The organism is Pseudomonas fragi (genome assembly GCF_002269505.1).
Classification (GTDB): Bacteria; Pseudomonadota; Gammaproteobacteria; order Pseudomonadales; family Pseudomonadaceae; genus Aquipseudomonas; species Aquipseudomonas fragi_D.
In genome coordinates, this window is the sequence record NZ_NQKQ01000008.1 from 113,354 (window position 1) to 171,024 (window position 57,671).

Annotated in this window: 50 protein-coding genes (2 of these 50 running past the window's edge); 10 read left to right on the forward strand and 40 right to left on the reverse strand. The window is 58.9% G+C overall.

What is annotated here, in order from left to right; translation table 11 throughout:
- On the forward strand, positions 1 to 27 hold the 3' portion of the coding sequence (gene htpG / locus CJU81_RS09595) for a molecular chaperone HtpG (RefSeq protein ID WP_016780177.1). 1,878 nt of this gene lie to the left of the window's left edge; only the last 27 of its 1,905 coding nucleotides appear in the window; its start codon lies beyond the left edge, outside the window; it ends in the stop codon at positions 25 to 27.
- Positions 28 to 85: 58 nt separating this feature from the next.
- Positions 86 to 814, forward strand: a complete 729-nt coding sequence (locus tag CJU81_RS09600; RefSeq protein ID WP_095036391.1) for a dienelactone hydrolase family protein — start codon at positions 86 to 88, stop codon at positions 812 to 814.
- Positions 815 to 923: 109 nt separating this feature from the next.
- Here CJU81_RS09600 and trhP read toward each other — a convergent pair whose 3' ends face one another.
- The 8 genes from trhP to CJU81_RS09640 all read right to left on the reverse strand — a co-directional run bounded on the left by trhP (position 924) and on the right by CJU81_RS09640 (position 9,605).
- On the reverse strand, positions 924 to 2,264 hold the full coding sequence (gene trhP, locus CJU81_RS09605) for a prephenate-dependent tRNA uridine(34) hydroxylase TrhP (RefSeq protein ID WP_095036392.1): 1,341 nt from the start codon (positions 2,262 to 2,264) through the stop codon (positions 924 to 926).
- 51 nt (positions 2,265 to 2,315) lie between these two features.
- On the reverse strand, positions 2,316 to 3,269 hold the full coding sequence (locus CJU81_RS09610) for an EamA family transporter (protein WP_095036393.1): 954 nt from the start codon (positions 3,267 to 3,269) through the stop codon (positions 2,316 to 2,318).
- 129 nt (positions 3,270 to 3,398) lie between these two features.
- Positions 3,399 to 4,679 (reverse strand): TRAP transporter large permease, encoded by a 1,281-nt coding sequence (locus CJU81_RS09615; RefSeq protein ID WP_016780181.1) that lies wholly within the window; start codon positions 4,677 to 4,679, stop codon positions 3,399 to 3,401.
- Complete coding sequence (locus CJU81_RS09620) at positions 4,680 to 5,207, reverse strand: TRAP transporter small permease (protein WP_095036394.1); 528 nt, start codon at positions 5,205 to 5,207, stop codon at positions 4,680 to 4,682.
- 61 nt (positions 5,208 to 5,268) lie between these two features.
- Positions 5,269 to 6,252 (reverse strand): TRAP transporter substrate-binding protein, encoded by a 984-nt coding sequence (locus tag CJU81_RS09625; protein ID WP_095036395.1) that lies wholly within the window; start codon positions 6,250 to 6,252, stop codon positions 5,269 to 5,271.
- A gap of 49 nt (positions 6,253 to 6,301) precedes the next feature.
- Positions 6,302 to 7,189, reverse strand: coding sequence for a glucurono-1,5-lactonase (locus CJU81_RS09630; RefSeq protein WP_095036396.1), 888 nt, complete (start codon positions 7,187 to 7,189; stop codon positions 6,302 to 6,304).
- A gap of 45 nt (positions 7,190 to 7,234) precedes the next feature.
- Positions 7,235 to 8,062 (reverse strand): NAD-dependent epimerase/dehydratase family protein, encoded by an 828-nt coding sequence (locus tag CJU81_RS09635; RefSeq protein ID WP_095036397.1) that lies wholly within the window; start codon positions 8,060 to 8,062, stop codon positions 7,235 to 7,237.
- A gap of 247 nt (positions 8,063 to 8,309) precedes the next feature.
- Positions 8,310 to 9,605: an OprD family porin gene (locus CJU81_RS09640; RefSeq protein ID WP_095036398.1), complete on the reverse strand. Its 1,296-nt coding sequence runs from the start codon at positions 9,603 to 9,605 to the stop codon at positions 8,310 to 8,312.
- 146 nt (positions 9,606 to 9,751) lie between these two features.
- On the opposite strand from CJU81_RS09640, the gene CJU81_RS09645 reads away from it, so the two are divergent.
- Entirely contained in the window at positions 9,752 to 10,834 is a 1,083-nt protein-coding gene (locus CJU81_RS09645) for an AI-2E family transporter (RefSeq protein WP_095036399.1), read from the forward strand.
- Here the strand turns inward: CJU81_RS09645 and CJU81_RS09650 are convergent.
- From CJU81_RS09650 to CJU81_RS09780, 26 genes are all read right to left on the reverse strand, one after another.
- Positions 10,831 to 12,948, reverse strand: coding sequence for a TonB-dependent receptor family protein (locus CJU81_RS09650; protein WP_095036400.1), 2,118 nt, complete (start codon positions 12,946 to 12,948; stop codon positions 10,831 to 10,833). The two genes, CJU81_RS09645 and CJU81_RS09650, sit on opposite strands and share 4 nt — an antisense overlap.
- 840 nt (positions 12,949 to 13,788) lie before the next feature.
- Positions 13,789 to 14,217, reverse strand: a complete 429-nt coding sequence (locus CJU81_RS09660) for a DUF4304 domain-containing protein (protein ID WP_095036401.1) — start codon at positions 14,215 to 14,217, stop codon at positions 13,789 to 13,791.
- A gap of 94 nt (positions 14,218 to 14,311) precedes the next feature.
- Positions 14,312 to 14,917, reverse strand: a complete 606-nt coding sequence (locus CJU81_RS09665; RefSeq protein WP_095036402.1) for a hypothetical protein — start codon at positions 14,915 to 14,917, stop codon at positions 14,312 to 14,314.
- Between the two features lie 90 nt (positions 14,918 to 15,007).
- On the reverse strand, positions 15,008 to 16,477 hold the full coding sequence (nuoN, locus tag CJU81_RS09670) for an NADH-quinone oxidoreductase subunit NuoN (RefSeq protein ID WP_095036403.1): 1,470 nt from the start codon (positions 16,475 to 16,477) through the stop codon (positions 15,008 to 15,010).
- 7 nt (positions 16,478 to 16,484) lie between these two features.
- Positions 16,485 to 18,017 (reverse strand): NADH-quinone oxidoreductase subunit M, encoded by a 1,533-nt coding sequence (nuoM, locus tag CJU81_RS09675; RefSeq protein ID WP_095036404.1) that lies wholly within the window; start codon positions 18,015 to 18,017, stop codon positions 16,485 to 16,487.
- Positions 18,018 to 18,055: 38 nt separating this feature from the next.
- Entirely contained in the window at positions 18,056 to 19,909 is a 1,854-nt protein-coding gene (nuoL, locus tag CJU81_RS09680) for an NADH-quinone oxidoreductase subunit L (RefSeq protein ID WP_016780191.1), read from the reverse strand.
- The gene (gene nuoK / locus CJU81_RS09685; RefSeq protein WP_019412103.1) at positions 19,906 to 20,214 is read right to left on the reverse strand and encodes an NADH-quinone oxidoreductase subunit NuoK; all 309 of its coding nucleotides are present in this window, start codon (positions 20,212 to 20,214) and stop codon (positions 19,906 to 19,908) included. The genes nuoL and nuoK overlap by 4 nt, the downstream gene beginning before the upstream one ends.
- A gap of 1 nt (position 20,215) precedes the next feature.
- The gene (gene nuoJ / locus CJU81_RS09690) at positions 20,216 to 20,719 is read right to left on the reverse strand and encodes an NADH-quinone oxidoreductase subunit J (protein WP_019412102.1); all 504 of its coding nucleotides are present in this window, start codon (positions 20,717 to 20,719) and stop codon (positions 20,216 to 20,218) included.
- A 9-nt stretch (positions 20,720 to 20,728) separates the two neighbouring features.
- Entirely contained in the window at positions 20,729 to 21,277 is a 549-nt protein-coding gene (gene nuoI, locus CJU81_RS09695) for an NADH-quinone oxidoreductase subunit NuoI (protein ID WP_016780194.1), read from the reverse strand.
- Between the two features lie 12 nt (positions 21,278 to 21,289).
- Positions 21,290 to 22,297, reverse strand: coding sequence for an NADH-quinone oxidoreductase subunit NuoH (gene nuoH / locus CJU81_RS09700; RefSeq protein WP_016780195.1), 1,008 nt, complete (start codon positions 22,295 to 22,297; stop codon positions 21,290 to 21,292).
- Positions 22,294 to 25,008, reverse strand: a complete 2,715-nt coding sequence (gene nuoG, locus CJU81_RS09705) for an NADH-quinone oxidoreductase subunit NuoG (RefSeq protein ID WP_095036405.1) — start codon at positions 25,006 to 25,008, stop codon at positions 22,294 to 22,296. Before nuoG ends, nuoH begins: the two co-directional genes overlap by 4 nt.
- 132 nt (positions 25,009 to 25,140) lie before the next feature.
- Positions 25,141 to 26,496 carry an NADH-quinone oxidoreductase subunit NuoF gene (gene nuoF, locus CJU81_RS09710; protein ID WP_086796175.1) on the reverse strand — a complete coding sequence of 452 codons (1,356 nt, stop codon included), beginning with the start codon at positions 26,494 to 26,496 and terminating at the stop codon, positions 25,141 to 25,143.
- Positions 26,493 to 26,990 carry an NADH-quinone oxidoreductase subunit NuoE gene (gene nuoE / locus CJU81_RS09715; protein ID WP_016780198.1) on the reverse strand — a complete coding sequence of 166 codons (498 nt, stop codon included), beginning with the start codon at positions 26,988 to 26,990 and terminating at the stop codon, positions 26,493 to 26,495. The genes nuoF and nuoE overlap by 4 nt, the downstream gene beginning before the upstream one ends.
- A gap of 2 nt (positions 26,991 to 26,992) precedes the next feature.
- On the reverse strand, positions 26,993 to 28,777 hold the full coding sequence (gene nuoC / locus CJU81_RS09720) for an NADH-quinone oxidoreductase subunit C/D (protein WP_095036406.1): 1,785 nt from the start codon (positions 28,775 to 28,777) through the stop codon (positions 26,993 to 26,995).
- Positions 28,778 to 28,851: 74 nt separating this feature from the next.
- On the reverse strand, positions 28,852 to 29,526 hold the full coding sequence (locus CJU81_RS09725; RefSeq protein ID WP_016780200.1) for a NuoB/complex I 20 kDa subunit family protein: 675 nt from the start codon (positions 29,524 to 29,526) through the stop codon (positions 28,852 to 28,854).
- 10 nt (positions 29,527 to 29,536) lie between these two features.
- The gene (locus tag CJU81_RS09730; protein WP_003446990.1) at positions 29,537 to 29,950 is read right to left on the reverse strand and encodes an NADH-quinone oxidoreductase subunit A; all 414 of its coding nucleotides are present in this window, start codon (positions 29,948 to 29,950) and stop codon (positions 29,537 to 29,539) included.
- Between the two features lie 686 nt (positions 29,951 to 30,636).
- A complete protein-coding gene (gene aceA / locus CJU81_RS09735) occupies positions 30,637 to 31,962 on the reverse strand; it encodes an isocitrate lyase (RefSeq protein WP_003446991.1) in 1,326 nt (441 codons plus the stop codon).
- Between the two features lie 242 nt (positions 31,963 to 32,204).
- On the reverse strand, positions 32,205 to 32,948 hold the full coding sequence (locus CJU81_RS09740) for a secretin N-terminal domain-containing protein (protein WP_095036407.1): 744 nt from the start codon (positions 32,946 to 32,948) through the stop codon (positions 32,205 to 32,207).
- A gap of 172 nt (positions 32,949 to 33,120) precedes the next feature.
- Positions 33,121 to 33,543: a GNAT family N-acetyltransferase gene (locus CJU81_RS09745; RefSeq protein ID WP_095003299.1), complete on the reverse strand. Its 423-nt coding sequence runs from the start codon at positions 33,541 to 33,543 to the stop codon at positions 33,121 to 33,123.
- The gene (locus CJU81_RS09750) at positions 33,536 to 34,702 is read right to left on the reverse strand and encodes a ribosomal protein uL16 3-hydroxylase (protein WP_095028383.1); all 1,167 of its coding nucleotides are present in this window, start codon (positions 34,700 to 34,702) and stop codon (positions 33,536 to 33,538) included. Before CJU81_RS09750 ends, CJU81_RS09745 begins: the two co-directional genes overlap by 8 nt.
- An 83-nt stretch (positions 34,703 to 34,785) precedes the next feature.
- On the reverse strand, positions 34,786 to 36,156 hold the full coding sequence (purB, locus tag CJU81_RS09755; RefSeq protein ID WP_095028382.1) for an adenylosuccinate lyase: 1,371 nt from the start codon (positions 36,154 to 36,156) through the stop codon (positions 34,786 to 34,788).
- A gap of 127 nt (positions 36,157 to 36,283) precedes the next feature.
- Positions 36,284 to 36,907: a high frequency lysogenization protein HflD gene (hflD, locus tag CJU81_RS09760; RefSeq protein ID WP_095028381.1), complete on the reverse strand. Its 624-nt coding sequence runs from the start codon at positions 36,905 to 36,907 to the stop codon at positions 36,284 to 36,286.
- Positions 36,904 to 38,037: a tRNA 2-thiouridine(34) synthase MnmA gene (mnmA, locus tag CJU81_RS09765; protein WP_095036408.1), complete on the reverse strand. Its 1,134-nt coding sequence runs from the start codon at positions 38,035 to 38,037 to the stop codon at positions 36,904 to 36,906. Before mnmA ends, hflD begins: the two co-directional genes overlap by 4 nt.
- 59 nt (positions 38,038 to 38,096) lie before the next feature.
- Entirely contained in the window at positions 38,097 to 38,543 is a 447-nt protein-coding gene (locus CJU81_RS09770; RefSeq protein WP_095036409.1) for an NUDIX hydrolase, read from the reverse strand.
- A 192-nt stretch (positions 38,544 to 38,735) separates the two neighbouring features.
- Entirely contained in the window at positions 38,736 to 40,958 is a 2,223-nt protein-coding gene (locus tag CJU81_RS09775; RefSeq protein WP_095036410.1) for an NADP-dependent isocitrate dehydrogenase, read from the reverse strand.
- 440 nt (positions 40,959 to 41,398) lie between these two features.
- Positions 41,399 to 41,677 (reverse strand): cold shock domain-containing protein, encoded by a 279-nt coding sequence (locus CJU81_RS09780; RefSeq protein WP_095036411.1) that lies wholly within the window; start codon positions 41,675 to 41,677, stop codon positions 41,399 to 41,401.
- A gap of 229 nt (positions 41,678 to 41,906) precedes the next feature.
- Between CJU81_RS09780 and clpS the strand changes: the two genes are divergently transcribed.
- Both clpS and clpA read left to right on the forward strand, forming a co-directional pair.
- Positions 41,907 to 42,269 carry an ATP-dependent Clp protease adapter ClpS gene (gene clpS, locus CJU81_RS09785; RefSeq protein WP_016780211.1) on the forward strand — a complete coding sequence of 121 codons (363 nt, stop codon included), beginning with the start codon at positions 41,907 to 41,909 and terminating at the stop codon, positions 42,267 to 42,269.
- Between the two features lie 29 nt (positions 42,270 to 42,298).
- Positions 42,299 to 44,569 (forward strand): ATP-dependent Clp protease ATP-binding subunit ClpA, encoded by a 2,271-nt coding sequence (gene clpA, locus CJU81_RS09790; RefSeq protein WP_095036412.1) that lies wholly within the window; start codon positions 42,299 to 42,301, stop codon positions 44,567 to 44,569.
- 52 nt (positions 44,570 to 44,621) lie between these two features.
- Here clpA and CJU81_RS09795 read toward each other — a convergent pair whose 3' ends face one another.
- The 6 genes from CJU81_RS09795 to aat all read right to left on the reverse strand — a co-directional run bounded on the left by CJU81_RS09795 (position 44,622) and on the right by aat (position 51,803).
- Positions 44,622 to 46,250, reverse strand: coding sequence for a Na/Pi cotransporter family protein (locus CJU81_RS09795; protein ID WP_095036413.1), 1,629 nt, complete (start codon positions 46,248 to 46,250; stop codon positions 44,622 to 44,624).
- A 95-nt stretch (positions 46,251 to 46,345) separates the two neighbouring features.
- A complete protein-coding gene (mgtA, locus tag CJU81_RS09800) occupies positions 46,346 to 49,060 on the reverse strand; it encodes a magnesium-translocating P-type ATPase (RefSeq protein ID WP_095036414.1) in 2,715 nt (904 codons plus the stop codon).
- 227 nt (positions 49,061 to 49,287) lie between these two features.
- Positions 49,288 to 49,527, reverse strand: coding sequence for a hypothetical protein (locus CJU81_RS09805; protein WP_095028375.1), 240 nt, complete (start codon positions 49,525 to 49,527; stop codon positions 49,288 to 49,290).
- A gap of 516 nt (positions 49,528 to 50,043) precedes the next feature.
- The gene (gene infA, locus CJU81_RS09810; RefSeq protein WP_002553999.1) at positions 50,044 to 50,262 is read right to left on the reverse strand and encodes a translation initiation factor IF-1; all 219 of its coding nucleotides are present in this window, start codon (positions 50,260 to 50,262) and stop codon (positions 50,044 to 50,046) included.
- 98 nt (positions 50,263 to 50,360) lie between these two features.
- Positions 50,361 to 51,068 carry an arginyltransferase gene (locus CJU81_RS09815; protein WP_095028374.1) on the reverse strand — a complete coding sequence of 236 codons (708 nt, stop codon included), beginning with the start codon at positions 51,066 to 51,068 and terminating at the stop codon, positions 50,361 to 50,363.
- 57 nt (positions 51,069 to 51,125) lie between these two features.
- Complete coding sequence (gene aat / locus CJU81_RS09820) at positions 51,126 to 51,803, reverse strand: leucyl/phenylalanyl-tRNA--protein transferase (protein WP_095036415.1); 678 nt, start codon at positions 51,801 to 51,803, stop codon at positions 51,126 to 51,128.
- Positions 51,804 to 52,172: 369 nt separating this feature from the next.
- On the opposite strand from aat, the gene ftsK reads away from it, so the two are divergent.
- The 5 genes in view from ftsK to serS are tightly spaced (at most 38 nt apart) and all read left to right on the forward strand, a layout consistent with a single transcriptional unit that may run on beyond the window.
- On the forward strand, positions 52,173 to 54,575 hold the full coding sequence (gene ftsK, locus CJU81_RS09825; protein ID WP_095036416.1) for a DNA translocase FtsK: 2,403 nt from the start codon (positions 52,173 to 52,175) through the stop codon (positions 54,573 to 54,575).
- Positions 54,576 to 54,613: 38 nt separating this feature from the next.
- On the forward strand, positions 54,614 to 55,234 hold the full coding sequence (lolA, locus tag CJU81_RS09830; protein ID WP_046809214.1) for an outer membrane lipoprotein chaperone LolA: 621 nt from the start codon (positions 54,614 to 54,616) through the stop codon (positions 55,232 to 55,234).
- A 28-nt stretch (positions 55,235 to 55,262) separates the two neighbouring features.
- Positions 55,263 to 56,588 (forward strand): replication-associated recombination protein A, encoded by a 1,326-nt coding sequence (locus CJU81_RS09835; protein ID WP_095036417.1) that lies wholly within the window; start codon positions 55,263 to 55,265, stop codon positions 56,586 to 56,588.
- A complete protein-coding gene (crcB, locus tag CJU81_RS09840) occupies positions 56,585 to 56,959 on the forward strand; it encodes a fluoride efflux transporter CrcB (protein WP_095028370.1) in 375 nt (124 codons plus the stop codon). Before CJU81_RS09835 ends, crcB begins: the two co-directional genes overlap by 4 nt.
- A 16-nt stretch (positions 56,960 to 56,975) precedes the next feature.
- Positions 56,976 to 57,671 carry the 5' portion of a serine--tRNA ligase gene (gene serS, locus CJU81_RS09845; RefSeq protein ID WP_095036418.1) on the forward strand. Its footprint extends 585 nt past the window's final position, so the window shows 696 of its 1,281 coding nt (coding positions 1-696); the start codon lies at positions 56,976 to 56,978; its stop codon lies off the right edge, out of view.

Sequence of the window (57,671 nt, forward strand, 5' to 3'; positions counted from 1 at the left end):
AAATTGTTAGTAGAGTTGTCGGTCTAACCGCGCTATAAAAACCCGCTTCGGCGGGTTTTTTTTGTTTTGCATTCAGGAGTTTTTGATGAAATCCATTTCGGTCAGCTCTGTGGCTTATCAAATCGACGGCCAACCTTACGAAGGTCGTCTGGCCTTTGACCCGAGCCGGGAAGACCCGTTGCCGGGGTTGCTGATGGCGCCCAACTGGATGGGCATCAGCGCAGGTGCCGAAGAGATCGCCAAGTCAGTGGCAGAGCAGGGATATGTGGTATTGATCGCCGATTTGTACGGGCAGGGCACTCGTCCCTCCGACGCTGACCAGGCCGGTGCGGCAATGATGCCGCTGAAAAATGACCGGGCCTTGCTGCGCAAGCGCATGTGGGCAGCTTATGACGCGCTGAAAAATCAGGGGCTGGCCCAGGTCGACAGCACCAAGCTGGCAACTTTCGGTTTCTGTTTTGGCGGCTGCTGTTCGCTGGAGCTGGCGCGCAGCGGTGCACCGCTACAAGCGGCAGTGTCGTTCCATGGCACGCTGGATACGCCGAATCCGATTGATGCCCAGAGCATCAAGGGTTCGATACTGGTGCTGCATGGCGCGTCTGATCCCTTGGTGCCAAACGAGCAGCTGCCGGCGTTTGAGGCCGAGATGAATGCCGCAGGCGTGGACTGGCAACTGACCAGCTACGGCGGTGCAGTGCATTCATTCACCGACCCCCATGCCAACGTGCCGGGCAAGATGATGTACGACGCCAAAACTGCGGGTCGGGCGTTTACCGCCATGCATAATCTGCTGGATGAAGTGTTTCGCGATTAAAAGCCAAAGCCCCTCACCCTAACCCTCTCCCGGAGGGAGAGGGGACTAAAAGCACATCTGCGCAACGCCACCAATCGGCTCCCTCTCCCTTTGGGTGAGGGCCAAAGGTTTACGCGGAGCGTTCCATCACTTCGCTCACCGTCAAATCCCGCATCAACAGCGCATATTTCAGGTCCACCTGCTCGGGGATCGGCAAGTAAACCGTATGCCCGTCACCGGGTGCCACCTGGGTCGGTAAACCTGCGCTGTTGAGCAAGCGCTCCAGGTCAAAGTGGTAGTTGCCGTGGGGCGTCATCAGTTCCAGATGATCGCCCAGAGCAAAACGGTTTTTCACTTTGACCTCGGCCAGACCGTTGCGCCGCTCACCGGTCAACTCCCCGACAAACTGCTGACGGTGCGACAACGAACTGCCGTGCAGGTAGTTCTGGTATTCATCGTGTACATGGCGGCGCAAGAACCCTTCGGTATAACCGCGCTGGGCCAGGGACTCCAGATCAGTCATCAGGCTGCGGTCGAATTCACGGCCTGCCACCGCATCATCGATTGCCTTGCGATATACCTGAGTGGCCCGAGCGCAGTAAAAGTGCGACTTGGTGCGGCCCTCGATCTTCAGCGAGTGCACGCCCATTTCCGCCAGCCGGCCCACATGCTGCACAGCGCGCAGATCCTTGGAGTTCATGATGTATGTGCCGTGTTCGTCCTCGAACGCGGTCATCGGTTCGTCGGCACGGTTGGCCTCGTTCAGCACAAACACTTCGTCAGTCGGTGCGCCCACGCCCAGGGTCGGCTCGACCACGTTGACGATATTGCCCAGCTCGTTTTCCGTGCCCGGTCTGGCGTCGTATTTCCAGCGGCAGGCATTGGTGCAACTGCCCTGGTTGGCATCGCGCTTGTTCATGTAGCCCGACAACAGGCAGCGTCCGGAGTAGGCCATGCACAATGCACCATGGACGAAAATCTCAAGCTCCATGTCAGGTACTTGCTGACGGATCTCTTCGATTTCTTCCAGCGACAGCTCGCGCGACAGGATGATTCGGCTCAGGCCTTGCTGGCGCCAGAATTCAACACTGGCCCAGTTCACGGTATTGGCCTGCACCGACAAGTGAATCGGCACATGGGGGAAGTTTTTGCGCACCAGCATGATCAGGCCCGGGTCGGACATGATCAGCGCATCCGGGTTCATGGCTATGACAGGTTCCAGGTCCTTGAGGAAGGTGCGCAACTTGGCATTGTGCGGGGCAATATTGACCACCACGTAGAAGCGCTTGCCCTGAGCCTGGGCTTCTTTTATGCCAATCGCCAGATTGGCGTGGTCGAATTCGTTGTTGCGCACCCGCAAGCTGTAGCGCGGTTGACCTGCGTATACCGCGTCAGCGCCATAAGCAAAGGCGTAACGCATGTTTTTCAGGGTGCCGGCAGGGGCGAGAAGTTCGGGCGGGGCAAGGCGCATAGTCGGTTCGTTCGCAAAAAGGCGCGATGGTAGTCGAGCCTTGATGCACGATTATTGATCCAGGTCAGCAGCGGCCAGCTTGGGGCTTGAGGCTTCACGCTTTCTTGGCCACGTCAGCATGACGATGCCCGCAACCACGATCAGGCCGCCGATAATCTGCCCGCGGCTGAGCAACTGATCCAGGATCAGCCAGCCAAACAGCAGGCTGGCGACTGGCTCGACGTTCATGACCGGCGCATTGCGGGCCATGTCCAGGCGCGTCATGCAGATAAACAACAGGCAGAAGCCCAGCCCGTAGAGCGCCACCAGGCAGGCCAGGGCGGTCCAGCCGGTAGACGAGGAGGGCAGCGCCACCCCGCCCGGCAACACGCCGCTGAACCCGGCCAGCGCTGCGGCACTGAACACAATCAACATGGTCAGCATGCTGCGGACCGTGCCGCGCAGGCTTGAGAGCTTGTGATCGGTGATCCACAGCGCACAGGCAAACACGCAAGCGGCAGCAAAGCCGAAGAGGATGCCTTCGAGCCACTGTGCCTCGGTGGAGGCCTGGCTGGACAGCCGTTCGGGCACGTCGAGGGCAAACACCAGGCCGCACATGATCACCCCCATCAGCAGTGCCGCCCGCAGGGTGGGTGCCGCACCGCCCAGGGCCCAGGTCAGCAGTACCAGAAGGATCGGCGCCATATTGCCGATCAACAATGCCAGGGCCACGGGGATGCGGGCCACGGCTGAATAAATGCAGAAGCTCTGTGCTGCGATCAGCAATCCCAACAGCAATTGCCAACGCCAGTTGGCGGGGGTCAGGCGGGGCCGTTCACGTTGCCACAGCACCAGGCCGGTAAGCACAAGAAGGGTGACCCCGGCGCGGCACAAAATGGCCAGTAGCAGGCCGGTATCGTGATCGAAGGCAATGCGCGCGGCGATGTGGTTGCCGGCGAATGCGCAGGCCAGCAGTACCAGAATCAACACTGCGACATGGCGGGGGAACAACGCAGGAGCAGACATAAGCAACCAGCCTCCTTGGCTGGAAAAATACCGATGGTATCGGCGAACAATCTGTAGTCGCTGCCGCAGGCTGCGAGCTCTTAAAAGCTCGCAGCCTGCGGCAGCGACTACGAGTTTGCGCGGGGGGAGTTACAGCACCAGGCTTGGCAGCCACAACGAGATGGCCGGCACGTAGGTCACCAGCATCAGCACCATAAACAGCGCCAGGTAGAACGGCAGCAGCGCTTTAACCGTGTTCTCGATCGTTACCTTGCCCACCGCAGCGCCGACAAACAGCACCGCGCCCACCGGCGGAGTGATCAGGCCGATCCCCAGGTTGACCAGCATGATCATGCCAAAATGCACCGGGTCAACGCCTATACCGATAATCACCGGCAACAGGATCGGAGTGAGGATCAGGATCAACGGCGCCATGTCCATCACCGTGCCCAGCAGCAGCAACATGACGTTGATGCACATCAGGATCACGTAGCGGTTATCCGACAGGGTCAGGAACGCGGTGGTGATCTTCATCGGGATTTCCATCAGCGTCAGGATGTAACCGAAGCTGGCAGCAAAACCGATCAGGATCATCACGATGGAAATGGTCCGTACCGCCCGATGCATCAGCTTGGGCAGGTCGCGCCACTTGTAGTCGCGATAAATGAACATGGTAACGAAGAACGACCACACCACCGCGACCGCCGCCGACTCGGTTGCAGTGAAGACGCCAGTGAGGATGCCGCCAAGGATGATGACCATGGCCATCAGGCCCCACATTGCTTCACCGGCGATTTTCAGCGCCTGGCGCAGCGGGATGACTTCGCCCTTGGGGTAGTTGCGCTTGCGCGCAAAGATCATGCACAGGCCCATCATCACGGCGCTGAGCAACAGGCCCGGCATGATCCCGGCCATAAACAGCGAAGCGATTGATACCGTGCCGCCCGCTGCCAGCGAGTACAGCACCGAGTTGTGGCTGGGCGGCGTGAGCAAAGCCTGTACCGAGCCGCTGACAGTGACCGCCGTGGAGAACTCGCGCGGGTAACCGGCGCGTTCCATTTCCGGAATCAGCACCGAGCCGACAGACGCGGTGTCAGCCACCGAGGAGCCGGAAATGGCGCCAAAGAAGGTCGAGGCGACGATATTGACCAGCGACAGACCGCCGCGGACAAAACCCACCAGCACTCCAGCGAAGGCGACCAGCCGGCGCGACATGCCCCCTTCGGCCATGATCGCCCCGGCCAGGACAAAAAACGGGATCGCCAGCAGCGAGAACTTGTTAACCCCGCCAGCCACTTGAATCATCAGTGCATCGAACGGGATATCAATCCACCAGGCGCCGACCAGTGCCGACAGACCCAGCGCGTAGGCGACCGGCATGCCGAGCAGGATCAGGGCGATAAAACTGCCCAACAGTACGAAAGCGTCCATTTATACGGCCTCTTCGCTGGCTTCTACAATGTCGAACCGCACGGCACGGCGGTGGCTTTGGTCACCCAGGAAGAGTTTTTCCAGGACGAAGATCAGGGTCACGATGCCGCCCAGTGGGATTGGCAGATAGGAGATGCCTACGCGCAAGCTCGGCATTTCGCCAAGAAACTGGTTCCAGGTGGTCGCGCACAGTTTGAAGCCCTTGACCGTCATAAACAGGCAGACGATGACCATCAGGATTTGCACCAGCACTGCGGCCAGTTTGCGGATATGGGCCGGCATGCGCTCGACCGCCATCGCCACGGCCATATGGGCACCGGCACGGTAACTGGCGGCTGCGCCAAAGAAGGTAAACACCACCATCAGCAGGATGGCCGTGGGCTCGGGCCAGCTTGAGCCGCTGCCCAGCACGTAGCGGGCAAAAATGCCCCAGGGGATGATCAGGGTCATGGTCAGCACCGACAAACCGGCGATCCCGATGCAGGCCCTGTACAGCAAGTCATTAAAGCGCAGTACGGTATTTTTCATGGGGCTCACCACTACGCGGCAAACGGGCTTGCGCCCGTTGCGGCGGCGTTGTCGGACTGGCTTATTGGACGGCTTCGATGCGCGAGATCAGGTCTTTGTAGTTGGCACCGTACTTGTCGCGAACCGGCTGGGTGGCGTCGTAGAAGGCTTTTTTCTGCTCCGGGGTGAGGGTGATGAATTCCACGCCTGCGGCCTTGAGCTTGGTTTCGCTCTCGGCGGATTTCTTGTCCCAGATCACCCGTTCTTCCATCTGCGCTTCACGGGCCAGTTTTTGCACCAGGGCTTGCTGATCCGGGCTGAGCTTGGCCCAGGTGGTCTTGGCGATCACGATGGGCTCGGGGAGGATCAGGTGGTCGGTCCAGGTGAAGTACTTGGCGTTCTGGTAGTGGTTGTGTTCAAGGAAGGTTGGCGGGTTATTCTCTGCACCATCGATCACGCCGGTCTGCAGGGCGCTGAAAATCTCGCCGGTGGCCATGGCGATGCCGTTGCCACCCATGTCGTTGATGGTGTCGATAAACACTGGGTTGCCTTGTACGCGGATTTTCATGCCTTTGAGGTCGGCCATCTCACGTACCGGTTTTTTCGTGTACAGGTTGCGCGTGCCGCCATCCATCCAGGCCAGGGCGACCATGTTGAAGTCGGAATTGCTGATCTTGTCGAGCATCTCCTGGCCGATTTCACCGTCGATGATCTTGCGCATATGGGCCTGGTCGCGGAACACGAACGGCAAGTTGAATGCATTGGTTTCCGGCACCACCGGGCCGAGGATGCCGAGGCTGACCCGGGTCATCTGCACAGCGCCGGACTGCAATTGCTCGACCACTTCTTTCTCGGAGCCCAATACGCCACCGGCAAACATCTTGAAGGAAATATCGCCGTTGCTTTGTTCCTGAAGTTTTTTGCCCATGTCCTGTTCAGCGACTACCGGCGGATAGCCTGTGGGGTGAACCTCGGCGAACTTGATCTTGATTTCGGCCTGGGCCACGCCTGAGAGGCAGAAGGCCAGAGGGAGTGCAGCAATCAGCAGGGTGCGTTTGAAATCCATGGGTCACTCCAAATATTGTTTTTGTTATTTCAAGGTGTTGGATCAATTGTCAGTTATTCCAGAGCGGCTCCGGCAGGCCCTTGACCCCGGGCCTGAGGGCGAACACGCCCCCGGCCAGGGGCTGGTCGGCCAGATCCCCGGCGGGGCGAATCGAGGTTACGAACAGGGTGTCCAGACCGGCGCCGCCAAAGGCGCACATCGCCGGTTTTTTCACGGGCACTGCCAGCGAGCGGTCGAGCTTGCCTTCGGGGGTGAAGCGGTGGATCAGCCCCGCATCGTTGCCGCAGATCCAGTAGCAGCCCTCGGCATCCACGGCGGCACCATCGGGGCGACCCGGGTGCTTGCTCATGTCCACGAACAGGCGGCGGTTGTGTGGGGTGCCGGTGTCGGTGTCGTAGTCAAAAGCCCATATTTTTTGCACATCCGGGTGCGAGTCCGAGAGGTACAGGGTGTTGCCATCGGGGCTGAAGGCCAGGCCGTTGGGCACGATAAAGCCTTGCAGTTGCGCCGTGAGCGGTTCAGCCTGGCCTGCGTTGTAGCGATACATGGCGCCCACGGGGGCGCCGGCGGCCATGTTCATCACCATGGTGCCTGCCCAGAAGCGGCCCTGGCGGTCGCAGCGGCCATCGTTGAAACGCATGCCTGGCAGGGCGTGGGCCACGCTGGCCAGCAAACGACTGTCGAGGCTGCCATCGGCGTGGGGGGTGATGGCGAACAGACCGTTTTCCATCGCGGCGATCCAACTGCCATTACCTGTCTGAGCGATGCATGCGAGCATTTGCGAGGCTTGCCAACTTTGCTCTTTACCATCGGCGGGGCTCCAGCGATGCAGGCGTTTTGCCGGGATATCCACCCAGTAGAGTGCCTGTTGCGTGGTGCTCCAGACCGGGCTTTCGCCGGTGGCGTTGCGTGCATCGAGAATCAGTTCAGCTGTCATGATGCCTTGACCTCTGTCGATCTTGTTCTTGTGGGAAGCGCGGGTTTATTCGTCGCCAAACGGGCCGGCAGCGACAAACGCACCCCCCTGATAAATCATGCTCGGGTCATTGGCTGCAGGCATCGGCTGGGCTTCGATCTTGGCGCGAAAGACTTCAGAGGTGTCCCTGGGTTCGAAACCCAAGTGGGCGGCATAGCGGTTGTCCCACCACACATTGAGGTTGTTGGAGGCGCCATAGACCACGGTGTGACCCACATTGGGCGTGTACAGCGAGCGTTCGAGCAATTGCGTGAGGTCGGCAAAGCTCAGCCAGGTGCTCATCATCCGGCGGTTTTGCGGCTCGGGGAACGAGGAGCCGATGCGGATGCTGACGGTTTCGATGCCATAGCGATCGAAGTAGAAGGTGGCCATGTCTTCGCCATAAGACTTGGACAGCCCGTAGTAACTGTCAGGTCGGCGCGGGGAGTGGGCATCCAGGGTCTGGTCCTGTTTGTAGAACCCGATGACATGGTTGGAACTGGCGAAAATTACCCGTTTGACGCCATGCCGGCGTGCCGCTTCGTAGATATGGAAAATGCCGCTGATATTAGGCCCGAGGATCTCTTCGAACGGGCGCTCCACCGAGACACCGCCAAAGTGCAGGATGGCGTCTACCCCTTCAACCAATTGGTGGACGGCCTGTTTGTCGGCAAGGTCGCAGGTGAACACTTCCTCGCGGCTGTCAGCCGCCGGGGCCATTGGGGCAATATCAGAGAGTCGCAGCACCCTGGCGTAAGGCTTGAGGGTTTCGCGTAGCACCTTCCCCAGACCGCCAGCGGCACCGGTGAGAAGAAGGCGATTGAAGGGGGTTTGGACAGTGTCAGTGGTTGTCATCAAAAGTCCCTGTAATTTTTGTTATTGTCAGTTGTCGTATGACTTGGCTTGGATTATTCACAGTCATTGTGGTGGTTGTCAATGCACAAGTTTGTGAAGCCAAAGCCCCTCACCCTAGCGCTCTCCCGGAGGGAGAGGGGACTAAAGGCAAAAGCAATTGTGCGTAACACCACAAATCAGCCCCCTCTCCCTTTGGGAGAGGGTTGGGGTGAGGGTCGCAAGCTCACCCCGATGGTGCTGGCGTGCTCTACAACAACGACAACGGATAGCTGATAAAAATGCGGTTTTCGTCGAATTCGTGGGTGCTGTAGTCGCGACGGATACTCGCGTTACGCCAGCGCACGTTCAGGTCCTTGAATGTGCCGGCCTGCACGGTGTAAGCCAGCTCCGATTCACGCCCCCATTCCTTGCCGTCGGTGATGGTCCCGGTGTGGATATTATCGCCGCTGATATAGCGGTTCATCATGGTCAGGCCGGGTACGCCGAGTACCGCAAAGTCCAGATCGTGACGCACTTGCCAGGAACGTTCCTTGGCCAGGTCGTAGCTGGAGTTGTAGCTGTCGTTGGCCAGGGTGCCGCCGCTGGTGCCGTTGACCTTGAACCAGCCGTCGTCGCCACTGATTTTCTGCAAGCCCACATACAGAGTGTTGCCCTTGAATTTGGCCGACAGCAGGGCGTAGGCGGTTCTGTTGTCCAGATCACCCGCCAGTTTGCTGCCGTCGTCCTTGCCCCAGAAATAACCGAGGTTGGCGCCCAGCGTCACATCGCCAACCGGCTGGCTGTGCAGCACGTTTAAAAATTGCTGCTGATAGATGTCCTCCAACTGGGCATACCACAGGCCGACCTGGGTGCGTTTTTCATTGAAGCTGTAATCACCGCCGGCAAAGTTGAAGCGGTCAGAGGTAAATGCGCCTTTGCCGTTGAGCGACATGTCTTCCATGCTCGCGTCGTTGCGTGGACTGTTGGCGCGGAACTGGCCGCCGTAGAGGTTCAGCCCGGCGATTTCTTTTGAAGTGATCTGACCACCACGGAACGTTTGTGGCAGGGAACGGCCATCGTCCGAGCGCAGGATCGGCAGCACCGGCATCCATTCACCGATTTTAAGCTCCGTATTGGAGATTTTGGCCTTGGCCGCGACACCCAGGCGACCAAAGTTGTCAGCCGGTTCGCCATCGCTGTGGGTCGGCAACAGTTGGGTGCCTGCCGTGCCTTTACCACCGTCGAGTTTTTGCGAGTAAAGCCCCAGTACATCAACGCCGAAACCGACAGTACCCTGGGTAAAACCGGACTTGACGTCGAGAATGAAGTTTTGCGTCCACTCTTCGGCCTTGCTCTGCGGGTAGTCAGGATTGGTGTAGTTGCGGTTGATATAGGCGTTGCGCAGGGTCAGCGTGGCTTTGGTGTCGTCGACGAAACCTTCGGCCAGGCCCGTCAACGGCAAGGCCAGGCCCATGCTGCCTAGCCCGAGCAACATCAGCGAGCGAGTGCCATGTGCGGTTTTTGAGCGTGTGAAAAGGGCGGGGGCGCAGGTAGGTGTGATCATCCGTAGAGCTCCTGAATATTATTATTTTTGTTATCTGTTGTCGTACAACTACGCAGATTATTTACAGAGTGTCTAGAGAGTTGTCAATGCCAGCGGCTACACTGCGACCACTAGATTCCTACACGCCTTACTGACATGGATGGCTCATGAACGAAACAAGTCTGCAACGTAAAACCCTGCTCCTGTTGCTGGCCTTGGTCACCATCGCGTTTATCTGGATCCTGTTGCCGTTTTATGGCGCGATTTTCTGGGCTGTGGCTCTGGGAATCCTGTTTGCACCCCTGCAACGCAAGCTGCTCCTCAAACTCAAGGGGCGACGCAACCTGGCAACCTTTGCCACGCTGGGGGCCTGTACGGTGATTGCGATCATTCCGGTGATCATCACCACCACCTTGCTGGTGCAGGAAGTGGCAACGCTTTACAAGGATGTTGAAAGCGGCAGGATCAACGTCGCCAGCTATGTCATGCAGTTCAAGGACATCCTGCCGGCCACCGCGCAGGACTGGCTTGACCGTTTCGGTATGGGCAACATCGACGGGCTGAGTGAGAAAATATCCAAGGGCGCCCTCGAAGGCAGCCAGTTTTTTGCCACCCAGGTCTTCAGCTTCGGTCAGAGCACCTTTGATCTGGTGGTGAGCTTTTTCATCATGCTGTATCTGCTGTACTTCTTTATCCGAGATGGCCAGCAGATGGTGCGCACCATCCGCAACGCGGTACCGCTGGCCGAACAGCAAAAACGACTGTTGCAGCTCAAGTTGCGTCGTGTGGTGCGGGCGTCGGTCAAGGGCAACCTGGCAGTGGCCATTACCCAGGGGGCATTGGGCGGGGTGATTTTCTGGGTGTTGGGTATCCACAGTGCACTGTTCTGGGCGGTGCTGATGATGTTTCTGTCGCTGCTGCCCGCTGTGGGTGCCGGCATCGTCTGGGCGCCAGTGGCGGTTTACTTCGTGGTGACCGGTTCGCTCTGGCAGGGGGTAGTGCTGGCGCTGTACGGGGTCTTTGTGATCGGCATGGTGGACAACGTGCTGCGCCCCATCCTGGTGGGCAAGGACACGAAAATGCCGGACTTCCTGATTTTGATTTCGACCTTGGGCGGCATGGCGATTTTCGGCCTCAACGGCTTTGTGATCGGGCCGTTGATCGCCGCCCTGTTCCTGTCCAGCTGGGGCTTGTTCAGTGGCACCCGGCGCAAGGTGCGTTTGCCTGCCGATATCCCGTCAGGCGATTAACGGAAACTGTAGGAAACCCCTACATAAGCGCCACGGCCTTCACCCGGTGTTGAGCGCGCGGCGTCCAGCCCTTTGTCGTCGTAGCCGGGCGTGACCGTGGCGGCATAGCGCTCACCGCTCAGGTTGCGCAGGTCGAGCCAGGCTTGCCAGTCCTGCTTGGGGGCGTTGTAGCCCAGGGTTGCGCCCCAAAGCATATAGGATGAGGTGTAATACGAGTTGGCATAATCCACCGCCATACGTGAGGCAACCTGCGTGTTCACCCCGGCATAGAAGCCCTGCGGGTGGTCATAGCGTACTTCGGCCTGGTAGTAGTGTTGCGGGATCCCAGGCAACTTGTTGTCGCCAAAGCGCTCATCGTCACGGTAATGGAAGTCACTGAAAGTGTAGGCCTGACGTAGGGACACCTTGCCCACTGCTTGTTTTTCCCACAGCAGGCTGTTGAGCCCGGCTTCGATGCCCTGGTGCACGGTGGGGCTGGCGTTGGACTCACCGACAATCGGGCTTTGGGTCAGGGTGGCGGCCTGGGTCTCGACGCTCAGCAGTTCATGGCGCACCGCGGAGTAATACCAGGCCAGGTCCCATTGGCCGATCCACGAATCGCCCCGGGTGCCCAGCTCCAGGGTGGTGGCGGTTTGATTGTCCAGTGATACCGGGGTGCTCTGGCGGCCGGTGGCCGGGCCACTGTTCACCGGGAAGGTAAACGGCGAGCCCCAGATCATCGACCACGGGTGCGGCGGCTCGACCGAACGGCTCAGGTTGCCGTACACCTGCAGGCTCGGGTTGAACTCATAACGCAGGCCGATACGGGGGGCGTAGTCCCAGTCATGCTGGCTGACCTTGCCACCGCTTTCGGGGTAGCTCACGTCGCTCTCGCGGCGGGTGTAGATCAGCGCCATGCCGGTGGTCAGCCACAGGTCGGGGATCAGTTCCAGATCATTGCTGGCGTGCAGCACGGTATCGGAACCCTGGTAGCTGAAGTCGCGAATCTTGGTGCCCGGGGCATAACCTGCAGTGTTGCCCACAGGGATACGCACATATTCCGATGCGCCACTGTTGGGCAGGTGCTTGGTGTTGCGCAGGCCCACGGTGGTTTTGCTTTCAAGGCCGAACAGGGTGTCGCGGCGCTTGTAGTTGAGCGTGCCGCTGACGTCGGTGTACGCCACTTTTAGACGGTTCGGGCCTTCACGCAGGTCCATTGGGTAGTCGTGATAGACCAGGCCCACTTCCAGCTGCGAATCGTCATCCAGGTACATCGTGGTCTTGTTGCCCAGCCAGGTACTGCCGGGTTGCGGACGGGTGTAGTCGCCTGCCACATAGGCCGGGTTGGCTGCGCGGGGGTGATGCTGGATGTTGTCTTTGGTCACGCGACCGGCCAGCTGGTTATCGGTTTCGCGATAGCGCAGGTAGAGGCGGGTTTCCAGTTGCGGGCTGAAGCGATAGCCGACATTGGCTGCGATGCCTTTGCTGCTGCCGGCGGTGTGATTTTGATAGCCGTCGGTATCGGAGTCGGTCAGGGAGACGTAGTAGTCCAGATCCCCCAGGACTTGCCCGGAACTGATCTGGCGTTTTTGATAGCCATAGCTGCCCGTTTCGTAGCGCACCTGCAGCGGCGCTGCGTCGTAGCCGGTGTGGGTGACGTAGTTGATCGAGCCGCCCAGGGCCAGCGAGCCGGTGTCAAAGCCATTGGCGCCGCGCAGTACTTCGGCGCGGCTCAACCATAGCGGCTCGAACAGTTCGTAGGGGGTGCCGCCGGGGCCGGTCAGGGGGAGGCCGTCGAACATCACATACAGCCCCGAACCGTGGGCGCTGGGGGCGCGGTTGATGCCCGAGCCGCGCACCGAGACCTTGGCCCCGTCATTGCCCGCTGATTGCGCGTAGACCCCCGGCTGGTAGGCCAGTACATCGGCATTGCTGGCAGTGCGGCCATTTTCGACCCGGGTCATGTCGATCAGGTTGCTGGCGCCGGGCACTTCATTGAGCGCGTTTTGGGCGGCTTGAAGTTCGCTGCTTTCTTCGCTGCGCACCTGTACCTCGGTTAACTCCAGGGCGCTGCCGTAGGCGGGGGCGGCACAGATTAGCGCCAAGGGTAAAAGTGAAGAAAGAGCAGGGCGCATTAATGGAGCTTCCAGGTCGATAGGCGGGCGGCGCGCCAGCCTATACAAGCCCGTAATCACTCGCAACTGTAATGGGCTGCAATCCATGTGTGGGAGCGAGCCTGCTCGCGAAGCTATTGACTGCCGGCGGGCTTGTTTGATATCGCTTGTTTAACTGATGTGTGGGGTACATATCCGGCATTTGTGTCTAACTGAGACTATGGTTTCGACCTTACGTCGAGTCCCTTTTTGAAGGACCAAAAAGGAACCAAAAAGTCCTCGCCCCATCGTACGGCCTTCGCTGCGCTCAGGTTCCCTCGCTCCGGCTCTGCTCCGCGAGCACGCCGCCACGGGCCATCCATGGCCCATCGCGGCTCTCCCGGCATCCATGCCGGTCGACCCACTGCGCAGAACCTCCTCTCGGCCTCCCGGGAGGGCTGGCAGATCAAAAGCAATGCCCGCCGAGGCGGCCGACCGACCGGCCTGTTCGGTTCGCGTGTACTGCGCAATCTCTGTAGCAGCTGCCGAGGAACGAAGGCTGCGTTCGGCGACGAAGTCGTCGCAAAATCAGACAATGCGTTGTGTCAGTTAAACCAGGTTCTCAGGGTTTACGACTGCTGCGTCGCAGTGGCGCACCAAACCGATCGCAGCCTTCGTTCCTCGTCAGCGGCTACAGGGGGCTGCTTGATATCGCTTGTTTAACCGATGCGTTGGGTACACATCCGGCATTCGCGTTTAACGGGAATATCGGTTTCGCCCTAACGGCAGATCAGTTTTCCAGACGCCGAATTCCCCCATAAGGCGTTCCCCTGTTTATCACCGCAAGTCATGTCTGAAAAACTCATCCCGGGTCGAAGGGGCTTACGAGGTTGAGTTGTCACAGAGAGGGCCTTTGGCCCAATGGTCAGTCGCTTCAGCGCTCAGGTAAGGCAGTACCTCCCGGGCCGTATCTTCGAATCGGGTAGTGCGGGTGCCTTTATTGTCATATCTGAACCAGTGGTCTCCTTCCATGGCCGCGCCCAACCGAATGCGTTTAGTGGGATGCAGGTGCGTGGCGACCACTTTTGCTGCGGGGATCTGCTCGCCCCAATGCAGGGTGACTCCCTCAGTCGGACTGACAGCTACTTCAATAACAAAACCTCCTCCATGTTTATCAAACTGAAACGTTAGCAGGTCAATTTGCTGTCCCGTGTTACGGCGAAAGTGAGGAAAAGATCCCTTAAACCCCATGCTGCGAAGTACCGGGACGACATGTTCTTTTAATGCTGCATCAATTTTCTCGCGTTCCATGGCATGACTCCATTTAGCAGGCAGTTATTCGGTAAGACAGGCGCAGGTGCCGGTCGAACAGCATCACCGTTGTTCGGGTGTGGCAGGTTTTTACTCAGCAGTTGAAAACTGGCGCATAGCGTTCTTCACGTTTTTTAAAGTGGATGGGTGCCATGGGCACTTTTTCACCATTCACGTAGATATCCGGGAAGGTGAGTGTGAAGTCATCCATATCACCCTTGCCCAGTGGCGTTCCCTTACGGCTGCTGCTGGTTTGTTCCTGAGGGTCAAAGCCGGTTCCCAATTGATCGATACTGACTTGATAGGTTTCACCCGTCGCCAGCCTTACGCTCACCATGGGGGAGGCGGCACTCACCCACAGAGGCGGGTCGGTTTGTTTGTAGGCTGCTCGGCGTTGATCCGGGGTGTTCAGGTTGCGCAAGCGTGGAGGTATGTAGAGTCGGCCAAACAGGCGAAGCTCGGTATCAACTGAGCGCAGGTTACCCGGCCAGCTCGATGTGCCCGGCGGCGCTACATAGACCAGTACATGCACCCAATTGAGTTCTTCCGAGAGGGGGGCAAAGCTCATTGCTGCTTTCGGACCAGGGCAGGTGCGATCAAGCACGGCGTTTTTACCCGGTGCGGATTCCGGATACAGATAGGGCCCCGTGCTGCATCCTGAGAGCAACGCCATGAGCGGGTAGAGGAAGTATTTCTTCATGGGGAGGCAACTCCATTTGCGGCTACAAATCCAACAAAAAACCCCGCAAAGGCCAGGCCTTCACGGGGTTTCGGGTACAGCGCTTAACGCTTAACCAGCAAAGTTCAGCGCGGCGTGTTGCACCAGTTCCAGCATTGGTTGCGGGTATACACCCAGGAAGAACACCATGACCGAAACCGCCAGCAACATGACGCCGCCCGCTTTCTGTTCCCAGTTCAGCGGAGCATCGTGGCGATGCAGTTTCGGCTCGACCAGGTACAGGGTCACCATCACACGCAGGTAGTAGAACACGCCAATGGCGCTACCCAGGATCAGGGAACCCACCAGCCACCATTGGTGAGCTTCAACGCCCGTGGCGATGATGTAGAACTTGCCGATAAAGCCGGCGGTCAGCGGGATACCCGCCAGCGACAGCATCATCACGGTCATCACCGCAGTCAGGTACGGACGACGCCAGAACAGGCCGCGGTACTCGTACAGCGCGTCGGCGTCACGGCCTTTGTACGGCGAGGACATCAGGGTGATCACACCGAATGCACCCAGGCTGGTCAGCACGTAGGTGATCAGGTAGACGCCGATGGCTTCCATGGCCATGCCCTTGCTCGCCACCAGGGCGATCAGCAGGTAGCCGAAGTGGGCGATGGACGAGTAACCCAGCAGACGCTTGAGGTTGTTCTGGGTCAGCGCCAGCAAGTTACCGAACAGGATCGAGGCAATCGCGATCACGGTCAGGACATCGCTCATCACACCGGTGGTTGCCGATGGAGTGATCTGGAACAGACGCACCATCACGGCAAACACGGCCACTTTCGACGCGGTAGCCAGGAACGCGGCCACCGGCGCCGGAGCACCTTCATACACGTCCGGAGTCCAGAGGTGGAAAGGCACCAGCGACAGTTTGAAGGCCAGGCCCACCAGCATCATGCCCAGGCCCAGCTGGGCAATGGCGCTAGGTGCGCCAGTAGCCGCCAGGGCGTGACCGATACCGCTGAAGCTCAGGCTGCCGGCTTCGGCGTACAGCAAGGCCATACCGAACAACAGGAACGCAGAACCGGCAGCTGACAGCACCATGTACTTGATGCCGGCTTCCAGTGAACGCTTGTTGAAGAAGGCATAGGCCACCAGGCCGTAAACCGGTACCGAAAGTAGCTCCAGACCGATAAACAAACCGGCCAGATGTTGCGCGCTGACCAGTACGATACCGCCGGTCGCAGCCAGCAGCATCAGCAGGTACAGCTCTTCACGGTTGCCTGGGTAGCCCGTGCCGCCTTCACCCAGGTAGGCGTGAGCCAAGGTGACGCAAGCCAGGGTCGCGACCAGAATCAGGCCGATGTACAGATAGGCGAAGTTGTCCATCATCAACAGCGGGGTGACAGCCAGTGGAGCAACTTTCAACGCCGGGAAGATCGACAGCAGGGCCAGGTTAAGACCCGCCACCGAAAGCAGGAAGGTCTGTGAATGGTTGCGGCGCCACGCGATTGCCAGCATCACCACAACAACAGTGAGGCTGGTAATCAGCAGTGGAGCAAGCGCGATAAAGTGTTGGATCGTAAATTCCATAGCGCTCTTACCGGGCCGAAGCGAGTTGAGTGAAGGCGGTGCCGAGCCATTGCTGCACGCCATGCATGGTCGCAGCGGAGGTATCGAGGAACGGTTGTGGGTACACGCCGATAAACACCAGCAGTACCGCCAGACCGAGCACCATGATCAGTTCACGTGCATCCATGCCGGCCAGTACCGCGTCGGATTTGGACGGGCCGAAGTAGGCACGGTGCATCATGATCAGCGAGTAGACCGAACCAAACACCAGACCGGTTGTGGCAATCGCCGTGATCCACGGGAAGCTGGCGAAAGAGCCAATCAGGATCAGGAACTCGCCGACAAAGTTGCCGGTGCCCGGCAAGCCCAGCGACGCGGCCGCAAAGAACAGGCTGATGGCCGGCAGGTAAGCGATCTTCGACCACAAACCACCCATTTCACGCATGTCACGGGTATGCAGACGCTCATACAACTGGCCGCTGAGGATAAACAGCGCAGCTGCCGAAACACCGTGGGCCAGCATCTGGATCACGGCGCCTTGCAGGGCCAACTGGCTGCCGGAGTAGATACCGATCAGCACGAAACCCATATGGGAAACGCTGGAGAATGCGATCAGACGCTTGATATCGGTTTGTGCGAAAGCCAGGAACGCACCGTAGAAAATCCCGATCAGACCCAGGGTCATGGCAATCGGCGCAAACTCGGCCGAGGCATTCGGGAACAGCGGCAAGGCGAAACGCAGCAAACCATACGCAGCGGTCTTCAACAGGATACCGGCCAGATCGACCGAACCTGCGGTAGGTGCCTGTGCGTGAGCATCCGGCAGCCAGGAGTGGAAAGGTACGACCGGCAGCTTCACGGCAAAGGCAATGAAGAAGCCCAGCATCAGGATGTACTCAGTAGTGAGCGACATCTTGGTTTTCAGCAACTCGGCGTAGCTGAAGGTAATCACGCCGGTGTTGTTGAAGTTGACCAGCACCAGACCCAGGATCGCCACCAGCATGATCAGGCCGGAAGCCTGAGTGAAGATGAAGAACTTGGTCGCGGCGTAGATACGGGTTTTCTTGCCGTCCGACGAGCTATGACCCCAGAGCGCGATGAGGAAATACATCGGCACCAGCATCATTTCCCAGAAGAAGAAGAACATGAACAGGTCGATGGCGAGGAACACGCCAACCACACCGCCCAGGATCCACATCAGGTTCAGGTGGAAGAAGCCCACGTGACGCTGAATTTCTTTCCAGGAACACAGAACCGACAGCACACCGAGCAAGCCGGTGAGCAGGATCATCAGCAGCGACAGGCCGTCCAGCGCCAGGTGCACGCTGATACCGAAGCGGGCGATCCAGGTGTGCTGGAACTCAAGGGCCCAGGTCGGATCGGCGCCAGGTGCCGGTGCAAACGAGTAGTTCCCCTGGGACCACAGCCAAAGGCCGAGGGCAAGCTCAAGGGACATGGTCAGCAATGCAATCCAGCGGGGCAGGGTGGAGCCGAAACGCTCACCCAGCCAGCACAGGAGGCCGCCGATAAAGGGGATCAGGATTAGCCAAGGCAGAATCATGACGGGCTCAATTCCTTTCGCAAAGTCGAAGGTTCATATCAGACCGCTACCAGTACGATGGCGCCCATGACCAGTACAGCACCGGCGGCCATGGAAGCAGCGTACCAACGCAGTTGACCGGTTTCGCTGCGGCTCAGGGCGTTATGCCCGGCCTTGGCCATTTTCGGGATCAAACCAATGGTCTGGTCCAGAGGGTCTTTGGCCAGCAGGCGGCAGATCAACAGGTACGGTTTGACGAACAGTTTGTCGTACAGCCAGTCGAAGCCCCAGGCAGCGAACCACCAGGCCGACAGGAAGCGACCGATGCCGCTGTTGGCAACTGCAGTTACAAAGCGGCGCTTGCCCAGGTACAGCAGGGCAGCCAGCAGGATACCGGCCAGGGCGATGGCACCCGAGGCGATTTCCAGGCTGTGCTTGGCTTCACCGCCAGCATGGCCAACGCTTTGTGGCAGTACACCGGCCAGTGGCGGGGTGATCATGGCGCCGATAAAGGTCGACAGTACGATTAGCACGCTCAATGGCAGCCAGTAGGTCACGCCATGGCCTGCGTGGGCTTCAGTCTTGGCTTCACCGTGGAACGTGACGAAGATCAGGCGGAAGGTGTACAGCGAGGTCATGAACGCACCGACCAGACCGGCATACAACAGTTCGTTGTTACCGCTGGCGAAGGCTTCCCAGAGGATTTCGTCCTTGGAGTAGAAACCGGCCGTGAGCAATGGCAAGGCAGACAGCGCCGCGCCACCGACGATAAAGCTGGCGTAGGCCAATGGCAGTTTTTTCCACAGGCCGCCCATCTTGAAGATGTTCTGCTCGTGATGGCAGGCAACGATTACCGCACCCGATGCAAGGAACAGCAGCGCCTTGAAGAAGGCGTGGGTCATCAGGTGGAAAATCGCGCCGTCCCAGGCACCCACGCCCAATGCCAGGAACATGTAGCCGATCTGGCTCATGGTCGAGTAGGCAAGGATACGTTTGATGTCGGTTTGTACCAGTGCAGCAAAACCTGCCAGTACCAGGGTCACACCGCCGACGATGCCCACCAGGTGCAGCACTTCAGGTGCCAGGGTGAACAGGCCGTGGGTACGTGCAATCAGGTACACACCGGCGGTTACCATGGTTGCGGCGTGGATCAGTGCCGAAACCGGGGTAGGGCCGGCCATCGCGTCTGCCAACCAGGTTTGCAGCGGCAGTTGCGCAGATTTACCGACAGCACCACCCAGCAGCATCAGGGTTGCCAGCACGATCCAGAAATCGCCGGCCTGGAACTTCTGCGGTGCCAGCACCAGCAGTTCCTTGATGTTCAACGTGCCCAGTTGCTGGAACAGGATAAACAGGCCAATGGCCAGGAACACGTCGCCGACGCGGGTCACGATAAAGGCTTTGAGTGCTGCGTTGCCGTTGTTGCGGTTGCTGTAGTAGAAACCGATCAACAGGTACGAGCACAGGCCCACGCCTTCCCAGCCGAAGTACACGAACAGCAGGTTATCGGCCAGGATCAGGAACAGCATGCTGGCGATAAACAGGTTGGTGTAGGCAAAGAAACGCGAGTAGCCGTCTTCACCGCGCATGTACCACGAGGCGAATACGTGGATCAGAAAGCCCACGCCGACCACGACACCGAGCATGGTGACCGACAGGCCGTCCAGGTGCAGGGCGAAGTTGGGCTTGAAGCCTTCTACCGAGATCCACTGCCACAGTACTTGTGTGTACTCGCCACCCGGTGGCGGAGCGACATTGAATTGCCAGATCACAAACGCGGCCACAATGGCCGACAGGCCGATGGAGCCGACGCCGATCAGCGCCGAGAGGTTCTCGCTGAAGCGTCCACGGGAGAACGACAGCAGCAAAAAGCCGATCAGGGGGAATACGAAAGTCAGAAAGAGAAGGTTCATCCGCGCATCTCACTGGCAGCATCGATATCAAGCGTATGGAAGCGGCGATACAGCTGCAGCAGGATCGCCAGGCCAATACTGGCCTCAGCGGCTGCCAGGGTGATCACCAGGATGAACATCACTTGTCCATCCGGCTGCGCCCAGCGTGCACCGGCAACGATGAAAGCCAGTGCCGCGGCGTTCATCATGATTTCCAGACTCATCAATACGAAGAGAATGTTGCGACGTACCATCAGGCCAACCAGACCGAGGCAGAACAGGATGCCGGCAACGGCCAAACCATGTTCGAGAGGTATTCCTGGCATGTTATTGCTCCTTCGCCTCAGTGCGGCCCAAGTGGAACGCCGTCACAGCTGCAGCAAGCAGCAGCATCGAGGCGAGTTCGACCACCAGCAGATACGGGCCGAACAGGCTGATGCCCACGGCTTTTGCATCGATGGTGGTTTGACCGATTGCAGCACCGCTCGGGTGAGCGAACAGCACGTAGAGCAATTCGGCCAGCAGGATGGCGGACAGAATGCTCGGCCCGATCCAGATGCCCGGCTTGAGCCAGTGGCGTTCTTGCGTCACCGAGGCGGGGCCCTGGTTGAGCATCATCACCACGAACACAAACAGCACCATGATGGCACCGGCGTAGGCGATCACTTCGAGCACACCGGCAAAGGGTGCGCCCAGGCTAAAGAACGTCATCGCCACGGCAATCAGCGAAATAATCAGGTAGAGCAGGGCGTGCACAGGGTTGGTGTTGGTGATCACGCGTAGCGTGGACACGACAGCGACACCCGATGCGAAATAGAAAGCGAATTCCATCGTTCTTCCTTAAGGCAGCAAGCTCTTCACGTTGATCGGCTCGGCTTCGTTCTGGGCAGCACCTTTCGGCTTGCCTTCAACGGCCATACCCGCAACACGATAGAAGTTGTAATCAGGGTTCTTACCGGGACCGGAGATCAGCAGATCTTCTTTCTCGTACACCAGATCCTGACGTTTGAACTCGGCCATCTCGAAATCCGGTGTCAGCTGGATCGCGGTGGTCGGGCAGGCTTCCTCACACAGACCGCAAAAAATGCAGCGTGAGAAGTTGATGCGGAAGAACTCCGGGTACCAACGGCCATCTTCGGTTTCGGCTTTTTGCAGCGAGATGCAGCCTACCGGGCACGCCACGGCGCACAGGTTACAGGCTACACAACGCTCTTCGCCGTCCGGGTCACGGGTCAGGACAATCCGGCCACGGTAGCGCGGTGGCAGGTAGACCGGTTCTTCCGGGTATTGCAGCGTGTCACGCTTACGGAAGGCATGGCCAAACACCATCACCAAGCTGCGAAGCTGGGTGTAGGTGCCATGCACGATGTCAAACAGGTACTTGAACATGGGTCTCTATCCTCACTGAACCGCGCCGGCGGGCGTGTTCAACAACACGACTGCGGCGGTCACCAGCAAATTGATCAGGGTCAGCGGCAGGCAGAACTTCCAGCTGAAGTCCATCACTTGGTCATACCGTGGGCGCGGAATAGAAGCGCGCAGCAGGATGAAGATCATGATGAAAAACGCGGTCTTCAGGGCGAACCAGATAAACGGAATCTGTGGCAGCAGACCGAACGGTCCGTGCCAGCCACCGAAGAACAAAGTCACCAGCAACGCCGAGATCAACACGATCCCGATGTACTCACCCACGAAGAACATGCCCCATTTCATGCCGGCGTATTCAATGTGGTAACCATCGGCCAGTTCCTGTTCCGCTTCCGGCTGGTCGAAGGGGTGACGGTGAGTCACGGCCACGCCAGCGATAAAGAAGGTCAGGAAACCGAAGATCTGCGGGATGATGAACCACAGGTTCTGCGCTTGATATTCAACGATGTCGCGCATGTTGAACGAGCCAACCTGCACCACGATGCCCATCAGCGCCAGGCCCATGAACACTTCGTAGGACACGGTCTGGGCCGAAGCCCGCAAGGCACCCAGCAGGGCAAACTTGTTGTTGCTCGACCAGCCTGCGAACAGCACCGCATAGACCGACAGACCGGCCATGGCGAAGAAGAACAGGATACCGACGTTCAGATCCGCCACGCCCCAGGTCGGGGTGATCGGGATAATCGCAAAGGCGATCAGCAAGGCACTCATGGCCACAACCGGCGCCAGGGTGAAAATCGCCTTGTCGGCAAACGGTGGGGTCCAGTCTTCCTTGAAGAACATCTTGATCATGTCGGCTGCGATCTGGAACGCACCGAACGGGCCCACGCGGTTCGGACCGTAACGGTCCTGCCACAGGGCCAGCAGGCGACGTTCAACCCAGCTCAGCAGCGCGCCGCAAACCACTACGGCGAGCAGGATTACCACGGCTTTGACCACCGAGATAATCACGTCGATCACTTCAGGCGTAAACCAGGTCATTGGGCTGCCTCCTGCAAACCGTCAACGGTAAGGCCAAAGATCGCTGGCGGGATACCGGCCAGGCCTGCTGGCAGTGCCACCAGACCTGCACCCAGCTCTTCATTGATACGCAGTGGCAGACGCAGGGTCACACCGGCAACGTTGAGGCTGAGCAGGGCGCCATCGTTGACCCCCAGGCGGTCGGCTTCGGACTTGGCCAGTGCGATATAAGCGGCTGGAATGCGTTCTTGAACCGGCGCGGCTTTGGAAGAGTTCTCTTCGCTGCCCAGCAGGTGGAAGAACGGCACGACTTGCCAGGTGCCGCGAGCCGGGTTGAATGCGCCCGGGATGTTGGCGAACCAGCTCAGCGAATCACCTGTGCTTTCGATCAGGCGGGTGCCCGGGTCGCCAGCGCGGATATGACCACCGACTTCGTCCTGGAACTTGTTCCACGCTTGTGGCGAGTTCCAGCCCGGCGACCAGGCGAACGGCACTTGCTGGCGCGGTTCGACGGAGCCCGAGTAGCCTTCCATGGAGAAGGCGAACGCGGTGTCCGGGTCTTGCGGGGTGCGTGGCTCGTGTACGCTGATGTTGGCGCGCATGGCAGTACGGCCGCTGTAGCGCAGCGGTTCGCGGGCCAGCTTCATGCCCTTGATGCGGAACGCAGCAGACGGCGCGGCATCAACGATGCGGGCCAGTTCTGGGGTGCTGGCAGCAGTGGCTTGCGTCACGTGGTCGAGCAGGGTCCAGTCAACCGGTTTGTTCAGCAAGGTGCTGCGTAGGGCATGCAGCCAGCGCCAGCCTTCGTGAACCAGGATGCTGGCGTCCAGGTAAGTCGGGTCGAACACCTGGAAGAAGCGCTGCGCACGGCCTTCCTGGCTGACCAGAGTACCGTCGCCTTCAGCGAAGCTGGCCGCCGGCAGTACCAGATCGGCACGGTCGGTGGTCGCAGTCTTCTGGTGGTCGGCAACGATGACCACTTTGGCCGCGTCCAGCGCAGCGTTGACCTTGACGGCATCAACGCGGGTGAACAGATCGTTTTCCAGTACCACGATGGCGTCGGCTTTACCGTCGATCACCGCTTGCAGGGCTGCGTCTACCGACTCGCCGCCCAGCATGGCCAGGCCGAGGCTGTTGGCTTCCGGCACGACGAGGCTGATGGAACCGGCTTTTTCACGCAGGTGCAGGGCTTTGGCGATGTTGCCTGCCGCTTCGATCAGGGCCTTGGAGCCCAGAGAAGTACCGGCAATGATCAGTGGGCGTTTGGCCGCGAGCAGGGCGTCGGCGATGCGCTTGGCCAGCTCCAGTGCTTCAGCGTCCAGGCCGGCAACGGCAGGGGCGCTGGCGTCGATGGCGTGAGCCACGGCGAAACCGATACGGGCCAGGTCATCCGGGGCTGCGTGTACACATTCTTCAGCCACGTCGTCGAGCTTGGTTTCAGCCAGGGTCGCGATAAACAGCGGGTTCAGCGCGTGCTGACCGATGTTTTTCACTGCGGCGTCGAGCCACGGCTGAACGCGCATGGCGTCGGCCATTTCCTCGGCCTTGCCCTTGGTCGATTGACGTACCGACAGCGCCATACGGGCTGCGGTCTGGGTCAGGTCTTCACCGAGCACAAACACGGCGTCGTGATCTTCGATCTCGCGCATGTTCGGCACTGGCAGCGGGCTGTCCTTGAGAACTTGCAGCACCAGGCGGATGCGTTCCAGTTCACCGGCTTCGATGCCCGAGTAGAAGTGCTCGGCACCCACCAGCTCGCGCAGCGCATAGTTGCTTTCGAGGCTGGCACGTGGCGAACCGATACCGACGATATTGCGTCCGCGCAACAGGTCAGCGGCTTTATCCAGCGCGTTGTCCAGGCTCAGCTTGGTGCCGTCGGCCAGCAAAGGCTGACGTGGGCGGTCGGTGCGGTTGACGTAGCCATAGCCGAAACGGCCACGGTCGCACAGGAAGTACTGGTTGACCGAACCGTTGAAGCGGTTTTCGATACGGCGTAGTTCGCCATAGCGTTCGCCCGGGCTGATATTGCAGCCGCTGGAGCAACCGTGGCAGATGCTCGGTGCAAACTGCATGTCCCACTTGCGGTTGTAGCGCTCGGAGTGGGTTTTGTCGGTAAACACACCGGTCGGGCAGACTTCGGTGAGGTTGCCCGAGAACTCGCTTTCGAGCACGCCGTCTTCAACGCGACCGAAGTACACATTGTCGTGGGCACCGAATACGCCCAGGTCAGTGCCGCCCGCGTAGTCTTTATAGAAGCGCACGCAGCGATAGCAAGCGATGCAGCGGTTCATTTCGTGGGAAATGAACGGGCCCAGTTGCTGGTTCTGGTGGGTGCGCTTGGTGAAGCGATAACGGCGCTCGTTGTGGCCGGTCATCACGGTCATGTCTTGCAGATGGCAGTGACCGCCTTCTTCGCACACAGGGCAGTCGTGCGGGTGGTTGGTCATTAGCCATTCAACAACGCTGGCGCGAAACACTTTCGCTTCTTCGTCGTCGATGGAAATCCAGCTACCGTCGGTGGCCGGGGTCATGCATGACATGACGATACGACCACGCTTGTCGTTCTCGTCGGTGTACTGCTTGACGGCGCATTGGCGGCAAGCGCCAACACTGCCCAGGGCAGGGTGCCAGCAGAAATACGGGATATCGAGGCCTAGCGACAGACATGCCTGTAACAGGTTGTCTGCCCCATCGACTTCGAGATCTTTGCCGTCTACGTGGATAGTGGCCATGGTTCAAAGGTCTTCGTTGGCCCGGTGTCAGCGGGCGTGGCTAATGGAATCTTGTTATGCGTTCGAAACAACTCAGCCTTACGGCGTTATCGAACGATCAGGGAGCGGCACGGACCGCTCACCTTCAGAGCGTTACGCGCCGATTACAATCGGGCGTGCCAGAGGCGGTACACCGGGTTTTGCCTGGGCAATACCGGCTTCGAACTCTGGACGGAAGTACTTGATCGCGCTGCCCAATGGCTCCACGGCACCCGGTGCGTGAGCACAGAACGTCTTGCCAGGGCCGAGGAAACCGACCAGACCCAGCAGGGTCTCGATATCGCCGGGCTGACCTTCGCCGTGCTCGATTGCCATCAGCAGCTTGACGCTCCACGGCAGACCATCACGGCAAGGGGTGCAGAAACCGCACGACTCACGGGCAAAGAACTGTTCCATGTTGCGCAGCAACGAGACCATGTTGACGCTGTCGTCCACGGCCATGGCCAGGCCAGTACCCATACGGGTGCCGACCTTGGCGATGCCACCGGCGTACATTTGTGCGTCCAGGTGCTCGGGCAACAGGAAGCCGGTACCGGCACCGCCTGGCTGCCAGCACTTGAGCTTGAAGCCGTCGCGCATGCCGCCGGCGTAGTCTTCGAACAGCTCGCGAGCGGTCACGCCGAATGGCAGTTCCCACAGGCCAGGGTTCTTCACTTTGCCGGAGAAGCCCATCAGCTTGGTGCCGTGGTCTTCGCTGCCTTCGCGGGCCAGGGATTTGTACCAGTCAACGCCGTTACCGATGATGGCCGGTACGTTGCACAGGGTTTCGACGTTGTTCACGCAGGTCGGCTTGCCCCATACGCCCACTGCGGCCGGGAACGGCGGCTTGGAGCGCGGGTTGGCGCGACGGCCTTCGAGGGAGTTGATCAGTGCGGTTTCTTCACCGCAGATATAACGCCCGGCACCGGTGTGCACGAACAGTTCGAAGTCAAAGCCCGAACCGAGGATATTCTTGCCCAGCAGGCCGGCTGCCTTGGCTTCTTCTACGGCACGACGCAGGTGCACGGCCGCGGTGGTGTATTCGCCACGCAGGAAGATATAGCCACGGTAGGTTTTCAGGGCGCGGGCACTGATCAGCATGCCTTCGATCAGCAGATGGGGCAGTTGCTCCATCAGCATGCGGTCTTTCCAGGTGTTGGGCTCCATTTCATCGGCGTTACACAGCAGGTAACGGATGTTCATGGATTCGTCTTTAGGCATCAGCCCCCACTTCACGCCCGTAGGGAAGCCGGCACCGCCGCGACCCTTGAGGCCGGCGTCTTTCACGGTCTGGACGATATCGTCCTGAGCCATGTCGGCGAAGGCCTTGCGTGCGGCGGCGTAGCCGTCCTTGGCCTGGTACTCGTCGAGCCACACAGGCTCGCCGTCGTCACGCAGACGCCAGGTCAGGGGGTGGGTTTCTGCCGAACGCTTGATCAGGTTGGCAGGGCCGAAGGAAGTCAGGCTCATGGGTAGGCCTCCAACAACGTGGCGACGCCAGCAGGCTGCACGTCACCGAATGTGTCGTCGTCGATCATCAACGCCGGCGCCTTGTCGCAGTTGCCCAGGCAGCACACCGGCAGCAGCGTAAAGCGGCCGTCTGCAGTGGTCTGGCCGAGGCCGATGCCCAGCTTGTTCTGGATTTCGCCAACCACGGACTCGTGGCCACCGATGTAGCAGACCATGCTGTCGCACACGCGAATGATGTGACGGCCAACAGGCTGGCGGAAAATCTGGCTGTAGAACGTAGCCACGCCTTCAACGTCGCTGGCAGGAATGCCCAGCAGTTCGCCAATGGCGTAAATCGCGCCGTCAGGCACCCAGCCGCGTTCCTTCTGAACGATCTTCAGGGCTTCGATCGACGCTGCGCGTGGATCTTCGTAGTGATGCATCTCGTGCTCGATGGCCGAGCGCTCGGTTTCGCTCAGGGCGAAACGGTCTGTCTGGATAAGCGTGCTGTTCATGCTTAGCGGTCCACGTCGGCCATAACGAAATCGATACTACCCAGGTACGCAATCAAGTCCGCGACCATTTCACCTTTGATCACCGAAGGGATCTGCTGCAGGTGCGGGAAGCTTGGGGTGCGAATCCGGGTGCGGTAGCTCATGGTGCCGCCATCGCTCGTCAGGTAATAACTGTTGATGCCCTTGGTCGCTTCGATCATCTGGAAGGATTCGTTGGCCGGCATCACCGGGCCCCACGAAACTTGCAGGAAGTGCGTGATCAAGGTCTCGATATGCTGCAACGTGCGCTCTTTGGGCGGCGGCGTGGTCAGCGGGTGATCCGCCTTGTACGGGCCGGCTGGCATGTTGCGCATGCACTGCTCGATGATTTTCAGGCTCTGACGCATTTCTTCGACGCGCACGATGCAACGATCGTAGGCATCGCCGTTGGCTGCCAGCGGGACTTCGAATTCGAAGTTCTCGTAGCCGGAGTACGGGCGCGCCTTACGGATATCGAAATCACAACCGGTGGAGCGCAGGCCGGCACCAGTGACGCCCCATTCCAGGGCCTCTTTGGTGTTGTAGGCGGCAACGCCGATGGTACGACCACGCAGGATGCTGTTGTCCAAAGCGGCTTTCTGGTATTCGTCCAGACGTTTTGGCATCCAGTCGAGGAATTCCTTGACCAGACGATCCCAGCCGTTCGGCAGGTCGTGGGCAACGCCGCCGATGCGGTACCAGGCCGGGTGCAGACGGAAGCCGGTGATGGCCTCGATCACTTTGTAAGCGCGCTGACGGTCGGTGAAGGTGAAGAACACCGGGGTCATGGCGCCCACGTCCTGGATATAGGTACCCAGGAACAGCAGGTGGCTGGTGATACGGAAGAATTCGGCCATCATGATACGGATGGTGTCGACGCGGTCCGGTACCTTGATGCCCGCGAGCTTCTCGACCGAGAGCACGTACGGCAGGTTGTTCATCACGCCGCCGAGGTAATCGATACGGTCGGTGTACGGGATGAAGCTGTGCCAGGACTGGCGCTCGGCCATTTTTTCGGCACCACGGTGGTGGTAGCCGACGTCTGGCACGCAATCGACGATTTCTTCACCGTCCAGTTGCAGGATGATCCGGAAAGCACCGTGAGCCGAAGGGTGGTTGGGACCTAAGTTGAGGAACATGTAGTCCTCGTTTTCGCCGGAACGCTTCATGCCCCAGTCTTCAGGACGGAAACGTGCGGCTTCCTCTTCCAGCTGCACCTTGGCCAGGGTCAGGCTGTACGGGTCGAACTCGGTGGCCCGGGCCGGGAAGTCCTTGCGCAGCGGGTGACCTTCCCAGGTTGGCGGCATCATGATGCGCGTCAGGTGCGGGTGACCTTTGAAGTCGATGCCGAACATGTCCCAGACTTCACGCTCGTACCAGTTGGCGTTCGGCCAGATACCGGTCACGGTCGGGACGCTCAGGTCTTTTTCGGACAGGGCCACCTTGATCATTACGTCGCTGTTACGTTCCAGCGACATCAGGTGATAGAAGACGGTGAAGTCTGCACCCGATGGCAGGCCCTGACGCTTGGTGCGCAGACGTTCGTCCACACCGTGCAGGTCATAGAGCATGACGTAGGGTTTTGGCAGATTGCGCAGGAAGGTCAGTACTTCGACCAGTTTTGCGCGGCTAACCCAAAGCACCGGCATGCCGGTGCGCGTGGCCTGGGCGGTGAACGCCTCGGGGCCAAAACGGGTGTTGAGTTCGACAACCACATCTTGGTCGTCAGCCTTGTAAGGCGGGATGTACAGAGCGGAGCCTGTAGTCATGGTTTTTTATCGCTTTCGGTCAACGTAAAGAATGAAGCCAGTGATTCGTTCTATTGATTAGAAACGGCGCTGGATCACACTTCGTCGGGGCTGCGCAGGTTGGTTACCTGAATACGCTGTTCACGGCGCTGTTCCTTTTGCGATGGCATCTCGGCGCGATAAACGCCTTGTTCGCCAACGACCCAGGAAAGTGGGCGACGCTCCTGGCCAATCGACTCTTGCAAGAGCATCAAGCCCTGCAGAAAAGCCTCTGGGCGGGGTGGGCAGCCTGGCACGTAAACGTCCACGGGCAGGAACTTGTCGACCCCTTGAACCACGGAGTAGATGTCGTACATGCCACCGGAGTTGGCGCAAGAACCCATGGAGATAACCCATTTCGGTTCAAGCATTTGCTCATAGAGACGCTGAATGATCGGCGCCATCTTGATGAAGCAGGTACCGGCAATAACCATGAAATCCGCCTGACGCGGCGATGCCCGGATAACTTCGGCGCCAAAGCGCGCGATATCGTGGGGCGCCGTGAAGGCGGTGGTCATTTCCACGTAGCAGCACGACAGGCCGAAGTTGTACGGCCACAGGGAGTTTTTACGCCCCCAGTTGACCGTGCCGTTCAGCACGTCTTCGAGCTTGCCCATGAAGATGTTTTTGTGGACTTGATCTTCTAACGGATCGGCAACGGTTTCCCGTGTGCCGATCGGATATTGCTCGTTAGGAGCATCCGGGTCGATCCTGGTGAGTTCGTATTGCATTGCCAAAGCCTCATTGTTTCAGCTTGGCCTGCCGCTTACGACGAGCTTCTGGTGCCCAATCAAGAGCACCCACCCGAAATAGGTAGACAAGGCCTGCCAACAGAATTGCTATGAAAACGAGAGCTTCGACGAATCCGGTCCAGCCGCTTTCGCGAACAGACACAGACCATGCAAAGAGAAAGAGGGCTTCGATATCGAAGATCACGAACAGCATCGCGACCAGATAGAATTTGGCTGAGAGCCGCAAGCGGGCGCCACCGGTGGGTAGCATGCCGGACTCGAACGGTTCGTTTTTGCTGCGCCCCCAGGCTTTTGACCCGAGGAGGCTGGAAACACCGAGCATGAAGGCACAGAGGCCGACAACGCCGAGAAGGAAAATGGCAAAGCCCCAGTTGTGGGCTATGAGTCCTGTCGCTTCGGGCATGCTGGAAATCCTTAACAGAGAGCAAAGGTCTCTGAGCTAGAAAAGGTAATAAAGCAGTGACGTTATGTCGCAGTGCTATTGATTGCCGGGATTTTATGGCTAAACACCCAGCAAGTAAATTTTCTAAGATGAATTAATTCAGTCCTTTAGTGGTATGGCCTTCCTGGAATGTGCTGTAAGCCTTGTGGCACGGGCATTACAGCGAGTTTTGTTGATTATGTTTTACAGCGCCGGTAATCAACAACAGTAACTCTAAATGATAATCAATATTGTTTAAGTGCGGCGCGGTGCTTTGTTCCGGTTGAAGTTGGCTTATATAAGCGCACTTCGCAAGTTTTGAACTTGGCTTTTTAACCCGGTTTCTGTTTTCGGTTATGGATCTGGGTCAGGGTTTTGACGGATGGGCCTGATTCTTCTGATCCAACTCACCTTTCTGATCCCGTAGTCGCTGCCGAGGAACGAAGGCTGCGAGCTTTTGATTTTCATGGCGGCTTATAAACAGCTCGCAGCCTTCGTTCCTCGGCAGCGACTACGTTTGGAGTTTGGTGTTTGGTGTTTGGTGTTTGGTGTTTGGTGGTGGTAATGGGAGTTCGCAGGCAAAAAAAACGCCCCGAACCAGTCGGGGCGTCATGTGCGTGGCATTGCGTTTGTTCTTTACAGGCTGGGCAATGGCCGTGGTTCCATTATCAGTGGAACTGTTCTTCTTCAGTCGAGCCGGTCAGCGCGGTTACCGAAGACGAGCCACCCTGGATCACGGTGGTCATGTCGTCGAAGTAGCCAGTGCCCACTTCCTGCTGGTGCGCCACAAAGGTGTAGCCTTTGGCAGCGTCAGCGAATTCCTGCTCTTGCAGCTTCACGTAGGCAGTCATGTCGTTGCGGGCGTAGTCGTGCGCCAGGTTGAACATGCTGTGCCACATGTTGTGAATGCCCGCCAGGGTGATGAACTGGTGCTTGTAGCCCATTGCCGACAGTTCGCGCTGGAACTTGGCGATGGTCGCGTCGTCCAGGTTCTTCTTCCAGTTGAAGGAAGGCGAGCAGTTGTACGACAGCAGTTGGTCCGGGTATTCCTTTTTGATCGCTTCAGCAAAGCGACGGGCTTCGTCCAGATCCGGCTTGGCGGTTTCGCACCAGATCAGGTCGGCATATGGGGCATAAGCCAAACCGCGAGCGATCGCTTGGTCCAGACCGGCACGTACTTTGTAGAAGCCTTCCTTGGTGCGCTCGCCTGTAACGAACGGCTGGTCGTACGGGTCGCAGTCAGAAGTCAGCAAGTCAGCCGCGTTGGCGTCGGTGCGGGCCAGAATGATGGTCGGCGTACCGGCAACGTCAGCCGCCAGACGGGCAGCCGTCAGTTTTTGTACGGCTTCCTGGGTCGGTACCAGTACCTTGCCGCCCATGTGGCCGCATTTTTTCACCGAGGCCAGTTGGTCTTCGAAGTGAACGCCGGCGGCGCCTGCTTCGATCATGCTTTTCATCAGCTCGTAAGCGTTGAGTACGCCGCCAAAACCGGCTTCGGCGTCAGCCACGATCGGGGCGAAGTAGTCGATGTAGCCCTGATCGCCCGGGTTTTTACCGGCTTTCCACTGGATCTGGTCGGCGCGGCGGAACGAGTTGTTGATGCGCTTGACCACGGTTGGAACGGAGTCCACCGGGTACAGCGACTGATCCGGGTACATGGATTCGGCAGAGTTGTTGTCTGCCGCCACTTGCCAACCCGACAGGTAGATAGCCTGGATACCGGCTTTAACCTGTTGTACCGCTTGGCCCCCGGTCAGGGCGCCCATGCAGTTGACGAAATCTTTCTCAGGACGGAAGGACGGGTGTGCGCCCTGTGTCACCAGTTTCCACAGCTTGTCGGCACCCATTTTTGCAAAGGTGTGCTCGGGTTGAACCGAGCCGCGCAGGCGGACCACGTCAGCAGCGGAGTAATCGCGAGTCACGCCTTTCCAGCGTGGGTTTTCGGCCCAGTCTTTCTCAAGGGCTGCAATTTGCTGTTCGCGTGTCAGTGCCATGGTGATAAACCTCGTCGCATAGGTCTGGGTTGAAAAATGGTTGCTCCACCAGGCACACAACAATGTTGTTTGAAGTAAGTGCGTGAATGGCTGCTCGCTGCAGGCGGTACTGGCCCCAGGGCCTTTGCAGGGCCTCTGATCAGCGGGAGCGGGGCCATCATGCCCTTGCATTTTTGAGGCGTCAAATGTTTTGTAGTGCTTTTTTTATAACACTACATAATTTGCGAATTACGACTCATCAGTCAGTTTTGGCCCTTTTGGTCGAGTACGTCGACTTTGACCCGCAGGGTCACGTCATCCCGGCTTTGAGTAGAGTAACTGCGGGTTTGCGCCTGGTTTCCGGCCTGGTTGCGGCTGTTGATGCCGGCCAGGGTGATCCATTGTCCCAGCGGTCCGCTGGCCTGTGTGTCGGTACTTTGAATATTCACTACATCTGGTTGCTCCCGGCTCATGCGGTCGCGTGTGGTGCTGATCGCCAGGTGTACCGTTTCACCTGTGACGCTGGCGGTGACGTAGAAACCCCGGGTGACGTTGCGGTAATCGGTCTGTGTCAGCAGGCGGCCGTAGGCGTCGGTCTGGGTGCTGGTCAGTGGCACGCTCTGGCCGGTCTGGATAAAGGCCGGGGTGCCCTCGGTGGTCTGGATTTGCTGGGTGCCGCCATCACGGCTGGCGGTGCTGATAACCCGGGTGTCCGGATCATTAGTGGCCAGGTTGTTGTCACTGGTATCGACCGTGATCAGCAGGCGCCGGGCGGGTGTATCGAGTTGCGCCAGCAGGTCTTCGAGGTTCTGGATTTTCGAAGGGGCCGCCTCGACGATCAGTTGATTGCCGTAGGCGCTGACTTTGCCGTTTTTACCGATAAAGTTCTGCGCGATGGGCAGCAGATCGGCGCTGGTGCGGTTTTGCAGGGTAATGACGCGGGTGTCGGCGTGCGCGCTGAGGCTTGCAATCAGCAGCAGGCCGACGATGAAGGGGCGTAGGGACATGTCCGTTATCTCCGCAATGCTTGAAAGGCTTGGTGTGAGTGTGCCAGATAGCAAAACGCCCTGCGATCCGGGGATGGCAGGGCGTTTTGCAAAACTGCTGTGGGAGCGAGCCTGCTCGTGAAGGTCACGCAATTCGCGAGCAGACTTGCTCCCACATAGATGGGCGTGGCAGTTAGCTCACCCGCACCATATCAACGTGGGGAATCCCTGCTTCGAGGAATTCGTCGCTGACGATTTTGAAACCCAAGCGCTCGTAGAACGGTGTGGCATGCACTTGCGCGCTGAGCATTTGCTGCTTGAGACCGCGTTTCTCGGCTTCAAGGATCGTGGCTTGCATCAGCGCGTCGCCGACTTTCAGGCCGCGCCAGTCCTTAAGGACCGACACTCGGCCGATATGGCCGTCCGGCAGCAGCCGGGCGGTACCAATCGGAAAGTCGCCTTCATAGGCCAGAAAATGCACGGCATCGGCATCGTCTGCATCCCACTCCAGTTCTGGAGGTACAGATTGTTCGGCAATAAACACCGCCTCACGAATGCGTCGAAGTTCGGCGTTGTCCTTTTGCCAGTCGGCGACACGTACGTGAATGCTATTCATCAGCGAACCCCAGGCTTCCTTGTTTAACCAGCTCGCAGAGCAGGTTGCGTCCATCTTCATCGGCCAGCCATGTGCCGAGGTTGTCACTGTGCAGCGCGTCGGCAGCACAGATCATTTTCAGCAGTTCACGCAGCTTGCCCGGCAGCAGGCGGCTCTGGCCGCTGGCGAACAGCAGCAGGTCGTCATCGACCTCGGACCATGCCAGGCGGGCGCTCGGGTTACGGATCAGGATCGCGCCCTGTTCCAGGCTACCCAGCAGGTCTTCTTCTTCGAGTTCAGGGCCGACCACGAGTTCCGGATAACGCGGCTCGGTCATGAACTGGCCAAACCAGGTCAGCAGCATGCGCTCGTCGCTCATGTGCTCGGCCAGCAAGCCTTTGAGGCGGTCCAGAGCATCGCGCTGGATCTGGTGCGGGTCGCTCACCGGTTGCGCGTCGGCGTCGGTGTAGCGTTCTTCATCCGACAGGTACTGACTGAGGAAGTCGGTGAAGTGGGTCAGCACTTCGGCGGCGCTCGGTGCACGGAAGCCCACCGAGTAGGTCAGGCAGTCGTCTACGGCTACACCGCAGTGGGCCAGGCGTGGTGGCAGGTAGAGCATGTCGCCGGGCTCAAGGGTCCACTCGTCGGTGGCCTGGAAATCAGCGAGGATGCGCAGGTCGGCATGTTCGAGCATTTTGCTGTCGGTGTCGCACATCTGGCCGATCTGCCAGTGGCGCTTGCCGTGACCTTGCAGCAGGAACACGTCGTAATTGTCGAAGTGCGGACCCACGCTGCCACCCGGGGCGGCGTAGCTGATCATCACGTCGTCGATACGCCAGCTCGGCAGGAAACGGAAGTTTTCCAGCAGTTCGTTGACTTCCGGTACGAACTGATCGACGGCCTGTACCAACAGGGTCCACTCACGCTCTGGCAGTTTGCCGAACTCGTCTTCGGCGAACGGGCCGCGGCGCAGTTCCCACGGACGCTCGCCGTGCTCGATGATCAGGCGCGATTCGACTTCTTCTTCAAGTGCCAGACCGGCCAGCTCGTCTGCGTCGATCGGGCTTTCGAAGTCAGGAATGGCTTGACGCACCAGTAGTGGTTTCTTCTGCCAGTAGTCGCGCATGAACTCGCGCGCCGTGATGCCGCCCAGAAGTTGAAGAGGAGTATCAGGATTCATGTGTAACCTATTGAAAAAATGCACTTTGTAATCGGGAATAAAAACGCCCGGCACGGCCGGGCGTTAATAGGTCGTTGCAGCGATCAGATACGCTTGGCTTGCTCGACCGCGTTGCCAATGTAGTTGGCAGGCGTGAGCAGCTTCAGCTCGGCTTTGGCCGCTTCCGGCATTTCAAGGCCGTCGATGAAAGTTTGCAGTGCTTCAGGGCTGATGCCCTTGCCGCGGGTCAGCTCTTTGAGCTTCTCGTACGGGTTTTCGATGTTGTAGCGGCGCATCACGGTCTGAATCGGCTCGGCCAGGACTTCCCAGCAAGCGTCCAGGTCGGCAGCGATTTTCTGCGCATTCAGTTCAAGCTTGCTGATGCCCTTGAGGCTGGCTTCGTACGCGATCACGCTGTGAGCAAAGCCCACGCCGAGGTTGCGCAGTACGGTGGAGTCGGTCAGGTCGCGCTGCCAGCGGGAGATTGGCAATTTGCTGGCCAGGTGCTGGAACAGGGCGTTGGCGATACCCAGGTTGCCTTCGGAGTTTTCGAAGTCGATCGGGTTGACCTTGTGCGGCATGGTCGAGGAGCCGATTTCGCCGGCAATGGTGCGCTGTTTGAAGTAGCCCAGCGAGATGTAGCCCCAGATATCGCGATCGAAGTCGATCAGGATGGTGTTGAAGCGCGCGATGGCGTCAAACAGCTCGGCGATGTAGTCGTGCGGCTCGATCTGGGTGGTGTACGGGTTGAAGCCCAGACCCAGCTCGTCTTCGATAAAGGCGCGGGCGTTTTCTTCCCAGTCGATCTGCGGGTAGGCCGACAGGTGGGCGTTGTAGTTACCTACGGCGCCGTTGATTTTGCCCAGCAGCGGTACCGCTGCAACCTGAGCGATTTGACGCTCCAGGCGGTAAACCACGTTGGCCAGCTCTTTGCCCAGGGTGGTCGGCGAGGCCGGTTGGCCGTGGGTGCGCGACAGCATTGGCACGTCAGCGAACTTGATCGCCAGTTCGCGGATGGCTTGGGCGGTTTGACGCATCAGCGGCAGCATCACGTCATCACGGCCTTCGCGCAGCATCAGGGCGTGGGACAGGTTGTTGATGTCCTCGCTGGTGCAGGCAAAGTGGATGAATTCGCTTACGTTGGCCAGTTCAGGCAGCTTGGCAGCCTGTTCCTTGAGCAGGTACTCAATGGCTTTTACGTCGTGGTTGGTGGTGCGCTCGATCTCTTTGACGCGCTCGGCGTGCTCAAGAGAGAAGTTCTCGGCCAGTTCATTCAGAACGGCGTTGGCTTCGGCAGAGAAGGCCGGGACTTCAGGGATGGCAGCGTGAGCGGCCAGGCGCTGGAGCCAGCGAACTTCAACCAGTACGCGAGCACGGATCAAGCCGTATTCGCTGAAAATTGGGCGCAGGGCCTGGGTTTTGCCGGCGTAGCGGCCGTCAACAGGGGAAACCGCAGTGAGCGAAGAGAGCTTCATGGGGTGTTCTCGGACAGTCGGGCAACGAAATGGGGCGCGTATCATACATGAAAAAACGGCCGGTCCGTTGCCAAGTGACCGGCGTCATACGCGTATCGATTTTAAAATCTGTGCCTGTCGGCGTGTTTCAGTTGCCGCGCAGCATCGGGTAAAGCTCTTTGAGCAGCTTGCGGCGGCTGATGACCAACTGCCAGCGGTGCCCGCCCAGTTGACGCCACAGCCTAGCGCAGCGGATACCGGCCAGCAGCAGGGCGCGAATTTTTGCCGCGTTGTTCGGTTGTTGCAGGTTGCGCATGTCGCCGTGCACCTGAATACGTTGGCGCAGGGTGCTCAGGGTGTCCTGGTACAGCGCGCCGCAGGCGGCCACCACGTTTTCGTGGGCCGGGCCGAAGTGCTCGACCTGGGACTGGATTTGCGGCAGGCGTTTGCCGATCAGTTCCAGCATGTCATCGCGCTTGGCCAGTTGGCGCTCAAGACCGAGCATCGACAACGCGTAGCGCAAAGGCTCGCGTTGCAGGGTGTTGGGGTCGCGCTCGAGGGCGCCGATCAGGGCCCGGTAGCCTTCGCGCAGGTTGATGTCGTCACCGCCAAACACTTCCAGGGTGTCCTTGGGGTCGCGCACCAGCAGGCTGCCGAGCATGCAGCTCAGGTCGGCTTCACTGACCTGGCCGGTCTTGGCGATCTTGTCCACCAAAACAGCGGCCAGAAACACGCCGCCCAGAGCTACCAGTTGCTCCTGAGTCGGGTTCATGGGCGCTTGCCCTTGCTCGACCAGGGCTCGGCCACTTCGATCACGCCGCCGCCCAGGCAGACTTCGCCGTCGTAAAACACCACGGACTGGCCGGGTGTTACTGCGCGTTGCGGGTCATCGAAGGTGGCGCGGTAGCCGCTTTCGGTTTTTTCCAGGGTGCAGGGCTGATCGCTCTGGCGATAGCGAACCTTGGCCGTCAGGCGTAGCGGGGTGCTCAGGTCGATCGGGTTGACCCAGTAGATCTCGGAGGCGAGCAGGGCGCCGGAGAACAGCCACGGATGATCATTGCCCTGGCCGACGATCAGCTCGTTGTGCTCCAGGTCCTTGACCAGCACGTACCACGGCTCGTCGCTGGCGTCTTTGAGGCCGCCAATGCCCAGGCCCTGACGCTGGCCGATGGTGTGATACATCAGGCCATGATGGCGGCCGATCACTTCACCTTCGGTGGTCTTGATCTCGCCCGGCTGTGCCGGCAGGTATTGCTTGAGAAAATCGCTGAAGCGGCGTTCGCCGATAAAGCAGATCCCGGTGGAGTCTTTTTTCTTCGCCGTGGCCAGATCGTGTTTTTCGGCGATGCGTCGCACTTCCGGTTTTTCCAGCTCGCCCACAGGGAACAGGGTGCGGGCGATCTGTTCGCCGCCGACGGCGTGCAGGAAGTAGCTCTGGTCCTTGTTCGGGTCCAGGCCCTTGAGCAGCTCGGTGCGCCCGTCAATGTCGCGACGACGCACATAGTGGCCGGTAGCGATCAGGTCGGCGCCCAGCATCAGGGCGTAGTCCAGGAAGGCCTTGAACTTGATTTCGCGGTTGCACAGGATGTCCGGGTTCGGCGTGCGACCGGCCTTGTACTCGGCCAGGAAGTGCTCGAACACGTTGTCCCAGTACTCGGCGGCAAAATTGGCGGTGTGCAGCTTGATGCCAATTTTGTCGCACACGGCCTGGGCGTCTGCCAGATCATCCATGGCGGTGCAGTAATCCGTTCCGTCGTCTTCCTCCCAGTTCTTCATGAACAGGCCTTCCACCTGGTAGCCCTGCTCCATGAGCAGAACGGCGGAAACGGAAGAATCGACACCGCCGGACATGCCGACGATGACGCGCTGTTTTTCGGGGGCGACTAGGGCTGGATCACGCATAAGGATTCAATGAGTGTCTTGAAAAAGGACGCGATTCTAGCAGGCCCGAGCGCTCAAGGCTAAACCGAAGGGCGGATTAACGTCAGGTCGAACAGTTTGCCGCCCAGATAATCGTCGATGCACTGCAGGGTCAGCTCGCTGCGCCAGCGATCGCGTTGCGCCAGCAGCTCGTCGCGGGTCAGCCACAGCGGGCCGATAATGCCGGTGTCGAGCTGGTAGTCGGGGTGGTGCTTGACGGCCTTGCCGGCAAAGCAGATGCGCTGGTAGGTCACGCCATTGCTGGGGGCGGTATACAGATAAATGCCGATCACGCCGGTCAGCTCGACGTCGTAGCCGGTTTCTTCGAGGGTTTCACGGATGGCAGCCTCGATCAGGCTCTCGTTCGGGTCCAGATGCCCGGCGGGCTGATTGAGCACGGCGCGCTCGCGTTTGAGCTCTTCGACCATCAGAAAGCGACCATTGTCTTCGACAACAGTGGCGACGGTGATGTGGGGTTTCCATTCCATGGGGATGTTCTCAGGTGATGAGTCTGTGGGAGCGAGCCTGCTCGCGAAATTTTCGAGAGCAGGCAATTATCCACTAAATACTCTCTCGTTAACGATATTCGCGAGCGGGCTCGCTCCCACAGGGTTTGTGTGGGTCGTAAAAACACAAACCCCGGCGTCGTGGGCCGGGGTCTGTGGTGTTGCCAGTTGCCCTTACACCGAGGCGATGATCGCGTTCAGTGTGGCGCTAGGGCGCATTACTTTGCTCACCTTGTCGGCATCGGCGTGGTAGTAACCACCGATATCGACCGGCTTGCCCTGCACGGCGTTGAGTTCGGCAACGATTTTTGCCTCGTTCTCGGCCAGAGCTTTTGCTACTGGAGCAAATTGGGCTTGCAGTTCTTTGTCTTCAGTCTGGGCAGCCAGGGCTTGAGCCCAGTACAGCGCCAGGTAGAAGTGGCTACCACGGTTGTCGATGTTGCCGACTTTACGCGATGGCGATTTGTTGTTGTCGAGGAACTGGCCGGTAGCCTGGTCCAGGGTCTTGGCCAACACCAACGCTTTCGGGTTGTTGTAGGTCGTGCCCAGGTGCTCCAGGGAAGCGGCCAGTGCCAGGAATTCACCCAGCGAGTCCCAGCGCAGGAAGTTTTCTTCCAGCAGCTGTTGAACGTGCTTCGGAGCCGAACCGCCTGCGCCGGTTTCGAACAGACCGCCGCCATTCATCAGCGGAACGATCGACAGCATCTTGGCGCTGGTGCCCAGTTCCATGATCGGGAACAGGTCGGTCAAATAGTCACGCAGAACGTTGCCGGTCACCGAAATGGTGTCCAGGCCCTTGCGGGTACGCTCCAGGGTGAACTTCATGGCTTCAACCGGCGCCATGATGCGAATGTCCAGACCGCTGGTGTCGTGATCCTTCAGGTAGGTTTCTACCTTTTTGATCATTTCGGCGTCGTGGCTACGCTTTGGATCGAGCCAGAACACGGCCGGGGTGTTGCTGGCGCGTGCACGGTTGACGGCCAGTTTGACCCAGTCGCGGATCGGCGCGTCTTTGGCCTGGCACATGCGCCAGATATCGCCTTCTTCGACCTTCTGTTCCATCAGCACGTTGCCGTTGCTGTCAGTTACCCGCACAACGCCCGGGGTCTTGATCTGGAAAGTCTTGTCGTGGGAACCGTACTCTTCGGCTTTTTGCGCCATCAGGCCAACGTTTGGCACGCTGCCCATGGTGGTCGGATCGAAGGCGCCGTGCTTCTTGCAGTCTTCGATGGTGGCCTGGTAGATGGTGGCGTAGCAGCGATCCGGGATCACGGCCTTGGTGTCTTGCAACTGGCCTTCGGTGTTCCACATTTTGCCGGAATCACGAATCATGGCCGGCATCGAGGCGTCGACGATCACGTCGCTCGGCACGTGCAGGTTGGTGATGCCTTTGTCGGAGTTGACCATGGCCAGCGCAGGGCGGTTGGCGTACACGGCTTCGATGTCGGCTTCGATTTCAGCTTGCTTCTCGGCTGGCAGCGCCTTGATGCGGGCGTACAGGTCGCCGATACCGTTGTTCAGGTTGAAACCGATTTCTTTCAGGACGTCGGCGTGTTTTTCCAGCGCATCCTTGTAGAACTCGGCCACGATCTGACCAAACATGATCGGGTCGGAAACCTTCATCATGGTGGCTTTGAGGTGAACCGAGAACAGTACGCCTTGCTTCTTGGCGTCTTCGATTTCGGCTGCTACGAACTCACGCAGAGCCTTTTTGCTCATGACCGAGCAATCGATGATCTCACCGGCCTGAACGGCGGTTTTTTCTTTCAGGACGGTGGTGGTGCCGTCTTGAGCGATCAGTTCGATTTTAACGCTGCCCGGAGCTTCGATCAGGGCGGCTTTTTCGCTGGCGTAGAAGTCGCCTTCGCTCATGTGAGCAACGTGGGACTTGGAGTCTGCAGCCCAGGCACCCATTTTGTGCGGGTGCTTGCGCGCGTAGTTCTTGACCGACAGCGGTGCGCGGCGGTCAGAGTTGCCTTCGCGCAATACCGGGTTTACGGCACTGCCCATCACTTTGCTGTAACGCGCTTTGATTTCTTTTTCAGCGTCAGTGGTGACGGTCTCCGGGTAGTCCGGAATGTTAAAGCCCTGCGCTTGCAGTTCTTTGATCGCGGCCTGCAATTGCGGGACCGAGGCGCTGATGTTAGGCAGCTTGATGATATTGGCTTCAGGGGTAACGGCCAGGGCGCCCAGTTCGGCGAGGTGGTCTGCTACAGCCTTGTCACCCAATTGCTCGGGGAAGCTTGAGAGGATGCGGCCAGCCAGAGAGATGTCGCGCGTTTCAACGGCGATATCGGCGCTGGCGGTAAACGCCTCGATGATAGGCAGCAGTGAATAGGTGGCGAGCGCCGGAGCTTCGTCGGTGAAGGTATAGATGATCTTCGAACGGTTGGGCATTTCGGATTAACTCTCTTCTTTGCTGAGCGTGCTCAGATACTCGAGATGCGCAGGGTAGGCGCTTTCGTTCACAGTGAACAATGAGCCGAAAGTCGAGGTTCTTCGCGGTGATGTGAATGCATCAGTAGAGCGTCAAGCGGTCGAACCGGGGTAACGGCTCAGCCTTTCTAGGCCTGAAAGACTCATTCCAGTAGGTGTTTCACAGTGACTCCGTGGTCACCGGCGCAGTATACATAGGTCACTAAGGTTGCTGCGAGGGGGGCGGCTTATCACGAATCATCCATTGGTCTAAGTCCCTGCGGCAAAATGCCCTGATTATTGGCGATTTAGCCCGTGTTTGCGGGGGGGTTAGGCAAGATTCATCATTCTTTTCAATGGAGCAGACATAAAAAAACCGGCCGGTTCAGTGATTGAGTCGGCCGGTTTACATTTGCGGTGGGTCAGACCGAGAGGCTGGTTACCTCTTGCGCAGTCGCCTGGGCGCTGGCTGGAGCTTGAGCGTTGGTGATAGCAACAGCATGCAGGCCCTTGGGGCCCTGGATTATTTCGAAGCTCACAGGCTGGCCTGCTTTGAGCGTCTTGTAACCGTCCATCTGGATTGCCGAAAAATGCGCAAAAAAGTCAATCGGGTTTCCGTGTTCATCGATGCCTTCCTTGGCCTGCGTATTAATGAAGCCGAAGCCTTTGGCGTTGTTGAACCACTTGACCTTGCCTTGCATACTCATATCCCTCTGCTGCAAACAACTCCATCACTGGAGTATCATCCAGTTCACTCGCACAGAAACCAGTAAAAGTGGTTGACTGTGCGGACCATTTTTCCCACTGTGGGTACTATATGGTTGTAACACCGTTTTACCGATAGTCAAGGTCACGCGGCGGCGGTGTTGAAATTTGACACGTTTGCCTCCATCACTGTATTCGCACAACCAACGACGAACCTTTCTTTCCATGCATGCAATCAGCCAGACTCGACTAACATTCAATCAGGATCACCCCGATTTTGATGACGAAGACTCCGCTGGCTTGGCTGTGCAAGAGGCTAAGCCTGCGCTTCAGGCGCCGCCGATGTACAAGGTGGTTTTGTTTAATGATGACTACACGCCAATGGATTTCGTTGTAGAGATCCTAGAGGTGTTTTTTAACTTGAATCGCGAATTGGCGACCAAGGTCATGCTGGCCGTCCATACAGAAGGACGGGCTGTGTGCGGCATCTATACCCGCGACATTGCCGAGACCAAGGCGGCGCAGGTAAACCAGTACGCACGCGAAAGCCAGCATCCGCTACTCTGTGAAATCGAGAAGGACGGTTAACGCCGACCACTTGGGTATGAGGTGAAGCCATGTTAAATCGCGAGCTCGAAGTCACCCTCAATCTTGCCTTCAAGGAAGCCCGCTCCAAACGTCATGAATTCATGACGGTTGAGCATCTCCTTTTAGCGCTTCTGGATAATGAGGCGGCCGCAACCGTTCTACGCGCCTGTGGCGCAAACCTCGACAAACTCAAGCATGACCTGCAAGAGTTTATTGATTCCACGACCCCCCTGATCCCCGTTCACGACGAAGACCGCGAAACTCAGCCAACCCTGGGTTTTCAGCGGGTCTTGCAGCGTGCGGTGTTCCATGTGCAGAGCTCCGGCAAGCGTGAAGTGACCGGTGCCAATGTGCTGGTAGCCATCTTCAGCGAACAGGAAAGCCAGGCCGTGTTCCTGCTCAAGCAGCAGAGCGTGGCGCGCATCGATGTGGTCAACTTTATTGCGCATGGCATCTCCAAGGTGCCGGGGCATGGCGAGCACAGCGACAGCGACCATGAAATGCAGGATGAAGAGGGCGGCGAGTCGTCGTCCTCCAGCAATCCTCTGGATGCTTATGCCAGCAACCTGAATGAACTGGCTCGTCAGGGCCGGATTGATCCGTTGGTGGGTCGCGAAATGGAAGTTGAGCGCGTCGCCCAGATTCTGGCGCGTCGGCGCAAAAACAACCCGCTGCTGGTCGGCGAGGCAGGCGTGGGTAAAACCGCGATTGCCGAGGGCCTGGCCAAGCGTATCGTCGACAATCAAGTGCCTGATCTGCTGGCTAACAGCATCGTCTACTCCCTGGATCTCGGCGCCTTGCTGGCGGGTACCAAGTACCGTGGCGATTTCGAGAAGCGCTTCAAGGCGCTGCTTGGCGAGCTGAAAAAACGCCCGCAGGCGATTCTGTTTATCGACGAAATCCACACCATCATCGGTGCCGGTGCGGCTTCTGGCGGCGTGATGGACGCTTCCAACCTGCTCAAGCCACTGCTGTCCTCGGGTGACATTCGTTGCATCGGCTCCACCACGTTCCAGGAATTTCGCGGGATCTTCGAAAAAGACCGTGCCCTGGCGCGCCGTTTCCAGAAAGTCGACGTGTCCGAACCTTCGGTTGAAGACACCATCAGCATTCTGCGTGGCCTTAAAGGTCGCTTCGAGCAGCACCACGGCATCGAGTACAGTGATGAGGCCCTGCGCGCAGCGGCTGAGCTGGCCTCGCGCTATATCAATGACCGGCACATGCCGGACAAGGCCATTGACGTGATCGACGAAGCAGGTGCCTACCAGCGTCTGCAGCCGGTTGAAAGTCGGGTCAAGCGCATTGAAGTGGCGCAGGTTGAAGATATCGTGGCGAAAATCGCGCGAATTCCGCCAAAACACGTCTCGGTCTCGGACAAGGAGCTGTTGCGCAACCTTGAACGCGACCTGCGCCTGACCGTATTCGGTCAGGATGCAGCGATCGATTCGTTGTCCACGGCAATCAAATTGTCCCGAGCCGGGCTCAAGTCGCCGGACAAGCCTGTGGGTTCTTTCCTGTTCGCCGGGCCCACCGGTGTCGGTAAAACCGAGGCCGCGCGCCAGTTGGCCAAGGCTCTGGGGATTGAACTGATCCGCTTCGACATGTCCGAGTACATGGAGCGCCACACCGTATCGCGTTTGATCGGTGCACCTCCGGGCTATGTCGGGTTTGACCAGGGCGGTTTGCTGACCGAGGCCATCACCAAGCAGCCTCACTGCGTATTGCTGCTCGATGAAATCGAGAAGGCGCACCCGGAAGTCTTCAACCTGCTGTTGCAGGTTATGGATCACGGTACGCTGACCGACAACAACGGGCGCAAGGCGGACTTCCGTAACGTGATCGTTATCATGACCACCAACGCGGGTGCCGAAACTGCATCTCGGGCTTCGATGGGCTTTACCCATCAGGATCATGCTTCCGATGCCATGGAAGCGATCAAGAAGAGCTTCACCCCCGAGTTCCGTAACCGCCTGGACACCATCATCCAGTTTGGTCGCCTCAGCCACGAGGTTATCAAGCACGTGGTGGACAAGTTCCTTACCGAACTGCAGGCGCAACTGGAAGACAAGCACGTGCAGCTTGAGGTATCGGATGCCGCGCGTGGCTGGCTGGCAGCGGGTGGTTATGACGCGCTGATGGGCGCACGGCCGATGGCGCGCTTGATTCAGGACAAGATCAAGCGTCCGCTGGCCGAGGAGATTCTCTTTGGTGAGCTGGCCGATCATGGCGGTGTGGTACACATCGACCTTGAGAACGGCGAGCTGACCTTCGAGTTTGAAACCGCCGTCGAAATGGCTTGATGTAACACCGCAGTAAAAAAGGCGCCTTCGGGCGCCTTTTTGCTGTCTGCATTCATGCAGCGTGGGCCAGCGCGGCATTGCGCTCCAGTATCGGGTAGCCAAGCGCGGCAATATGGTGATGTACGCGACGGTAGTCGCGCAGCACTCGCTGGAAGATATCCCCGGATTCGGCCCAGGCGCTCTTGTCATTTTGCAGTTTGCGAAAGTGCTCGCGGCTGGCGCTGGCTTCCAGCTTGCGTACGGTCTCCTTGTGGCCGATCAGTGCCTGGGCAGCGCTCACGTCCTCACGCAAGAATGCGGTAACGGCCAGGTTCAGGCTGTCCAGCAAGGCCAGGTGCATGGACTGGATCTGGATCAGCTCGAACGATGAAAAGTGCTCGCCGCGGCGCGTCCTGCGAACGGCCAGTTGCGCCAGATTGTTGAGAATGTCACCGGCATGCTCAAGGTTGATCACGAACATCAGCACTTCCTGTGCGCGGTCGGCGTCATCATCGCTCAGGCCATCCTGGCCAATATCGGCAAGATAGGCGCGAATGGCAGCACTGAGCAGGTCTATGGAGTGATCCAGCTGGCGCACCTTGTCCACCGTGTGCGGGTCGGGTTTCTCGAACAGTTGCAGGACCTGATTGAGCATCAGTGAGGTCATGTCTGCCAGGCGCAGGGCTTCACGCACCGAATTGGACAGGCCAACGTTGGCCACTTCCAGCCCTGCCTCGTCCAGATACTGCGGCATACCCGGGTCTGCTGGCGGCTCCGGCTGGGGCAGCAGGCGGGTCAGCAGGCGCGCGCAGGGCTCGATCAGGCCGATAAACACGACGGCCAGCAGCAGGTTGAATGCGGTATGCAGGTACACCACCCACGCTGCGAGGCCAATATCGCTGCGGGCCACATAGCTGGCCATCAGCGGCAGGCAGGGCAGCAAGGCCACGGTGCCCAGCAGGCGAATCAGCAGGTTGCCCAGCGGCAGGCGTCGTGCCACGGGTGAGCTGGCGCTCATCATGGACGGCAGCGCGCCACCGATGTTGGCGCCGAGCATCAGGGCGATGGCGGTGGCGGGTGTCATCATGCCAGCGCCGGCCAGCGAGGCGATCAGCAGCACCACGGCGACACTGGAGTGGCAGATCCAGGTCAGCAGTACGGCAGCGACCACCGCGATGATCACATCGCCTTCCAGGCTTTGCATGATGGCGCGAAACACCGAGGTGGCTTCCATATGCCCCAGGGTGGCGCTGAGCAAGCCCAGGGCCAGCAACATCAGGCCCAGGCCGATCAGTGCGCAGCCGACGCTTTCAAAGCGCGAGTCATCGCGCAGGCGAAATACGATAAAACCCGTCAGTAAAATCACCGGCATCGCCAGTGAGGTATCGAAACTGAGCAGCTGTACCACCAGAGTCGAGCCGATGTTCGCCCCCAGCATCACGGCCAGGGCCGGGGCCAGACTCAGGGTGCCAGCAGCGGTAAAAGAGGTTGCCATCAGGCTGACCGCCGTACTGCTCTGCAGCACGCCGGTAATACCGATGCCGCTGATCAGCGCCATCCAGCGGTTATTCAGGTTGCGCCCCATCCAGTTGCGCAATTGGGTGCCAAACCCGCGCAGCAGGGCGGTGGAAATCATATGGGTGCCCCATAGCAAGAGTGCGATGGCGCCCGCGAGGTTGAGTAACAGAGTGGTTCCCGACATAAGGAATCTCCACAGAACAAGCATGCATTTTTTACGAGGTCGTAAAGCCGGGGCGTGGGCCAGCGCAGCGATGTGCCGGCCCACGGCGCCTCAAGTCAGTACCACTGCTTGAAGCGGCGGATGTAGATTGTTTTCATCAGTTGCGCAACGCAGCAGTAGCTGAACAGGGTGGCAACCAGCCAAGGGAAGTACGACAGCGGCAGCGGTTCAAGGCCGACCATGGTGCCGAGCGGCGAGAACGGTACGTAGATCCCCAGCACAATCACGATGATGGTCATCATGGTCACCGGCCATGCCGCCGTGCTCTGGAAGAACGGAATTTTGCGCGTGCGCAGCATATGGACCACCAGGGTTTGCGACAGCAGCCCCTCGATAAACCAGCCGGACTGGAACAGGGTCTGCATTTCTACGCTGTTGGCCGAGAACACGTACCACATCAGGGCGAAGGTCGTGATGTCGAAGATCGACGACGTTGGCCCGATCCAGATCATGAAGCGCCCGATGTTCTTGGCGTCCCACTTGCGTGGTTTTTGCAGGTACTCCTTGTCCATCTTGTCCCACGGCAAGGCCAGCTGGGAGATGTCGTACATCAGGTTTTGCAGCAGCAGGTGGATCGAGAGCATCGGCAGAAAAGGAATAAAGGCGCTGGCCACGAGGACCGAGAACACGTTGCCGAAGTTCGAGCTGGCGGTCATGTTCAGGTACTTCATGATATTGCCGAAGGTCTCACGGCCTTTGAGTACGCCTTCCTCCAGCACCATCAGGCTTTTCTCCAGGAGGATGATGTCGGCTGATTCCTTGGCGATATCCGTGCCGCTGTCCACCGAGATGCCCACGTCGGCATCGCGCAGGGCCGGGGCGTCGTTGATGCCGTCACCGAGAAAGCCGACGGTGTGGCCATTGGCTTGCAGGGCTTTCAGCACCCGGGACTTCTGCAGTGGGGTGAGCTTGGCAAACACCGTGCGCTGCTCAACCTCCAGTTGCAGTGCGGCGTCGTCCATTGTTTCGATTTGTGGGCCGAGCAGCGGCGTACCGGGTTCCAGTCCCACCTGACGACAGATCTTGCTGGTGACCACGGCGTTGTCGCCGGTCAGTACCTTGACCGCAACACCGATGTCTTGCAGGGCGGCAATTGCCGGGCCTGCCGTTTCTTTTGGCGGGTCGAGGAAGGTGAGCAGGCCGCGGATCACCAGATCATGCTCGTCAGCGGTGTTGTACTGCTTTTGTGCCTGGGCCTTGGGGATGTCCCGGGTGGCCACCAGCAGCACGCGGAAGCCGTCCTCGTTGTACTCGCTGGCCAGGGCCAGCAATTGCTCGCGACGTGTGGCATCCAGGGCAACACGGGTATCGCCTTCCATGACATGGGTGGCGATGTCGAGCATCTCTTCGACAGCGCCCTTGCACACCAGCAGGTGATCGCCACGGGTGTCCTTGACGATGATCGACAGGCGTCGACGCACAAAGTCAAACGGCAGTTCATCGACCTTGCTGTAGTTGAGTGGCGCGTTGAACTTGGGGTCCTGGCGGGAAAACTGCACCACGGCCTGATCCATCAGGTTACGAATGCCGCTCTGGTGATGGCTGTTGAGCCAGGCCAGCGCCAGTACCGACTCATCGCGTTTGCCGCTGGCGTCGACATGATGCTCAAGGATGATGTGATCCTGGGTCAGGGTGCCGGTCTTGTCGGTGCACAGCACGTCCATCGAGCCAAGGTTCTGGATCGCATTGAGGCGCTTGACCACCACTTTGCGCTTGGCCATGGCGGTCGCGCCCTTGGCCAGGTTGGCGCTGACAATCATTGGCAGCATTTCCGGGGTCAGGCCTACGGCCACTGCCAGGGCAAACAGGAAGGCATCGCCCCAGTCGCCCTTGGAAAAGCCGTTGAGGAAAAACACGATCGGCACCATCACCAGCATGAAGCGGATCAGCAGCCAGCTGACGCTGTTGACCCCGCGGTCAAACGCGGTTTGCGTTCGCGAGCCGACGATGGCCTTGGCCAGCGAGCCAAAGTAGGTGCGCGGACCGGTGGCCACTACTACGGCACGGGCTGTGCCACTGACCACGTTGGTGCCCATAAAGCAGATATTGGGCAGATCCAGCAGGTTGCTCTGATCAGCGGCGGTGCTGGAGGCGGATTTTTGTGTCACATCCCCCAGGGTGTCGTACTTCTCCACGGGCAAGGCTTCGCCGGTGAGTACAGCCTGACTGATAAACAGGTCGCGGGACTCGATCAGGCGAATGTCCGCCGGGATCATGTCGCCGGCCGACAGTTGCACGATATCGCCCGCCACCAGTTCGCGCATCGGTACTTCATGGACCGACGACTTGGCGCCGCTCTTGTCCCGCCGTAGCACGGTAGCGGTAGTGCGAACCATGGCCTTGAGGGCTTCGGCACTCTTGGCCGAGCGATGTTCCTGCCAGAACCGCAGCAGGCTGCTGAGGCCGACCATCAAGCCAATGATGATGACTTTGGTCAGGTCGCCTTCTTCGTCGTCGCGCTCTGGCAGCCAGTAGTCGGTGACAAAACTGATGACTCCCAGGGTCAGCAGTACATAGATGAAAGGGTTGTGCAGGGCCAGCAGAAACTGCACCAAGGCGTGAGGCGGCTTGTCGTGAGCGACTTCGTTGTAACCATCGCTTTGCAGGCGTTCAGCCGCTTCCTGTTCGGTCAGGCCTGCGGTGGTGGCGCGTACATTGGCCAGAGTGGCCGAGAGGCCGTTTTGTGCTTCCCGAGCGGCACGCATGGACAGTTTGTTGCTGTCGCTGGCGCTGTTCTTATCCCGAACTTTAGTGTTTTTTACGGCGCTCATAATGAGTACTCCTGTCGCCAACTCTTGACCGGGCATATATTGAATGGCCTTTTAAAAGGCGTGCCAATGTATGCCGAGTCGCAAACTTCGCAATCGGTTTAATTGAAGTGTTAAGTGCGCTTGAAGTCCCGCTGCTGCGAATTAATTAACAAGCACGCAGCGGGCAGCTACTGGCTTCTTCCATAAGGAACTCCAGTTGATTGGCAGGTTTATTTAAAAGTTGAAAATCAGTGCAAGAACCGACTCTGTGGATCCTGAGAGTCGGCCATGCTCCAGCGCTGCTCCAGTTGGCCTGTGGCAGGGCTGACGCGCCAATGCACCTGGCGGTGCGCTGGTTTTACGCCGGGAACGGGGTTGGCAAAGGGTGATTTGACCGGGCGGGCGCAGGTGGGCTCGCGGGACAGTTTCACGCGCATGCTGGAGGTAAAGGCGCGAACGCCGGGTAATACATGGGTTTTAAAGGTCATAACACACCTCGTGACCGGACTGGCGCCGGTGAGGTCGTTACGTTGGAGCGTCAGGCTCTAGCGCAGTTGACCTCGCCGTGCAGGCGAGTCCCGTCAATGTTTGGGTTTGGTGCCCGGAGCGCCGTATTTACGGTGACCGGACAGCGACTAGATACTGTGTCCATTGGCTTCTTTTGTGAAGTTTATAGGCGGCCTGAATGACCGACCTGTGCAATCTACTCAGGTGGCGGTGGCACGTCAACTTTAAAGCCCGGTAAGTGTGTCTGGTACAGCAAGGGTTCAGGAAGTTTGGAAGTTCGGCTTAGGTGGTTAGCTAATAAGACAATAAAGTTACAGGACTTCAAAAATTTATATAGTGAGTTGTGATGGTGGGAGCGAGCCCGCTCGCGAAGGGATCACTGCGGTTTGCCCGAACGATCGCGTCGTCTGCTTCGCGAACGGGCTCGCTCCCACAGGAACCCAAATCGCGGGCAAACAAAAACGCCCGGCAGAGCCGGGCGTTTTGTATTGACTTGCTTAGCGAGCGCGGTAAGTGATGCGCCCTTTGCTCAAGTCATAGGGCGTCAGCTCGACGCGCACTTTGTCACCGGTAAGAATACGAATGTAGTTCTTGCGCATCTTGCCGGAGATATGCGCGGTTACGACGTGCCCATTTTCCAACTCCACACGAAACATGGTGTTGGGCAGGGTGTCGACGACAGTGCCTTCCATTTCGAAGCTGTCTTCTTTCGACATGCAGTAAAGCCCTCGGTGTCCAATGAATGGCCCGGTGCAACTGCGCCAGGCAAAAGCGGCGTGCATTGTGCCCGAAAAATGGGGTTTAAGCCAAGGGTTCAATCAAGAGAGCTCCATCTCTGATTGATTAACAGCTCAATGGGCCGATATTCGGTCTTGTAATTCATCTTTTTGCAGTTCTTGATCCAGTATCCCAGGTACAGCGCATCCAGCCCCAGGCGCCGCGCTTCGGCGATTTGCCAGAGGATCCCGTAGCGGCCCAGACTGCGCCGCTCTTCGTCGGGATCGTAGAAGGTGTATACCGCCGACAGGCCATTGGGCAGCACGTCCGTGACGGCGACAGCCAGCAACCGGCCGTCGAGGCGGAACTCGTAGAACCTGGAAAACGCCAGGTCGCGTACCAGGAAGGTTGAAAATTGATCGCGGCTGGGCGGGAACATGTCGCCATCGGCATGGCGCTGTTCAATATAGCGCTGGTAGAGATCAAAGTTCTCTTCGCTGAAGGCCGGTTTTACCGCCTGTACCTGCAAGTCGGCATTGCGCTTGAAAATACGCTTTTGCTGGCGGTTGGGCGCAAAGCGGGCAACCGGGATGCGCGCCGGCGTGCAAGCATCGCACTTCAGGCAATGCGGGCGGTACAGATGGTCGCCACTGCGCCGGAAGCCCATCTCGGACAAATCGGCATAAACCTGCACATCCATCGGCTGACTGGGGTCGAGGAACAGCGTGGTGGCCTGTTCGTCAGGCAAGTAGCTGCAAGCGTGAGGTTGAGTGGCATAAAACTTCAAACGCGCCAACTCGGTCATGATGAGCCCTCGGGAAATCTTTAAATTAAGTGTAAGCCAGCGCGCAAAAGTCGCCTACTAAACCCACTGCGCAGTTGTGGGTGGATCGAGATGTTTTTGTAGATAGTCGGCAAATGTCTGACGCGGGATTGAGCGCGCGCCCAGGCTTTGCAGATGATCGGTGGGCATCTGGCAGTCAATCAGCACAAATCCCCAGGCCTGCAGTTGCCTGACCAACGTGACAAAGCCGAACTTGGAGGCATTGTCGGCGCGGCTGAACATGGATTCGCCAAAAAACAGCTGGCCCATCGCCAGGCCATAGAGGCCGCCTACCAGTTCACCGTTGTCCCACACCTCTACCGAATGGGCATGGCCGCGGGCATGCAGTTCGATATAGGCGTTTTGCATGTCGTCGGTGATCCAGGTGCCATCCGCATAGTCGCGAGGTGCGGCACACGCCTGGATCACGGCGGCGAAGTCGCGGTCAAAACTCACCTTGTAGCGTTGCTTGCGCAACAGTTTGCCCAGGCTGCGGGAGACATGCAGCTCTTCGGGAAACAGCACAGTGCGCGGGTCAGGCGACCACCACAGGATCGGCTGGCCCTCACTGAACCACGGAAAACAGCCATGGCGATAGGCCTGGATCAGCCGGTCGGCAGACAGGTCACCGCCGGCGGCCAGCAGACCGTTGGGCTCGCGCATGGCTTTGGCCAGTGGCGGAAATGTCAGGGTGTCGCGTTTTAACCAGGTCAGCATGGCATTGAGTCTTGCACAAGAAGGGGAGGGCGGCTGCAACTCTGTCACGCAAGCGCGGTCTCAGTCGATCTGCCAGTTAAATACAAGCTGTGTTTTGACGGTGGTATAAGTCTTTGTCACAAAAGGTAATACATGCTCAAATTGGCGCTTCCCGGCCAGTCACGGCCAGCATGGCAACAGCGGCTCAAACCCGTACAATGGCCTGCCTGTATGAGCTGATCTAAACTGCTCCACATTGCACAGCGCAATAATACAGGGCAGGGTTCATTTCACGTTCGAACTTGTCGCCTGCTCGTCATGAGCAGTATTTTGCAGTCACATTAGTCAATTAATAGTTGGGCGCGCCACAGGCGCAGGAAAAGACCCGTTTTGAAGAAATCCACAGCAGCACCCAAAGCAGTCCCTCTCTGGCGTCAGCAGTTGCACTACCGGCTCAAGGAAGGTGCATTGATCGCTATCGGCGCCCTGTGCCTGTTCCTGATGATGGCCCTGTTGACCTACGGCAAGGATGACCCCGGCTGGAGCCATAACAGCCGGGTTGTCGATGTACAGAACTTCGGCGGGCCAGCCGGCTCCTACAGTGCCGACATCCTGTTTATGGTGCTGGGTTACTTTGCCTATATTTTCCCGCTGCTGCTGGCGGTCAAGGCGTATCAGATCTTCCGCGAGCGGCATCAGCCCTGGCAGTGGAGCGGCTGGCTGTTTTCGTGGCGGCTGGTGGGCCTGATCTTTCTGGTGATCTCGGGCGCTGCCCTGGCCCATATCCATTTCCATTCTGCCTCGGGCCTGCCTGCAGGGGCGGGCGGGGCACTGGGTGAAAGCCTGGGCGACCTGGCCAGGAATGCGCTGAACATCCAGGGCAGTACCCTGTTGCTGATCGCGCTGTTCCTGTTTGGCCTGACGGTGTTCACCGACCTGTCATGGTTCAAGGTCATGGACGTGACGGGCAAAATCACCCTCGACCTGTTCGAGCTGATCCAAGGCGCGGCCAACCGCTGGTGGGCTGAACGTAACGAGCGCAAGCAACTGCAGGCCAAGCTGCGCGAAGTGGATGCCCGGGTCAATGAAGTGGTCGCGCCAAGCGTTTCCGACAAGCGCGAGCAGGCCAAGGCCAAAGAGCGTCTGATCGAACGCGAGCAGGCGTTGACCAAGCACATGTCCGAGCGTGAAAAGCACGTGCCGGCCGTGATTGCCCCGGCACCGCCCAAGGCGCCCGAGCCGAGCAAGCGCGTGCAAAAAGAGAAACAGGCGCCGTTGTTTGTGGACAGTGCGGTTGAAGGCACCTTGCCGCCAATCTCGATTCTGGATCCAGCCGAGAAAAAACAGCTCAATTACTCCCCGGAATCCCTGGCAGCCGTTGGCCATTTACTGGAAATCAAGCTCAAGGAGTTCGGTGTAGAAGTGACGGTGGATTCTATCCACCCGGGCCCGGTAATTACCCGTTACGAAATTCAACCTGCAGCCGGGGTCAAGGTCAGCCGCATTTCCAACCTGGCCAAAGACCTTGCGCGCTCGCTGGCAGTGACCAGCGTACGGGTGGTTGAGGTCATTCCGGGCAAAACCACGGTCGGTATCGAGATTCCCAACGAAGACCGCCAGATCGTGCGGTTCTCCGAAGTGCTCTCGACCCCTGAGTACGACAACGCCAAGTCGCCGGTGGCCCTGGCCCTGGGCCATGATATCGGCGGTCGTCCGGTGATCACCGATCTGGCGAAAATGCCGCACTTGCTGGTGGCCGGTACTACCGGCTCCGGTAAATCTGTAGGCGTTAACGCCATGATCCTGTCGATCCTGTTCAAGTCTGGCCCGGAAGACGCCAAACTGATCATGATTGACCCGAAAATGCTTGAATTGTCGATCTACGAAGGCATCCCGCACCTGCTGTGCCCGGTGGTAACGGACATGAAGGACGCCGCCAACGCCTTGCGCTGGAGCGTTGCCGAGATGGAGCGCCGCTACAAACTGATGGCCAAGATGGGCGTGCGAAACCTTGCTGGTTTCAACCAGAAGGTCAAGGACGCCCAGGACGCCGGCGAGCCGCTGGTCGACCCGTTGTACAAACGCGAAAGCATTCACGACGAAGCACCGCTGCTGGTTAAGTTGCCCACTATCGTGGTGGTGGTCGACGAATTTGCCGACATGATGATGATCGTCGGCAAGAAGGTCGAAGAACTGATCGCCCGTATCGCCCAGAAGGCACGGGCTGCGGGCATCCACTTGATCCTCGCAACCCAGCGCCCGTCGGTGGACGTGATCACCGGCCTGATTAAGGCCAACATCCCGACCCGCATGGCGTTCCAGGTATCGAGCAAGATCGATTCGCGGACCATCATCGACCAGGGCGGTGCCGAGCAACTGCTGGGCCACGGTGACATGCTCTACATGCCGCCAGGTACCAGCCTGCCGATCCGGGTTCACGGCGCGTTTGTGTCCGACGATGAAGTTCACCGCGTTGTTGAAGCCTGGAAGCTGCGCGGCGCTCCGGACTACAACGAAGATATCCTCAACGGGGTTGAAGAGGCGGGCAGCGGCTTTGAAGGCGGTGGCAGCGAAGGCGGGGATGACCCTGAAACAGATGCCCTGTATGACGAAGCCGTACAGTTTGTGCTTGAAAGCCGTCGTGCCTCGATTTCTGCGGTACAACGCAAATTGAAGATCGGTTACAACCGCGCTGCGCGAATGATTGAATCCATGGAAATGGCCGGGGTCGTAACCTCGATGAACACTAATGGCTCGCGCGAAGTACTGGCGCCGGCCCCGATGCGCGATTGAGCTGCCCTTAGGCTTCTAACTAATCAATGAGGATGTCCATGCGTTTTGTCAGCATGCTGTTGCTACCGGTACTGGCTTTTTCTTCGCTGTCGGCCCATGCCGACGCCGAGAGTGTGAAACGTCTGGGCCAACTGCTGGGTTCCGATACCATCACGGCACGTTTTTCCCAGCTGACCCTCGACGGCAGTGGCACCCAGTTGCAGGAAACCGCCGGCGAAATGTCGGTAAAGCGTCCGGGGCTGTTCTACTGGCACACCGATGCCCCCCAGGAGCAGCTGATGGTCTCCGATGGCCAGAAAGTCTCGCTGTGGGACCCGGACCTGGAGCAGGTCACGATCAAGAAGCTTGATCAGCGTCTGACTCAGACCCCAGCCCTGTTGCTGTCCGGTGATGTATCGAAAATCAGTGAAAGCTTTGACATCACCTCCAAACAAGCCGGTGACGTAATGGACTTCACCCTCAAGCCCAAGACCAAGGACACCTTGTTCGACTCCCTGCGTCTGTCCTTTCGTGGTGGCAAGATCAACGACATGCAGTTGATCGACAGCGTGGGCCAGCGCACCAACATCCTGTTCACCGGGGTAAAGGTCAATGAGCCGATCCCGGCTTCCAAGTTCAAGTTCGACATCCCGAAAGGGGCTGATGTAATCCAGGAATAAGCCCTGGAAGAGGTTTCAAACGCTGCCCATGGATCTGTTTCGAAGTGCCCCGATAGCCCAGCCACTGGCTGCCCGTTTGCGTGCGGCCAACCTGGACGAATACGTCGGTCAGCAGCACCTGCTCGCCCGCGGCAAGCCCTTGCGTGAAGCGCTGGAGCAGGGCGCGCTGCATTCCATGATCTTCTGGGGGCCGCCGGGCGTGGGTAAAACCACCCTGGCGCGGCTGCTGGCTGAGGTCTCGGATGCGCATTTCGAAACGGTTTCGGCAGTCCTGGCCGGGGTCAAGGAGATCCGCCAGGCTGTTGAAATCGCCAAGCAGCAGGCGGGCCAGTACGGCCGCCGGACCATTTTGTTCGTCGATGAAGTGCATCGCTTCAACAAGTCGCAGCAAGATGCCTTTTTGCCCTACGTCGAAGATGGCACCCTGATCTTTATTGGTGCCACTACCGAAAACCCCTCGTTTGAGCTGAATAACGCACTGCTGTCGCGGGCGCGGGTGTATGTGCTCAAAAGTCTCGACGAGGTAGCGCTGCGCAAGCTGGTGCAGCGTGCGCTGACCGAGGACAAGGGCCTGGGCAAGCGCGGCCTGACCCTCAGCGAAGAAGGGTTCCAGATTTTGCTGCGGGCGACTGACGGCGATGGCCGGCGCATGCTCAACCTGCTGGAAAACGCCTCGGACCTGGCCGAAGACCACAGCGAAATCGGCACCGACCTGCTGCACAACCTGCTGGGTGATACCCAGCGGCGTTTTGACAAGGGCGGCGAAGCCTTTTACGACCAGATTTCGGCGTTGCACAAGTCAGTGCGCGGCTCCAACCCCGACGGCGCGCTGTACTGGTTTGCGCGCATGATCGACGGTGGTTGCGACCCGCTCTACATCGCCCGACGCGTGGTGCGCATGGCCAGTGAAGACATCGGCAATGCCGACCCGCGAGCCCTGAGCCTGTGCCTGTCGGCCTGGGATGTGCAGGAGCGCCTGGGCAGCCCGGAGGGTGAGCTGGCGGTGGCCCAGGCCATCACCTATCTGGCTTGCGCGCCAAAGAGCAATGCCGTGTATATGGGCTTCAAGGCCGCACTGCGCAGTGCGGCTGAACACGGCTCGCTGGAAGTGCCGCTGCATTTGCGCAATGCGCCAACCAAACTTATGAAACAGCTGGGGTATGGCGACGAATACCGCTATGCCCATGACGAGCCGGATGCGTACGCAGCCGGCGAAGACTACTACCCTGATGAACTTGCGCCATTGAACCTTTATCAGCCTGTGCCGCGGGGACTTGAACTCAAGATCGGCGAAAAGCTGAAATACCTCGCTGCACTCGACCAGGCCAGCCCCAAACAGCGGAGAAAACCGTGATTCCATTGATTGCAGCCGTCTCGGTTGGTGGTATTGCAGGTACATTGTTGCGCTTCGCTACAGGAAACTGGATCAACGCCAATTGGCCGCGGCACTTTTATACCGCGACATTGGCCGTTAATATCGTGGGCTGCCTGTTGATAGGCCTCCTTTACGGACTTTTTCTGATACGCCCGGAAGTACCGATCGAAGTCCGCGCCGGACTGATGGTCGGTTTCCTGGGTGGCTTGACCACTTTTTCATCCTTTTCACTGGATACGGTGCGCCTGCTGGAAAGCGGGCAGGTGCCACTGGCACTGGGCTATGCAGCCCTCAGCGTATTCGGCGGGCTGCTCGCAACGTGGGCCGGCCTGTCCCTGACCAAACTTTGATAAACGAGAAACCGACATGCTTGATTCCAAACTGTTACGTAGCAACCTGCAGGACGTAGCGGATCGCCTGGCATCCCGTGGCTTCAAGCTGGACGTGGCGCGCATTGACGCGCTGGAAGCCAAGCGTAAAGAAGTCCAGACCCTGACCGAGAAGCTGCAGGCCGAGCGCAATGCCATCTCCAAAAGCATTGGCCAGGCCAAGGCTCGCGGCGAAGACATCGCGCCACTGATGGCCAGCGTTGAAACCATGGGCAGCGATCTGGCCAATGGCAAGGTTGAGCTGGACGCCATCCAGACTGAGCTGGACGCCATCCTGCTGGGCCTGCCGAACCTGCCGGATGCGTCCGTGCCGGTAGGCGCTGACGAAGACGACAACGTCGAAATCCGTCGCTGGGGCACCCCGACTGCCTTTGATTTCGAGATCAAGGACCACGTCGCACTGGGCGAGCAACACGGCTGGCTGGACTTCGAAACCGCCGCCAAACTGTCCGGTGCCCGTTTTGCCCTGCTGCGCGGCCCGATTGCCCGCCTGCACCGCGCGCTGGCACAGTTCATGATCAACCTGCACACCGGTGAGCATGGCTACGAAGAGGCCTACACGCCTTATCTGGTCCAGGCCCCGGCGCTGCAAGGCACTGGCCAGTTGCCGAAGTTCGAAGAAGAACTGTTCAAGATCAGCCGTGAAGGCGAAGCTGACTTCTACCTGATCCCG

Bases quoted from the DNA above. Each gene is read 5' to 3' on its own strand.
- nuoN (WP_095036403.1), bottom strand. From the start codon at position 16,477: ATGGAATTTACGATCCAACACTTTATCGCGCTTGCTCCACTGCTGATT.
- CJU81_RS09815 (WP_095028374.1), bottom strand. From the start codon at position 51,068: ATGACCGAGTTGGCGCGTTTGAAGTTTTATGCCACTCAACCTCACGCT.
- purB (WP_095028382.1), bottom strand. From the start codon at position 36,156: ATGAAGCTCTCTTCGCTCACTGCGGTTTCCCCTGTTGACGGCCGCTAC.
- CJU81_RS09795 (WP_095036413.1), bottom strand. From the start codon at position 46,250: ATGTCGGGAACCACTCTGTTACTCAACCTCGCGGGCGCCATCGCACTC.
- CJU81_RS09665 (WP_095036402.1), bottom strand. From the start codon at position 14,917: ATGAAGAAATACTTCCTCTACCCGCTCATGGCGTTGCTCTCAGGATGC.
- nuoJ (WP_019412102.1), bottom strand. From the start codon at position 20,719: ATGGAATTCGCTTTCTATTTCGCATCGGGTGTCGCTGTCGTGTCCACG.
- nuoM (WP_095036404.1), bottom strand. From the start codon at position 18,017: ATGATTCTGCCTTGGCTAATCCTGATCCCCTTTATCGGCGGCCTCCTG.
- CJU81_RS09770 (WP_095036409.1), bottom strand. From the start codon at position 38,543: ATGGAATGGAAACCCCACATCACCGTCGCCACTGTTGTCGAAGACAAT.
- CJU81_RS09750 (WP_095028383.1), bottom strand. From the start codon at position 34,702: ATGAATCCTGATACTCCTCTTCAACTTCTGGGCGGCATCACGGCGCGC.
- nuoE (WP_016780198.1), bottom strand. From the start codon at position 26,990: ATGAACAGCACGCTTATCCAGACAGACCGTTTCGCCCTGAGCGAAACC.
- CJU81_RS09615 (WP_016780181.1), bottom strand. From the start codon at position 4,679: ATGGACGCTTTCGTACTGTTGGGCAGTTTTATCGCCCTGATCCTGCTC.
- CJU81_RS09780 (WP_095036411.1), bottom strand. From the start codon at position 41,677: ATGCAAGGCAAGGTCAAGTGGTTCAACAACGCCAAAGGCTTCGGCTTC.
- CJU81_RS09740 (WP_095036407.1), bottom strand. From the start codon at position 32,948: ATGTCCCTACGCCCCTTCATCGTCGGCCTGCTGCTGATTGCAAGCCTC.
- mnmA (WP_095036408.1), bottom strand. From the start codon at position 38,037: ATGCGTGATCCAGCCCTAGTCGCCCCCGAAAAACAGCGCGTCATCGTC.
- clpS (WP_016780211.1), top strand. From the start codon at position 41,907: ATGCATGCAATCAGCCAGACTCGACTAACATTCAATCAGGATCACCCC.
- clpA (WP_095036412.1), top strand. From the start codon at position 42,299: ATGTTAAATCGCGAGCTCGAAGTCACCCTCAATCTTGCCTTCAAGGAA.
- nuoH (WP_016780195.1), bottom strand. From the start codon at position 22,297: ATGACCTGGTTTACGCCTGAAGTGATCGACGTGATTATCTCGGTGGTC.
- CJU81_RS09600 (WP_095036391.1), top strand. From the start codon at position 86: ATGAAATCCATTTCGGTCAGCTCTGTGGCTTATCAAATCGACGGCCAA.
- CJU81_RS09775 (WP_095036410.1), bottom strand. From the start codon at position 40,958: ATGCCCAACCGTTCGAAGATCATCTATACCTTCACCGACGAAGCTCCG.
- infA (WP_002553999.1), bottom strand. From the start codon at position 50,262: ATGTCGAAAGAAGACAGCTTCGAAATGGAAGGCACTGTCGTCGACACC.
- hflD (WP_095028381.1), bottom strand. From the start codon at position 36,907: ATGAACCCGACTCAGGAGCAACTGGTAGCTCTGGGCGGCGTGTTTCTG.
- CJU81_RS09725 (WP_016780200.1), bottom strand. From the start codon at position 29,526: ATGCAATACGAACTCACCAGGATCGACCCGGATGCTCCTAACGAGCAA.
- aceA (WP_003446991.1), bottom strand. From the start codon at position 31,962: ATGGCACTGACACGCGAACAGCAAATTGCAGCCCTTGAGAAAGACTGG.
- nuoF (WP_086796175.1), bottom strand. From the start codon at position 26,496: ATGAGCCTGACTTCCTTCGGCCCTGCCAACCTGATCAAGCGTTCGGCA.
- CJU81_RS09835 (WP_095036417.1), top strand. From the start codon at position 55,263: ATGGATCTGTTTCGAAGTGCCCCGATAGCCCAGCCACTGGCTGCCCGT.
- aat (WP_095036415.1), bottom strand. From the start codon at position 51,803: ATGCTGACCTGGTTAAAACGCGACACCCTGACATTTCCGCCACTGGCC.
- CJU81_RS09645 (WP_095036399.1), top strand. From the start codon at position 9,752: ATGAACGAAACAAGTCTGCAACGTAAAACCCTGCTCCTGTTGCTGGCC.
- CJU81_RS09625 (WP_095036395.1), bottom strand. From the start codon at position 6,252: ATGGATTTCAAACGCACCCTGCTGATTGCTGCACTCCCTCTGGCCTTC.
- CJU81_RS09660 (WP_095036401.1), bottom strand. From the start codon at position 14,217: ATGGAACGCGAGAAAATTGATGCAGCATTAAAAGAACATGTCGTCCCG.
- CJU81_RS09640 (WP_095036398.1), bottom strand. From the start codon at position 9,605: ATGATCACACCTACCTGCGCCCCCGCCCTTTTCACACGCTCAAAAACC.
- CJU81_RS09805 (WP_095028375.1), bottom strand. From the start codon at position 49,527: ATGACCTTTAAAACCCATGTATTACCCGGCGTTCGCGCCTTTACCTCC.
- nuoG (WP_095036405.1), bottom strand. From the start codon at position 25,008: ATGGCCACTATCCACGTAGACGGCAAAGATCTCGAAGTCGATGGGGCA.
- nuoI (WP_016780194.1), bottom strand. From the start codon at position 21,277: ATGTTCAAGTACCTGTTTGACATCGTGCATGGCACCTACACCCAGCTT.
- nuoC (WP_095036406.1), bottom strand. From the start codon at position 28,777: ATGACTACAGGCTCCGCTCTGTACATCCCGCCTTACAAGGCTGACGAC.
- CJU81_RS09745 (WP_095003299.1), bottom strand. From the start codon at position 33,543: ATGAATAGCATTCACGTACGTGTCGCCGACTGGCAAAAGGACAACGCC.
- nuoL (WP_016780191.1), bottom strand. From the start codon at position 19,909: ATGAACCTTCTCTTTCTGACTTTCGTATTCCCCCTGATCGGCTTTTTG.
- lolA (WP_046809214.1), top strand. From the start codon at position 54,614: ATGCGTTTTGTCAGCATGCTGTTGCTACCGGTACTGGCTTTTTCTTCG.
- mgtA (WP_095036414.1), bottom strand. From the start codon at position 49,060: ATGAGCGCCGTAAAAAACACTAAAGTTCGGGATAAGAACAGCGCCAGC.
- CJU81_RS09610 (WP_095036393.1), bottom strand. From the start codon at position 3,269: ATGTCTGCTCCTGCGTTGTTCCCCCGCCATGTCGCAGTGTTGATTCTG.
- CJU81_RS09635 (WP_095036397.1), bottom strand. From the start codon at position 8,062: ATGACAACCACTGACACTGTCCAAACCCCCTTCAATCGCCTTCTTCTC.
- CJU81_RS09650 (WP_095036400.1), bottom strand. From the start codon at position 12,948: ATGCGCCCTGCTCTTTCTTCACTTTTACCCTTGGCGCTAATCTGTGCC.
- CJU81_RS09730 (WP_003446990.1), bottom strand. From the start codon at position 29,950: ATGCCCGAAGCGACAGGACTCATAGCCCACAACTGGGGCTTTGCCATT.
- CJU81_RS09620 (WP_095036394.1), bottom strand. From the start codon at position 5,207: ATGAAAAATACCGTACTGCGCTTTAATGACTTGCTGTACAGGGCCTGC.
- CJU81_RS09630 (WP_095036396.1), bottom strand. From the start codon at position 7,189: ATGACAGCTGAACTGATTCTCGATGCACGCAACGCCACCGGCGAAAGC.
- nuoK (WP_019412103.1), bottom strand. From the start codon at position 20,214: ATGCCAGGAATACCTCTCGAACATGGTTTGGCCGTTGCCGGCATCCTG.
- trhP (WP_095036392.1), bottom strand. From the start codon at position 2,264: ATGCGCCTTGCCCCGCCCGAACTTCTCGCCCCTGCCGGCACCCTGAAA.